Annotated in this window: 43 protein-coding genes and 2 pseudogenes; 5 read left to right on the top strand and 40 right to left on the bottom strand. The window is 63.1% G+C overall.

Annotated elements, in window-relative coordinates:
• Window positions 1-223: 223 nt before the first annotated feature.
• The 12 genes from AC1DIN_RS26470 to AC1DIN_RS26525 form a co-directional block, all read right to left on the bottom strand.
• The gene (locus tag AC1DIN_RS26470; RefSeq protein WP_476811900.1) at window positions 224-475 is read right to left on the bottom strand and encodes a hypothetical protein; all 252 of its coding nucleotides are present in this window, start codon (window positions 473-475) and stop codon (window positions 224-226) included.
• A 32-nt stretch (window positions 476-507) separates the two neighbouring features.
• Window positions 508-2,199: a GMC family oxidoreductase gene (locus AC1DIN_RS26475; protein WP_476811901.1), complete on the bottom strand. Its 1,692-nt coding sequence runs from the start codon at window positions 2,197-2,199 to the stop codon at window positions 508-510.
• Window positions 2,126-3,079 (bottom strand): flavin reductase, encoded by a 954-nt coding sequence (locus AC1DIN_RS26480; protein ID WP_476811902.1) that lies wholly within the window; start codon window positions 3,077-3,079, stop codon window positions 2,126-2,128. Before AC1DIN_RS26480 ends, AC1DIN_RS26475 begins: the two co-directional genes overlap by 74 nt.
• A gap of 111 nt (window positions 3,080-3,190) precedes the next feature.
• A complete protein-coding gene (locus AC1DIN_RS26485) occupies window positions 3,191-5,077 on the bottom strand; it encodes a TRAP transporter large permease (RefSeq protein ID WP_476811903.1) in 1,887 nt (628 codons plus the stop codon).
• 108 nt (window positions 5,078-5,185) lie between these two features.
• Window positions 5,186-6,181 carry a TRAP transporter substrate-binding protein gene (locus tag AC1DIN_RS26490; RefSeq protein ID WP_476811904.1) on the bottom strand — a complete coding sequence of 332 codons (996 nt, stop codon included), beginning with the start codon at window positions 6,179-6,181 and terminating at the stop codon, window positions 5,186-5,188.
• Between the two features lie 134 nt (window positions 6,182-6,315).
• Window positions 6,316-7,629, bottom strand: coding sequence for an NtaA/DmoA family FMN-dependent monooxygenase (locus AC1DIN_RS26495; RefSeq protein ID WP_476811905.1), 1,314 nt, complete (start codon window positions 7,627-7,629; stop codon window positions 6,316-6,318).
• 44 nt (window positions 7,630-7,673) lie between these two features.
• Window positions 7,674-8,387 carry a 4-carboxy-4-hydroxy-2-oxoadipate aldolase/oxaloacetate decarboxylase gene (locus AC1DIN_RS26500; RefSeq protein WP_476766220.1) on the bottom strand — a complete coding sequence of 238 codons (714 nt, stop codon included), beginning with the start codon at window positions 8,385-8,387 and terminating at the stop codon, window positions 7,674-7,676.
• Window positions 8,387-9,280, bottom strand: coding sequence for an amidohydrolase family protein (locus tag AC1DIN_RS26505; protein ID WP_476811933.1), 894 nt, complete (start codon window positions 9,278-9,280; stop codon window positions 8,387-8,389). The genes AC1DIN_RS26500 and AC1DIN_RS26505 overlap by 1 nt, the downstream gene beginning before the upstream one ends.
• Before the next feature lie 199 nt (window positions 9,281-9,479).
• Complete coding sequence (locus AC1DIN_RS26510) at window positions 9,480-10,445, bottom strand: LysR family transcriptional regulator (RefSeq protein ID WP_476811906.1); 966 nt, start codon at window positions 10,443-10,445, stop codon at window positions 9,480-9,482.
• Window positions 10,446-10,867: 422 nt separating this feature from the next.
• Complete coding sequence (locus AC1DIN_RS26515; RefSeq protein WP_476811907.1) at window positions 10,868-11,491, bottom strand: hypothetical protein; 624 nt, start codon at window positions 11,489-11,491, stop codon at window positions 10,868-10,870.
• Window positions 11,492-11,534: 43 nt separating this feature from the next.
• Window positions 11,535-12,404: an alpha/beta hydrolase gene (locus tag AC1DIN_RS26520; RefSeq protein ID WP_476811908.1), complete on the bottom strand. Its 870-nt coding sequence runs from the start codon at window positions 12,402-12,404 to the stop codon at window positions 11,535-11,537.
• Between the two features lie 35 nt (window positions 12,405-12,439).
• The gene (locus tag AC1DIN_RS26525) at window positions 12,440-14,140 is read right to left on the bottom strand and encodes a thiamine pyrophosphate-binding protein (protein ID WP_476811909.1); all 1,701 of its coding nucleotides are present in this window, start codon (window positions 14,138-14,140) and stop codon (window positions 12,440-12,442) included.
• Window positions 14,141-14,314: 174 nt separating this feature from the next.
• Here AC1DIN_RS26525 and AC1DIN_RS26530 point away from each other — a divergent pair, with 174 nt between their 5' ends.
• Window positions 14,315-15,034: a FadR/GntR family transcriptional regulator gene (locus AC1DIN_RS26530; RefSeq protein WP_476811910.1), complete on the top strand. Its 720-nt coding sequence runs from the start codon at window positions 14,315-14,317 to the stop codon at window positions 15,032-15,034.
• 84 nt (window positions 15,035-15,118) lie between these two features.
• Here AC1DIN_RS26530 and AC1DIN_RS26535 read toward each other — a convergent pair whose 3' ends face one another.
• From AC1DIN_RS26535 to AC1DIN_RS26615, 17 genes and pseudogenes are all read right to left on the bottom strand, one after another.
• Window positions 15,119-15,979: an ABC transporter permease gene (locus tag AC1DIN_RS26535; protein ID WP_476811911.1), complete on the bottom strand. Its 861-nt coding sequence runs from the start codon at window positions 15,977-15,979 to the stop codon at window positions 15,119-15,121.
• Between the two features lie 4 nt (window positions 15,980-15,983).
• Window positions 15,984-16,928, bottom strand: coding sequence for an ABC transporter permease (locus tag AC1DIN_RS26540; protein WP_476811912.1), 945 nt, complete (start codon window positions 16,926-16,928; stop codon window positions 15,984-15,986).
• 96 nt (window positions 16,929-17,024) lie between these two features.
• Window positions 17,025-18,617, bottom strand: a complete 1,593-nt coding sequence (locus AC1DIN_RS26545) for an ABC transporter substrate-binding protein (protein WP_476811913.1) — start codon at window positions 18,615-18,617, stop codon at window positions 17,025-17,027.
• Between the two features lie 88 nt (window positions 18,618-18,705).
• Window positions 18,706-19,164 (bottom strand): RidA family protein, encoded by a 459-nt coding sequence (locus AC1DIN_RS26550; RefSeq protein ID WP_476811914.1) that lies wholly within the window; start codon window positions 19,162-19,164, stop codon window positions 18,706-18,708.
• Window positions 19,157-20,140: an NAD-dependent epimerase/dehydratase family protein gene (locus AC1DIN_RS26555; RefSeq protein ID WP_476811915.1), complete on the bottom strand. Its 984-nt coding sequence runs from the start codon at window positions 20,138-20,140 to the stop codon at window positions 19,157-19,159. The genes AC1DIN_RS26550 and AC1DIN_RS26555 overlap by 8 nt, the downstream gene beginning before the upstream one ends.
• The gene (locus AC1DIN_RS26560; RefSeq protein ID WP_476811916.1) at window positions 20,127-21,260 is read right to left on the bottom strand and encodes a mandelate racemase/muconate lactonizing enzyme family protein; all 1,134 of its coding nucleotides are present in this window, start codon (window positions 21,258-21,260) and stop codon (window positions 20,127-20,129) included. Before AC1DIN_RS26560 ends, AC1DIN_RS26555 begins: the two co-directional genes overlap by 14 nt.
• Before the next feature lie 463 nt (window positions 21,261-21,723).
• Window positions 21,724-23,772 carry an AAA family ATPase gene (locus AC1DIN_RS26565; RefSeq protein WP_476811917.1) on the bottom strand — a complete coding sequence of 683 codons (2,049 nt, stop codon included), beginning with the start codon at window positions 23,770-23,772 and terminating at the stop codon, window positions 21,724-21,726.
• Entirely contained in the window at window positions 23,769-24,323 is a 555-nt protein-coding gene (locus AC1DIN_RS26570; RefSeq protein ID WP_476811918.1) for a hypothetical protein, read from the bottom strand. Before AC1DIN_RS26570 ends, AC1DIN_RS26565 begins: the two co-directional genes overlap by 4 nt.
• Window positions 24,320-25,624, bottom strand: a complete 1,305-nt coding sequence (locus AC1DIN_RS26575; RefSeq protein ID WP_476811919.1) for an SIR2 family protein — start codon at window positions 25,622-25,624, stop codon at window positions 24,320-24,322. The genes AC1DIN_RS26570 and AC1DIN_RS26575 overlap by 4 nt, the downstream gene beginning before the upstream one ends.
• A 284-nt stretch (window positions 25,625-25,908) precedes the next feature.
• Window positions 25,909-26,907, bottom strand: coding sequence for an ATP-binding protein (locus AC1DIN_RS26580; RefSeq protein WP_476811920.1), 999 nt, complete (start codon window positions 26,905-26,907; stop codon window positions 25,909-25,911).
• Window positions 26,908-26,909: 2 nt separating this feature from the next.
• On the bottom strand, window positions 26,910-27,956 hold the full coding sequence (locus AC1DIN_RS26585; RefSeq protein WP_476811921.1) for a Mu transposase C-terminal domain-containing protein: 1,047 nt from the start codon (window positions 27,954-27,956) through the stop codon (window positions 26,910-26,912).
• Window positions 27,957-28,186: 230 nt separating this feature from the next.
• A pseudogene (locus AC1DIN_RS26590) lies at window positions 28,187-29,251 on the bottom strand (ATP-binding protein); the annotation flags it as partial.
• Window positions 29,248-29,598, bottom strand: coding sequence for a DUF6634 family protein (locus AC1DIN_RS26595; RefSeq protein WP_476811922.1), 351 nt, complete (start codon window positions 29,596-29,598; stop codon window positions 29,248-29,250). The gene AC1DIN_RS26595 and the pseudogene AC1DIN_RS26590, both read right to left, overlap by 4 nt.
• A gap of 1,183 nt (window positions 29,599-30,781) precedes the next feature.
• Window positions 30,782-31,027, bottom strand: a pseudogene (locus AC1DIN_RS26600) (MBL fold metallo-hydrolase); the annotation flags it as partial.
• 243 nt (window positions 31,028-31,270) lie between these two features.
• Window positions 31,271-32,044, bottom strand: a complete 774-nt coding sequence (locus AC1DIN_RS26605; RefSeq protein ID WP_476811923.1) for an SDR family oxidoreductase — start codon at window positions 32,042-32,044, stop codon at window positions 31,271-31,273.
• A gap of 42 nt (window positions 32,045-32,086) precedes the next feature.
• The gene (locus AC1DIN_RS26610) at window positions 32,087-32,740 is read right to left on the bottom strand and encodes an HD domain-containing protein (protein ID WP_476804124.1); all 654 of its coding nucleotides are present in this window, start codon (window positions 32,738-32,740) and stop codon (window positions 32,087-32,089) included.
• A 155-nt stretch (window positions 32,741-32,895) separates the two neighbouring features.
• Complete coding sequence (locus AC1DIN_RS26615) at window positions 32,896-33,726, bottom strand: alpha/beta fold hydrolase (protein ID WP_476766155.1); 831 nt, start codon at window positions 33,724-33,726, stop codon at window positions 32,896-32,898.
• Between the two features lie 423 nt (window positions 33,727-34,149).
• Here AC1DIN_RS26615 and AC1DIN_RS26620 point away from each other — a divergent pair, with 423 nt between their 5' ends.
• Window positions 34,150-34,899, top strand: coding sequence for an SDR family NAD(P)-dependent oxidoreductase (locus AC1DIN_RS26620; protein WP_476811924.1), 750 nt, complete (start codon window positions 34,150-34,152; stop codon window positions 34,897-34,899).
• 117 nt (window positions 34,900-35,016) lie between these two features.
• Here the strand turns inward: AC1DIN_RS26620 and AC1DIN_RS26625 are convergent, their stop codons facing one another.
• The 10 genes from AC1DIN_RS26625 to AC1DIN_RS26670 all read right to left on the bottom strand — a co-directional run bounded on the left by AC1DIN_RS26625 (window position 35,017) and on the right by AC1DIN_RS26670 (window position 44,847).
• A complete protein-coding gene (locus tag AC1DIN_RS26625; protein ID WP_441473346.1) occupies window positions 35,017-35,700 on the bottom strand; it encodes a response regulator transcription factor in 684 nt (227 codons plus the stop codon).
• Window positions 35,690-36,079 carry a response regulator gene (locus tag AC1DIN_RS26630; RefSeq protein WP_441473345.1) on the bottom strand — a complete coding sequence of 130 codons (390 nt, stop codon included), beginning with the start codon at window positions 36,077-36,079 and terminating at the stop codon, window positions 35,690-35,692. The genes AC1DIN_RS26625 and AC1DIN_RS26630 overlap by 11 nt, the downstream gene beginning before the upstream one ends.
• A gap of 2 nt (window positions 36,080-36,081) precedes the next feature.
• Complete coding sequence (locus tag AC1DIN_RS26635) at window positions 36,082-36,723, bottom strand: response regulator transcription factor (protein WP_441473344.1); 642 nt, start codon at window positions 36,721-36,723, stop codon at window positions 36,082-36,084.
• Window positions 36,713-39,640: a PAS domain-containing protein gene (locus AC1DIN_RS26640; RefSeq protein ID WP_476811925.1), complete on the bottom strand. Its 2,928-nt coding sequence runs from the start codon at window positions 39,638-39,640 to the stop codon at window positions 36,713-36,715. Before AC1DIN_RS26640 ends, AC1DIN_RS26635 begins: the two co-directional genes overlap by 11 nt.
• Window positions 39,641-39,865: 225 nt before the next feature.
• On the bottom strand, window positions 39,866-40,813 hold the full coding sequence (locus AC1DIN_RS26645) for a mechanosensitive ion channel family protein (RefSeq protein ID WP_476811926.1): 948 nt from the start codon (window positions 40,811-40,813) through the stop codon (window positions 39,866-39,868).
• A 71-nt stretch (window positions 40,814-40,884) separates the two neighbouring features.
• Complete coding sequence (locus AC1DIN_RS26650; RefSeq protein WP_476811934.1) at window positions 40,885-41,310, bottom strand: cupin domain-containing protein; 426 nt, start codon at window positions 41,308-41,310, stop codon at window positions 40,885-40,887.
• Between the two features lie 63 nt (window positions 41,311-41,373).
• A complete protein-coding gene (locus AC1DIN_RS26655; protein ID WP_476811927.1) occupies window positions 41,374-42,126 on the bottom strand; it encodes an SDR family oxidoreductase in 753 nt (250 codons plus the stop codon).
• A gap of 142 nt (window positions 42,127-42,268) precedes the next feature.
• On the bottom strand, window positions 42,269-43,186 hold the full coding sequence (locus AC1DIN_RS26660; RefSeq protein ID WP_476811928.1) for an MBL fold metallo-hydrolase: 918 nt from the start codon (window positions 43,184-43,186) through the stop codon (window positions 42,269-42,271).
• A gap of 271 nt (window positions 43,187-43,457) precedes the next feature.
• Complete coding sequence (locus tag AC1DIN_RS26665; protein ID WP_476811929.1) at window positions 43,458-44,240, bottom strand: alpha/beta fold hydrolase; 783 nt, start codon at window positions 44,238-44,240, stop codon at window positions 43,458-43,460.
• 82 nt (window positions 44,241-44,322) lie between these two features.
• Window positions 44,323-44,847 carry a hypothetical protein gene (locus tag AC1DIN_RS26670; RefSeq protein WP_476811930.1) on the bottom strand — a complete coding sequence of 175 codons (525 nt, stop codon included), beginning with the start codon at window positions 44,845-44,847 and terminating at the stop codon, window positions 44,323-44,325.
• Window positions 44,848-45,519: 672 nt separating this feature from the next.
• On the opposite strand from AC1DIN_RS26670, the gene AC1DIN_RS26675 reads away from it, so the two are divergent.
• Window positions 45,520-46,500, top strand: coding sequence for a 3'-5' exonuclease (locus AC1DIN_RS26675; protein ID WP_476811935.1), 981 nt, complete (start codon window positions 45,520-45,522; stop codon window positions 46,498-46,500).
• 349 nt (window positions 46,501-46,849) lie between these two features.
• A complete protein-coding gene (locus AC1DIN_RS26680) occupies window positions 46,850-48,955 on the top strand; it encodes a DNA cytosine methyltransferase (protein WP_476811931.1) in 2,106 nt (701 codons plus the stop codon).
• A gap of 156 nt (window positions 48,956-49,111) precedes the next feature.
• Here the strand turns inward: AC1DIN_RS26680 and AC1DIN_RS26685 are convergent, their stop codons facing one another.
• Window positions 49,112-49,528, bottom strand: a complete 417-nt coding sequence (locus tag AC1DIN_RS26685) for an Lrp/AsnC family transcriptional regulator (RefSeq protein ID WP_441473335.1) — start codon at window positions 49,526-49,528, stop codon at window positions 49,112-49,114.
• Window positions 49,529-49,658: 130 nt separating this feature from the next.
• Between AC1DIN_RS26685 and AC1DIN_RS26690 the strand changes: the two genes are divergently transcribed.
• Window positions 49,659-51,311: a M20/M25/M40 family metallo-hydrolase gene (locus AC1DIN_RS26690; RefSeq protein WP_476811932.1), complete on the top strand. Its 1,653-nt coding sequence runs from the start codon at window positions 49,659-49,661 to the stop codon at window positions 51,309-51,311.
• The last annotated feature ends 13 nt before the right edge of the window (window positions 51,312-51,324 follow it).

Here is a 51,324-nt window from a genome sequence, read left to right on the forward strand (position 1 = left end):
CTCGAGCCGTCGCGCAGACCTGGAAGCTTCGCTTGGCGAGATCGATCGCCAGAACATGGACGTCGGACATGGGCTCCTCCTTCCAACGCGCCTTGATGACGCTCGCAGGCACCTTACGATGCCCGCCGGAGGGGGCATCCACCCCATCAGTTCAAGACGGCCGACCGGTTCGCTCCGCCGTTGGTGACCAGGCTCGGCAAATCGGACGCTCAAATCGGTCATTTCAGGCGTTGCTATCAGTCTCGATCCTTTCCACGGCTGATACTGTCGGATGACGCGAGAAGCGCTGTAGGATCTGCTCGCGATCGACGGACCCATCCATGCCGACGACCATGCAAATGTTGGCCGAACCGTCCGGGCGCACCTCGACCCCCAAGCTCTGCAACGGAAAACCGAAGCGCTGCGCGTCAGTGGCAAGTCGTATGATCCCGTCATAGGCATCGCCGGCCTCGGCCTTGATCGCGATCCAGGACATCGGTTGTGGGCGCATCATCCGTGACTCCAGCGCTAGGCAGCGGAGCTGTTGGTGAGGAGAGACGCTGCCTTCTCGCCGATCATCAGCGCGGTTGCGTGCAGAGCAGCATTGGGCAGGCGCGGAATGATCGCGTTGTCCGCGACCCGCAGTCCATCGACCCCGCGGACTCGCAGTTCCAGATCGAGCACTGCGTTGTTGTCCGGCCCGATCGCGCAGGTGCCGCACTGGTGGTAGGAGGTGGCAGACCGCTGGCGGATTTCCTCGACCATCTGATCGTGAGTTTGCACTCCACTGCCGGGAGCGAGTTCCTCCTTGATATAGCGGGCGATCACTGGCTGGCGCATCACCTGACGCATGCGATCCACACCGGCAGCGAGGATCTGGATGTCTCGCGCGTCGCTGAAATAGCCGGTATGGACGACCGGCTGCGCAAGAGGATCGGCCGAGCGTAGCTCGACCTTACCTCGGCTGTAGGGCGTGCCCTGATAGATCGTCATGCCGAAGCCCTGCTGGCGGGGCAGGAGATCCCGGATGCTTTTGCCGCCGCTGGGGGGCAGCGCCGAGAGCATGACGACCTGCATATCTGCGATTTGCAGGCGAGGGTCGCTTTTGAAGAAGCCGCCGGCGGACGCGAAGCTTTCCGCCAGCGGCCCGCCGCGTTGCAAGAGGTAGCGAAAACCGGCGCGCGTCGCCCCTTGCGCAGACAAATGATTGCGGGCTGTGACCGGTTCCGAGCAGGCGTAGCTCGGCCGGTAGCAGGGATGGTTCTGCAGGTTCTGCCCGACTTTGGGCGAATCCGCCACAACCGCAATGCCATGGCGGCGCAAGGCTTCAGCCGGGCCGACGCCCGACAGCATCAGCAGGGCCGGGCTCATGATGGCGCCCCCCGACAGGACCACCTCCCGCGCGACATGGAACGCGACGAGCTCGCCGGCGCGAACCGCCTCGACAGCCGTCGCCTTGCCCCGAACGATACGGACACGCACGACGCGGGTATCGGTCGCGACCGTGAGATTGGGCCGCCGGCGAGCCGGACCCAGAAAGGCACGGGCCGCGCTCAGCCGAAGACCGCGGTCGATGTTCACGTCGTACCAGCCGATACCTTCGGAATGATCCGCGTTAAGATCGTCCACGATCGGCAGGCCGGCCGCCTGAGCCGCGTCCAGAAAGGCGTCGCAGATCGGCAACTCCGGGTTTGCGCGCCTTAGCCGCATCGGGCCCGTGCCGCCATGCCATTCGCCGGGACCGCGGTAGTTGGATTCGGATTTGAGGAAGTAAGGCTTCAGATCGGCAAAGCTCCAACCCGAGCAACCCATCTTGGCCCAGGCGTCGTACTCACTGGAATGGCCGCGGGTATAGATCATCCCGTTCATGCTGCTCGACCCGCCGATGATCTTGCCCTGGAGCAAGGTAGCGGAGCGGCCAAAGAGATCGTCGATCGGCTCGCTGACGAAGTTCCAATTGTGCTTGGCGATTGCGCCGGCCGCGAAGCCGAGCCCCGGCACCCGCATCAGAGGGCTGTTGTCTTTGCCGCCCGCTTCGATCAGCAGGACCTTGACTGACGGATCCTCGGAGAGACGAGCTGCCACGACGCAACCGCTCGCCCCTGCACCGATGACGATGTAGTCGAATGACTGAGTTGCCACGCCGTTACCTCGGCCGCCGCTCGATAACATGGTTGAGGACACGCTGGACCGTGGCCAGATCCTCGGGGGAGACGCCACGAAACAGGATCTCCTCGTTGCGGCGGGTATGCGCGACGATTGATCGAATATGCTCGTCCCCGGCGGCGGTCAGCTTCACCCGTCTGCGGTCGTCGGCACAGGCGAGTCCCTGGGCGACGACACTGTCGAGGACATTCTGGCTGGCGTTGAAATCCAGCAGAAGTTCCGGCTGAAGCTCCTCCAGCGTCCGGCAGGGATGGGTCTGGGCGGCCTTCAGCAGCCGGGCCTGCATCAGAGAGAGACCGAGCCCGGCGGTCTTCCGGCCCTTCTCGAGCTGCGAGGCGATCGTGCCATAGGCCCGTACCAGCAGGGACGTGAGCAGGCGCTCGTCGTCCAGAAGTGGGGCCACTCCACCAGTGCCCGCAGGCAGCTGCACATCGGGATGATCCGCAGCGATGGCGTAGCGGCCCTTCGAGAACAGCAGCGGTTGACGATCGAAGCGCGAGAAGCGCTCGACCTGACCTAGCAGGATCAGATGATCGCCGCCATCGAAGGTCTGTGTTCGACGGCACTCGAAGCTGGCGGCGCTGCCGTCGAGCAGGGGCGATCCCTCAATGCCGTGCCGGGAGGCAACGCCATCGAACTTGTTGGGGCCGGATTTGGCGAAGCGCTGCGACAGCGCCATCTGGTCGTGCGCCAGCACGTTCACCGCAAAATGGCTGCAGGCCTCGAAGGCTGCGAAGCTCTGGCTCTCGCGCCGGATCGACCACAGCACCAGCGACGGCCTGAGCGACACCGATGCGAATGAATTCGAGGTCATGCCGTAGCGCGTGCCGTCGACGCAGGTCGTGATGACCGTCACGCCGGTGGCAAACTCGCCGAGGGTACGGCGGTAGCCGTCGATGCCGAGCTCCGGATTTCCGGTTTCGATCGCGTTCATGAATGTCAGCCTTCTCGCTGATCCGGGGTGAGGCGAGGCCCGCCGTTTGGCTGGCTCGGGCTCGGCACGAGGCGTGATCGGCGGCTCTCGGTGCCGCCGATCACGCGAGGGTCAGCCGCCGGTCAGTCGTGGCAGCACGAGGGAGATCCAGGGCACCATCGCGATCAGGATCAGGCCTGCGACCAGCACGATCAGGAACGGCCGCATGGCCCTCGCCGCATCGGCCACCGTGGACTGCGCGACGCCGCAGGTGATCAGAAAGGCAATGCCGATCGGAGGCAGGAACACACCGATGCCCATCGCGATCAGGAGCACGATCACGTAGTGCACGGGGTCGACACCCAGATGGACGGCGGCCGGCATCAGCAGGGGCGACATGATCAGCAGGGCTGGAAGGCCTTCGAGCAGGCAGGAAACGATGATCATCAGGCTGATCGACGCCAGCATGAAGACCAGGACGCTGCCGCCGTGAAGGCTGGTCAGCCACTCTGCGAGACGCTGGGGCAGGTCGGCGACGGTCAGCGTCCACGCGAAGGCTGCTGCTGCCGAGAGCACGAACAGCACCATTCCCGAGAGGACGGCCGCCTCGATCGCGCCGTTGATGAAGTCGGCCAGCGATAATTCGCGATAGACCAGGACCGACAGGAAAAGGCCGAAGACGACGGCGATACCGGAGACCTCCGTCGGTGTGGCGATGCCGAAGCGGATCCCGACCATCAGCATGATCGGCATGAGCAGCGGCAGGAACGCGCCGGCCCCGGCCGACAGGATTTCCTTCGAGGAGGCCCGGGGCTTCGAGCGCTCGCCATTTCGGCGAGCCTGGACATAGATTAGCACGACGAGGCAGATCGCCAGAGCCGCCGCGGGCAGGAGACCTGCGATGAGCAGCGCGCCGATCGAGACCGAGGTGATCGCCGCGATGACCAGCATCGCGAGGCTTGGTGGCACGGTCTCCGCCATGGCGGCGGAGGCCGCGAGCACCGCTGCGATCTGGCCGGGCGAGTAGCCCTTGCGCAGGAGCGTGTCGCGCATCACCGAACCGACGGCGGCGACATCGGCGACCTTCGAGCCCGAGATGCCGGAAACGAGATAGGTCGCGACCACCACGACCTGGAGCAGGCCGCCCGGCATATGTCCTACCAGGGAGGAGGCGAAGCGCACGAAACGCAGGCTGATCCCGCCGCGCTCCATGATGACTCCGGCCCACAGGAAGAAGGGCAGGGCTAGCAGGATGAAATGCTGCGCGCTCGACGCCATGTTCTGCGCCACCGCGACGAAGGGGATCGAGTCGGCGACGTGCAGGTAGAAGGCGGCCGCCAGCATCAGCGCGAATCCGACGGGCAAACCGAGCAGGACCACGGCGAAGAAGAAGCCCAACATCAGATACATCGGGCCGTCGCCCTCCGGCGGCCAACGGCTCAATGCCAGTTGAACCAGCACCAGGGCGAGGCCGGCGCCGAGGATCAGCGGTATCAGGACCCGCACTTCGTGCCGCGCGAGACGATCGAGCGAGAACAGGACCACCAGCATCATGCCGACGAACAGCGGCAGCGATACCAGCCCTGCCGGCAGGTCGAGCGCCTGGGTGCGCTGGCCCCATTGCTCCATGACGAGTTCCCAGGAGGAGCGTGCGATCAGGGCGGAGACGATAAGGACGAGAATCTCAAGCACGATGGCCAGGCCATCGCGGCCCTTGGGGGACAGAAATGCCGTGGCGAGGTTGACTGCCGTGTGACCGCCGCGGCGATACGCGACGGCGCCGCCGACGAAGGTCAGGATGGAGATCGCGATGACCGTGACCTCGTCGGTCCACATCACCCCGTAGCCGAACAGCGCCCTGGCCACGACATGGGTCATGACGGCGCCCAGTTCGACCATGAGCGTCACGACGAGCAGCCAGACGAGGGCGCGGTCGAGCTTCAGGATTGCCGGACCCACCATGCGCGCCCAAGGCGTGCCGGTGGGAACTTCAGGAGCCGCCAGATGCATTTCCGCCATGTCCGAACCTATCGACCGCCGTAATGACCGGCGTATCGCTCGCCCGGTCTGTCACGCGATGCGTGGGGGGAAGAATAGGCGGCGCGGGTGCTGCGCCGCCTTCGCGTGTCAGGCCTTGGCGTCACGCAGGACACGGTCGACGAGTTCGGCACCGACATTCTGCTTGAACCGGTCATAGACGGGTGCCAGCAGGGCCCGGAACGCGGCGACATCGACCGGAATCACCTCGATGCCGCGGTCCTTGATGAATTTCTCCGACTCGAGCGACTTCTCGTTGACATAAGTCCGCCATCCCGGCTGCAGCTCCGCGGCGGTGTCCCGGATCAGCTTCGCCTGCTCGGGCGCTAGCGCATTGAGGCGGCGCTTGCTCATCGCCAGCCATACGGGGTTATAGGCATGGTTCGTGAGGCTGACGTACTTCACCACCTCGTACCATTTGGAGGCCACGAGGCTGAGGAATGGCACCTCGAACCCGTCCACCGTCCCTTGCGAGACGGCGAGATAGAGCTCGGTCGAGTCGACGATGGTCGGGATCGCGCCGAGCGTGGCGAACGTGTCCGCGAACACCGGTCCGGCGGGCAAGCGGATCTTCAGGCCCTGGAAATCCTTCGGCTCCCGGATGGCGCGCTTCGAGGTCTGCGTCACCCGCCAGCCCCAGCTCGACCAGGCCAGGACCTCGATGCCCTTCTCGGACATCTTGCCGGTCAGCATCTTGCCGACATCGCCGTCGATGACCCGCTCGGCCGCCTTCTCGTCCGAGAACATGAACGGCAAGCCGAGGACACCGAGCTCGGGGACGATGCCCTCCGACATCGAGGCGCCGTTCACGGCCATGTCGATCGTGCCCGTCTGGAGGCCGGTCAGGGCATTGGCGATGGTACCGAGCTGCCCGTCGGGAAAGATCCTGATCTTGACCGAGCCCGACGAGCGCTCCTCCAGCAGGGCTGCGAACTTGGTCAGGATCGCGTGGTTGGGATGGGTCGCCGAATCCGGCGTGCTGATGCGAAGCGTGACATTTGCCGCCCGGCCGATCGACGGGGCGAAGATTCCGGCTGCGGCAGCGCCGCCGAAGGCGATGGCTTGGCGTCGGTTGATCATGGTCATGTGTTCCTCCCAGGTTGTTCTGCGCCCATTCGGGCGTCGGTTCGTTGTGTCGGCTGCCCGCTTCCGGGCCGGTTCGTCGAATTCCTCTCGTGTCGCCAGTATCGGTCGCTGAGGCCGTCGTGACGGCCCCGTTCTTATCCGTGCAGGTTGTCCCGCAGCGTCCGGCCTTCGTATTCGCGACGCACGAGCCCGCGTTTCTGCAGGATGGGCACGACGTGATCCACGAACTCCTCGATCATGCCCGGCTTTGTCGGAGCGCTCAGATTGAAGCCGAGCGCACCGCTCTCGCGCCAGTAGCGTTCGAGTTCGTCCGCGATGCGCTCGGGCGAGCCGACCACCTGCGGCAGACCGACCGTCAGGCCCATCTGGATTGCAGCCTCCCGGACCGTGAGCTTCCTACCCTTGTTGTCGGTGCCCATCTTGGTGAGCGCTTCCATCATGCCGCGCGATGCCTGCGTCGGCAGTTCGTCCAGAGGCTGGTCCGGGTCGAGCGTACTGCAATCGATCCCGAGCGGTCCCGAGAGGCGGCTGAGCCCGGCATCGAGGGGCACCCGCTCGCGGAGACGCTCAAGGCGCGCCTGCGCCTCCTCGTCAGTGCTGCCGATGACGTATTGCAGGCCGAAAAGCGTGCCGACCGGTTCCTTGCCCGCCGTGCGGGCACCCTCATCGAAGCGCTTCCGGAAGGCGCTCATCGCTTCGAGATGCGGCTGGATCGCGAAGATCGCGTCGGCATGCTTGAGTGCGAACTCCATGCCGCGGCCCGACGATCCGGCCTGGAAGATCACCGGGCGCCCGCCCTGTGGCGAAGGAAGGGTCGATGACACGGCCTGGCAACGAAAGTACTTTCCATCATGGTCGATGCGCGCGATCTTCGCAGGATCAGCGAGGATTCCGGTCGCCTTGTCCATGGGCAGTGCTCCGGGGCCGAAGCTGTCCCAGAGCGCGTAGCAGACGTCCATGAATTCGTCGGCGAAATCGTAGCGTTCGTCATGGTCCATGAGCGCCTGGCCGATGGCGCGGTGCTCCGCCCGCATGTGGCCGGTCACGACGTTCCAGCCGACGCGACCCTTGCTCAGATAGTCCAGTGTCGCGATCCGCCGATGCGCCAGATAGGGCGGCGTACCGTTGACCGACAGTGTGACGCCGATGCCGAGATGGTCGGTCGCTGCCGCCATGGCCGCGACCAGCGGCATCGGATCATGCGTCGGCCAGACCACACCATAGGTGAGGGGGGTCTCGGGGCCATTCTTGTACTGGTCGGATGCTGCCGGCGTATCGGCGAAGAAGGCGGCATCGAAGCGGCCGCGCTCCAGCGTCTTGGCGATGTGCTGCCAATAGCCGAAATCGCCCATGCCTTCGAGCTGGCCGTCATCTTCGCTGGCCCAGCTCAACGCCGTATGCGTGATCGGGGAGTGGAAGAACATATGGATCAGGTGCATCTGGGACATGGCGTTCGCGATCAATCCTGTTGCAGGGGAGCCGGCCGGGGCATTCAGCCCTGCGGTGGGCTCCATTCGGTGTCGACGGTTCGCACGCCTGCGGCGTCGAGAATTTTCTGGATGCCGACGATCTCGAACAGCGACGATCCGGCCTTGATCTCGCTGCGGATGCGGGCCTCCGTTTCGTTGCGCTCGCGCGCCCGGCGAATGGTCTCGGCGGCCAGGCGGACGGGAACGACCAGAACGCCGTCGTCATCGGCGACGATGATGTCGCCGGGCATCACCTGGACGCCGTCGCAGACAAGCGGGACATTGACGGCGCCGGGGCCGCGCTTCTCGGGATGAGAGGGCGAGACGATCGTCGACCAGACCTTGCAGCCCATCTGCCGCAGCGCTTCCGTATCCCGAACCGGACCGTCAATGATCAGGCCGGCGACGCCTTTCTCCGCGGCATAGGTCGCTGCGACATCGCCCCAGAGCGCGCCCTGCGGCAGGCCGCCATTCGACAGCACCAGCACATCCCCCGCCTGCGCCACGTTCAATGCCGCGTGGATCATCAGGTTGTCGCCGGGGTAGTTGTTGGAGGTGACCGCCTGGCCGGCCAGCTTTTGACCTGTTGCGATCGGGCGCATCCGCGGAGTCATCAGGTGGCTCCGGCCCTCGATCGCCCCCATGGCTTCATGCAGGTCGGAAACCGGGAACTGTCCGATCTCGGCGATCAGGGCCGGATCGCAGCGCGGAATGCGGGTGTAGATGACGGGCTGCATCACGGGGTCCCTCGTGCGGGCCGGTTCGACGATCGGTCGAAGCCATAGAAATTGGCGGGGTTGTCGACGAGGACCCGGCGGCGAAGGGCTCCGTCCGGCAGCCAGGCTGTGAGCGGATCGAGGAGGTCGGCGAAGTCGGGAAGGGGACCCGAGAACGCCGGATGCGGCCAGTCGCTCCCCCAGAACAGCCGGTCCGGCGCAGCCTCGACTAACGCTTCGGCCAGAGCCGTGATGTCGTCGTAAGGCGCGCCCTCACGCGAAAGCCGATAATAGCCCGACAGCTTCGCAAAATGCCTGCCGCTTCGAAGCAGGTCGAGCATCGCCTGCATCGCAGGTTGTGCCGGTCCGCCAGCCGGATCGATCATGCCGAGATGGTCGAAGACGATCTGGCAGGGCAGCCGCGCGAACAGACCGTTCAGTTCCACAAGCTGCTCGGGCTTGACCAGCAGTTGCAGGTGCCAGCCGATCTCCGCCGATCTCTCCGCCAGCCGAATCAGGTCGGTCTCGAACGCGGCGCCCTGCTGCGGGGCGATGATCCGTCGGACACCGCACGCCCCATTGGCCTGCAATTCGGCAAGGTGCCGATCGGAAGCATCCGTCTCGATCGCGACGATGACCTTCGCGGGGATCCCGAGCTCGGCAGCGGCCGTCAGATGGCGGCTGTTGTCCGTGCCATAGACGCCCGGCTGAACGATGATCGCACGTTCGATGCCGATCCCGGCGAAGATCCGCCCGGCAGTTGCCGGCAGGGCATCCTGCGGCGTGTAGCTCCGGTTCGGAATATAGGGAAAGTCGGCCTCGGGGCCGAAGACATGGAAATGCGCATCGGTCATGCCGCCGGGCAGATCGAAGCTCGGCCGCCGCAAGGATTGCGGGGCGTCATGGCTGGCCATCGTCACCTTGTCGTCCCTCCCCGCGTCACCGAAGCCGCGGTTCCAGTTCCTCGCCCTCTCCAGACCCGGAGCGGGTCATCGGGAGACGATGGCATCGGCCCGCCGAGGACGTGCCGAATGCAAGGAGACTTGCACGAGAAGGGTATCGATTGAATGAGCTATATTGTGATCGTATCTGGCATAAAAACCGATAGATCGATCAGAGGTTGGCGATCGCTTCGAGTGGATAAGGCACGGCGCTTACGTCGTCCTCGGGCTGGATGAAGATGTCCTGATAAGCCGGCAGGCGGTTGCGCAGATAGGCGATCAGCCACTTCATCAAGACGTCGGGCGTATGGCCGTCGAGATGGACGATGTGGAGGGGCAGGCTGAAGGGCATTCCGTTGAACATCTCGAAGCGCAGAATCTTCAGTTCGCCGCGGGCGACCTGATTCCGGACCAGATGCAACGGTGCAAAGGACCAGCCGAAGCCGTTCGATGCATACTCGAGCCGGCTGTGTTGATCGGCGAACATCCAGTACTGGGAACTCAAGACGAGGCCGGAGATGGCCTGCGCGCGATCCGTCAGCACGAGTTGAACGTGCCTGCGCAGCTCGGCTCGTGTGATCATCCCGTCGATCTGGGCTAGTGGATGCGAACTCGCGACGATCGGGACGATCCGCACCGTGGCCAGGAATTCAGTCCGAAGGCCGGTCGCCTCCGAAAGCAGCGGCGAGTAGATCGCCAGGCGCGCMATTTTGCTTCGCAGCCTTTGTTCCGTTGCGCCCAGTCCTTCCGTGAACAACGTCACGGGGATGCCCGGAAATGCCTCTTTGAAGGCTGTCAGGCATTCAATCAGAAGATCACTCGGAAAGACCTGGTCGACGGCCAAGGTCAATTGAGGGGGAAGATCGCTTGCCAGGCTCTGCGCCCTTCGCCTGAACGCTTCGACGTCCTGAAGGATATGCGTCGCCTCACGCAGTAGGGCACACCCCGCTTCCGTGAGGCGCGGCGTCTTTCCGCCTCGCTCGAAGAGTTCAAGCCGCAACGTCGCTTCCATGGACTTGACCGATTGACTGACCGCCGACTGGACTCGGCCGAGGCGGCGCGAAGCAGCAGAGAAGCTCCCCGTTTCTGCCACGCATAGGAAAATCCGCATCTGGTCGAGCGTAAGTGAATCCAGCAATCGTCTAGCTCCGGTTGTCTGCTGCCGAATGTTAGCTCCGGATCGAATACATCATAGGTTTAATGACGGGGCGAGGAGCCGTTGAACCGGGAAATTGATAATCTTGAGGTGGTTTCGCGCCAAGCACCCGCCTGGCGGGAGGATTCGCGCTGGTCAATCGGGGCGTAATGTGTTCGCGAGCTGCGCGTCTGCGTCTGAACCGCTCGCTCTCGGACGGAATGCGCCAACTGCAGACATTGGGACATTGCCCGGAAGCGGACGCTCACAGTTGCGCCCCGGAGTTACCGCCCGCGCCTAGAGCCGACGCAAGCCATCACCGGGCATTCGTGCCAGCCAATGTGTGAGATCGGGATTTGCATTTCCCGTCCTGTTCTTCCAGGCGAGGAAGAGCGGCTCCCCGCAAATCTCAGCTCGACAACCCGTCAGCTCACGGGATGCTCGCCGAGCAGCCGGATCGTCGCTGCGCGGGGCTTCGCGGCCTCCTCGGTGCTCATCGCGATGAAGGAGCTTTGGCCGCCGGTCAGAGTCGTCGGCAGCAGCATCACGCGAATGAAGGCATTGGTGCCGCCGCTGATATTCTTGCCGATGACGGCTTCATTGCCGCTCTCGAACCAGGCCTGCTCCGGCCCGACACGATCGAGATGGTCGCCGACATCGGCTAGCAGCAGGCCGTGCAGCAGCCGGCGGATGCCAGGGCCGCGATGGCGATGGGCTGGTGTCTGGGCCCCGTCGGCGGATTCCACGCGATCGGCGCGGAGCATGAGGTCTTCCTCGGGCGGCGTCACGGGGCGGGACAACACCGGCGAGAGCCCGGGCTCGAGGCGGACAGCCCCGTTGCCTGGCGCAACGTCGAACAGCCAGGCGCAGCCCGTCGTCGAGACCGCGTCTCCGGGCCGGACGAAATCGCCTTCGCCGGAAGCGAGGCGCTTGCCTGCGACCAGCGTCTCGCCGGAATGCGCAAAGGCGAAAGCGAGATGATCCGCTTGCAGTCGGACATCGGCGGCGGGAAGCAGGTCATAGACGGTCATGCGGCAGAGGCGAGTCATGAGGCTCTCGAAGCTGATAATGTTTGCCGAGAAAAAGACACGGTCAGCGGCTCCTGGCGATGACCGCTTCCAGGATTGGGCTGCCCGGTTCGCGGAACTCGTTCAGGATGTCGAAATGCCCCCAGCGAGGCAGGGTGTGAACCTCTGGGTTCATGCCGCTGCGGTGGAGATGATGCCCGTAGCGGTAGGTCTGGTCGATCCAGTGCCAGGGCTCGATACCGCCGACGAAGAGGCTGCCCGGGCATCGGGCGTGAACGGGCCGCTTCTCGACATCGCGCCGCAGCGCGATCTCCTCGCTCAGCCTCACCTCCTGGTTGACGCTGGTGCCGATCACCGGACGCGGGTCGAAGATGCCGCTGATCATCACCGCGCCGGTGATGAAGCCGGGCTCGATGCCCTCCCCCGCCCAGTCATGGGCCATGCACTCGGCGACGAGATGGGCGCCGGCGGAATGGCCGGAAAGGCTGATGCGGCTCGGGTCGCCCCCGAAGGCCGCGATCTCGCGTCTGGCCCAGGCCAGAGCGGCAATGGCTGACTCGGCGACCCCATCGAGCGTCGAGGCCGGGCAGAGCTCGTAATTCGCGATAACCGCGGTGATGCCGGCCGCGACGAGCGGCGCCGCGACAAAGGCGAAGTTCTGCTTGTCCTGCGCCCGCCAATAGCCGCCATGATAGAAGATATGGACCGGGTTCGCCTTGCCGCCGCCCTCTGCGGGGTAGATGTCGAGCTTCCGCAGGGTATGCTCGCCATAGGCGATGTCGGCATGGCGCCTGAGCCGCTCCAGCGCCTCTGCATTGGCCGCAGCCCGCTCGACCTGCGCGTCCTTGAAATTGGGGAACGCTGCCTGCGGATTGTACTGGAACTCGTGCTCTTCGGGACTGAGCGTGGACCAGATCGGTCGATCGGCTGGCATGGTCATCCTCTTTCGAAAGCTGGCGCCTCAGGCGCTCAGGCGCCTTGTCCCTGACGCTGGAGCGAACTGTCGCGCAGCTTCGAGAGCGTGCTGCGGATGGAGAGCGCTTCGGGGTCTGTCACGAGCTCGATCAGGGCGCTCATGCCGGCGCTACGCGCCCGCTCCAGAGCCGCCGCGAAGTCGCCCGTCGCTTCGACGCGCTCGGCATGGCAGCCATAGGCCATTGCGAGCGTGACGAAATCCGGGTTCACCAGAGCCGTGCCGCTCTCGCGCGCCGGGTAATGCCGCTCCTGATGCATGCGGATCGTCCCGTACATGCCGTTATTGACCACGATGAAGATGATCTTCAACCCGTACTGGGCGGCCGTCGCCAGCTCCTGGCCGTTCATCATGAAGCAGCCATCGCCGGAGATCGAGACCACGTCGCGGTCCCGGAAGGCGAGCTTCGCGGCGACGGCGGCCGGCACGCCATAGCCCATCGCCCCCGAGGTCGGGGCGAGCTGCGTCCGGTATTCCGAGAATGGCCAGTGGCGATGCAGCCAACCGGTGTAGTTGCCCGCGCCGGAGCACATGATGGTCTCCGCGGGCAGGACCTCGCGCAGGCTCACGACGACCTCGCCGAGATTGACGCCGCCAGGCTGGGGCGTCGGAACGAGGCTGGCCTCATAGTCGGCGCGGCACGCCAACGCCCAGTCCCGCCAGGTCGGATCGGCGATCGCCGGCCTTTCCGCTAGGGCAGCGAGCACCTCGCTCGCGGCGGCGTTGATCGGCAGATCGGCCTGATAGACGCGGCCGAGCTCGTTCGGGTCGGGATGGGCATGGACGACGGTTTTGCCCGCCGGGCGCGGCGGAGCGAGCAGCGTATATCCGCCGGTGGTCATCTCGCCGAGCCGGGGGCCGAGGACGAGCAGAAGGTCTGACTCGGCGAGACGTTTCGCGAGGCTGGGCTCGGCGCCGATGCCGAAATGGCCGACAAAGCAGGGCTCGTTGTTCGGTAGATAGTCCTGGCAGCGCAACGAGACAGCAACCGGCAGCTGGTTGGCGCGCGCGAAGGCGACAAGGTCTCGCCCGGCCTTCTTGGTCCAGCCGCCCCCGCCGGCGATCACCAGCGGGCGCTTCGCCTTGGCCAGCAGAGCCAGGGTCTCGTCGATCTGGTCCGGCCGCGCGGCGGCGGGGATCGGGGCCGCGGGGCGCCCGAGATCGACCTTGCCGGCGACGATTTCGCTCAGCATGTCCTCAGGCAGGGCCAGCACGACCGGGCCGGGGCGGCCGGACATCGCCGTTTGGAATGCGCGATGCAGATATTCCGGGACGCGCGCGGGATCGTCGATCTGCGCGGCCCATTTTGCGAGTGGCGCGAACATCGCCCGGAAGTCGACTTCCTGGAAGCCCTCGCGATCGGCGAAGCTGCGGCCGACCTGCCCGATGAAGAGGATCATCGGCGTCGAGTCCTGGAAAGCGGTATGGACGCCGATGGAGGCGTTGGTCGCGCCGGGGCCACGGGTCACGAAGCAGATGCCCGGCCGCCCGGTGAGCTTGCCATGGGCTTCCGCCATGTTGGCGGCCCCGCCCTCCTGCCGGCAGACGATCAGCTCGATCTCGCTCTTCTTGTCATGCAGCGCGTCCAGCACCGCGATGTAGCTTTCCCCAGGCACGCAGAACACGCGGTCTACGCCCTGCAGTGCGAGGCAATCAACGAGAAGTTGTGCCCCTGTCTGCCCGGATCGATCGCTCATGGCCGCTTGTTCCTGTCTCTGTACCATTCGGTTCCTGGTTCAACCAATATCACCCAAATTCAACCAATAACCAATTCTTTTTTGCTCCGCTCTCTGTCCTGCGCCCGATTTTGAACATTGGATTGGAATGCTGTATCCATATTCGGCATTGGCGGGAACCAAATCAGACCAACCATGATCGACAATCTGGCCAGACAGGCTGACGACGGCAGCGCGCGACTCAAATCGGATTCGGATGGGCAGGCCATCTATCTGAGCCTGCGCAGTTCGATCGTCGAAGGGCAGATGCGCACCGGCGCCCGGTTGCCGACCGAGCGGGCGCTCGCCTCGCGCTTCGGCGCGGCGCGCAACACCGTGCGCAAGACGATGAACCAGCTTGCCGATGAGGGGCTGATCATCCGCCATGTCGGGCGGGGTACCTTCGTCGCGCGCAGCCACAGCCACGCCGCTCCCGAAAAGCCGGCCGAGCCGGAGTTCAGTCTGGCGGACCTCCTCGAGGCACGGCTGATGTTCGAGCCGACCCTGGCCGAGCTGGTGGCGGAGCGGGCGAGCGAGCAGGATCTGGCGGCGCTCTCCGCCCATCTCGAGGCGCTGCGCAATGCCGCGAGCTGGAGCGAATTCAAGGAGGCGAAGTATGCTCTGCATCTCGCCATCGTGCGCGCCTCCCGCAACAGCTTCCTCGTCTCGGTGTTCGAGCGGATCATTGCCGCTCGCCGCAGCGCCGGCTGGGGCCGTCCGGGCGGCCATCCGCTGCCGATCAGCGCGGTCCGCGAGGCGGCGGCACGCGACAATGCCGAGATCGTCGAGGCTTTGCGCCAGCGCGATGCGGCCAAGGCGCGTGACCTGATCAACCGCTATCTCCTGCGCACGCTGATGTCGGTCAGCGAGAACTGAACCCGTCGCCCGCGGGCCAAAGCATGGGCTCGAAAAGTGGAGCGCGGTTTCCGGATCAAGCCGATGCGAAATCAATGAGCTGGATCAGCGCCGGTCCATGCGCCGCTGCAGGCCGCGCCCGACGAGCATCAGCGCGAGCGCCGTGATCAGGATCGCGAGTCCGGGGAAGGCCGACATCCACGGCGCCAGCAGGATATAGTCCTTGCCCTGCTGCAGGATGGCGCCCCAGTCGGGCGTCGGCGGCTGCACGCCCAGGCCGAGGAATCCAAGCGCCGACTGGATCTGCAGCACCAGTGGAAACAGCACCATGCACTGGACCAGGATGAGCGGCAGCACGTTGCGCGCCACATGCCGGGCGAGGATGAGGTGTTGCGGCAGGCCGAGGCTGCGGGCGGCCTCGACATAGGTCATGCCGGCCTCGGCCATGGCGCCCGAGCGGGCGATGCGGAAGAACAACGGCACGTAGACGACGGTCAGCGCGAAGACGAGGTTGCCGGTCTTCGGCCCCAGGATGCCGGTGACCATCACGCCGAAGATGATCGGCGGAAAGCTCAGGATCACGTCGACCAGCCGGCCGAGCACCATGTCGATATGGCCACCGAGGAAGCCGGAAACCAGCCCGAGCGCGCCGCCGATCAGCGCGGCGAGGACCAGGGCCGAGGCGCAGATCGAGAGGGTGATGCGCGCGCCGTGGACCACGCGCGCGAACACGTCGCGGCCGACATCGTCCGTGCCGAAGAAATGGGCGGCCGAGGGAGCCTCCATCGCCTTGTCGACATTCACGGCCAGCGGCGAGTGGCTCGTGAACAGCCCGGGGAACAGCACGACGAGCAGCACGAAGCCGAGCAGGATGAAGCCGAATGTGAGGTCCGGCGCCTGCCGCGCACGGCGGATGAAGCGGGCGGCGCGGCTCTCGGCGGTCTGGGTGTTTGGCGCAATGCTCATCTTGTCAACTCAGCCGAACGCGCGGATCGATGATCCGGTAGGAGAGGTCGACGATCAGGTTGACCAGCATGGCGAGCACGACCACGACCAGAAGCCCGGCCTGGAGCACGGGGTAGTCGCGCGTCTCGATCGACGACAGCAGCAGGCGGCCGAGGCCCGGCAGCGCGAACAGGCTCTCGATGATCACGGCTCCGCCAAGGATCTGGATCAGGATAAGCCCCATGAAGGTAACCAGCGGGATCGCGATGTTGCGCAGCAGATGCCTGACGAAGATCGTGCCCGTCGGCACGCCCTTGGCTCTGGCGGTGCGGACGAAATCCTGCCCCAGCGCCGAGATGATGCTCTGCCGGACGAACTGGCTGTAGGCGGCCGCCTGAAGCAGCGCGAGGCTGACCACCGGCAGGGCAATCATGGAGAGGTTCTCGCCCAGCGACTCCATGGGGGAGACATACATGAGCGGCGGCGACCAGTCGAAGCCCGCGGACATGCCGACCAGCAGCATCAATCCGATCCAGAATACCGGCGCGGCGAGCCCGAGCAGGTTGAACGCCTGCACCGCGCGGTCCAGCATGCGCCCCTCGTAGATCGCCGCGAGGATGCCGAGCGGCACGCCGATCAACGTCGCGAGCAGCAGCGTGGCGGAGGCAAGCTGGACGGTGACGGCGAGCGCGGAGCCGATCATGCCCATGACGGGCTGCCCGCGTGTCCAGCTCGTGCCGAAATCGCCGCTGAGGACGCGTCCGAGCCAGCCCAGATATTGCTGCCAGACCGGCTGATCGAGCCCGAAGAACTCGCGCAGGGCCTTGGTCGCGATGGGGTCGCTGGTCTGGCCCAGCATCTGGCCGACGACATCGCCCGGCACGGACCTGACCAGCAGGAACACGACGATCGAGGCCAGCATCGCCGTGACGACCGAGGCAGCCAGCCGTTTTGCGAGATAAGCGCCCATTGGACTCCGCGGCATTCAGGAAAAGAGAAGGCCGATGCGGGCTTGAGCCCGCACCGGCGAGACAGGCGGCGCATCGGGCGCCGCGGGTGAACGGTCTCAGGAGACCCAGGTGCGGGCGAGCCCGTAATACCAGCCGGTCGGGTGCTGGTCGTAGTTCTGCACCCGCTCGCCGCGGACGACGAGATGATCGGCCGAGAACAGCATGATCGTCGGCACGCTCTCCGCCATGACCTGCTGGAAGCGGTCGTAGATCACGCGGCGCTTGGCCGGATCGTTCTCGGCGCGGCCCTCGTCGAGGAGCTTGCTGGCCTCGTCGTTCTTCCAGTTGCGGAAGTCGGCTCCTTCCGGCGCCTTGTGGAAGTGGCGGTAGAATAGCAGGTTCGGGTCCGGCACGGTCGCCCAGTCATTGAAGGTGAAGCCCATCTGCTTCGACTGGAAGTTCTTGATCCAGACGCCGAGCTCGACGCGCTGGATCGAAAGCTTGATGCCGACCTTGGCGAGCTGCTCGCGCAGGATCACGCTGGCGGCGTCCATCCAGTCATAGCCGATGATCGAGGTCAGCGTCAGCTCGAAGCCGTTCGGATGGCCCGCATCCGCGAGCAGCTTCTTGGCGGCGGCGATGTCGACCTTTTGGTTGGGGAGCTTTTCGTGGGGCGCGCCCCAGCTGTCCTGCATGCCGGCGACCATCGTGCCGATCACCTTGCCGAGCCCGCCGATCGAGGCGCGCATGATCTCGTCCTTGTCGACCGCCAGCGCGATGGCGCGGCGGACGCGCTCGTCGTCGAGCGGCTTGAGCTCGGCGCCGAGATCGATGGCCTTCTGGTTGAAGGAGGGCTTGCGCTCGATCACGAGCCCGGCCACGCCCTCGACCTGCTTGACGTCCTGCGGGCGGCTCAGCGTGGCGATGTCGATGCGCTTGTTGCGCAGTCCGACCAGCAGGCTGGCGGCGTTGGGAACGAAGACGAAGTTGATCCGGTCGAGATAGGGCACGCCGGGCTCCCAATAGTCCGGGTGCCGGACCAGGGTGGCGTTGCTGTTGGGCTTGAATTCGGCGAGCTTGAACGGCCCGGTGCCGACGCTGGTCTGGTTCAGCTTGGTCTTGGCATCGGCGCCTTCGAAATAGCCGGCCGGAACGACGCCGCCATATTTGTTGCCGAGCGTCATCGGCAGAGCGGCATTGGGTGCCGAGATGGCGATCTTGACCGTGGCATCGTCGACGACGTCGATCGCCGTGATCATCGCGAAGTCGCCGGCGCCGGGCGAGCCGTTCTTCGGATCGCGGATGTAGTTGTAGCTGTAGGCGACGTCCTTGGCCGTCATCGGCTCGCCGGTGTGGAACTTCACGCCCTTGCGCAGGCGCATTGTGTAGACGAGCCGGTCGGGAGAAAGATCGAAGCCCTCGGCGAGAAGCGGCATCGCCGTGCCGTTCGGGCTTTCATAGAACAACCCCTGATAGATCAGCACCGTCAGGCGGATGCGGGCGTCGGCGGCCTGATGGAAGGGGTCGAGGCCGGGCGGCTCGACCAGCAGGCCCATGTTCAGCGTGCCGCTGGTCTTGGCGCCGGTCGGCTTCGGCCCATAGAGTTCGGCAGCAGAGACCGGGCCGATCATCGCCGCCATCGCGGCCCAGCCGCCGAGCAGCATCAGGCTGCGCCGGTCGATGCCGGAAAGGAAATCGGAGTTCGACATTTTTGTTTTCCCCTTGTCGGGCTCCGTTTCGGATCGCGAGATCCTGGAACGCCGGGCGCCCGTTGGCCGGCCTCCCATCGTCGAAGGCTCAGCTGCGATAGGCCACCACGAGCTCGATCTCGACCGCGGCATCGCGAGGCAGCTCGGCGACGCCAACGGCCGAGCGCGCGTGCTTGCCAGCTTCGCCCAGGATCTCGCCGAGCAAGTCTGAGGCTGCGTCCAGCACCTTCGGCTGATCGTTGAAACCCGGCGCCGAGGCGACGAAGCCGGTGACCTTGAGGACGCGCTCGATCCGGTCGAGAGAGCCGAGAGCCTGCTTCAGGCAGGCGAGCCCCTGCAGGATGCAGATGCGGGCTTCCCCCCGCGCCGCTTCCAGCGAGACGGCTCCCCCGGCCTTGCCTTTGACACGGACCTCGCCATCGACCTTCGGCAGCTGGCCGGCGACATAGGCGACGCCGCCATGGAGCGTGACCGGCACGTAATTGAAGGACGGCGAAGCCGCTTCCGGCAGTTCGATGCCGAGTTCGGCGAGGCGCTTGTCAATCATGGGCCTGCTCCGCAGCGTTGAGGAGATCGTCGGCGACCGTGCCGAGATCGTAGCGAGGCGCGAAGCCCGTATCCGCCATGAAGCGGTCGCCATTCATCAGCGGCAGCAGCAGAGCCGGCTCGATGCGATCGAGCGCGATATCGGCTCCCGGCCTGCGGGCGCGGGCGGTCTCGATGATCTCGCTCATCCGGGCCTCGAAGCCCTTGATGTTGTAGGCGGAGCGGACCGGACCACGGTGCTGCAGCGCGGCGAGCATCGCAGCGGCCGCATCGATGACGTGCATCAGGTCGACGGCATGGTCGTGGAATGTGACCTGTGCCGAACGCCCTTCGCGCGCGGCCGCGAAGATTTCCGAGATTGCGCTGGCCGCGCCCTGATACCACAGGCCCGGCCCGAGGATCAGCGGCAGGCGCATGCTGACGATCTCGACGCCGTGACGGCGGATCATGAAGTCGGACAGCACCTCGGCCAATTGCTTGGTCACGCCGTAGACGGTGGTCGGACCCGAGGGGTCTTCCTCGTCGACATGGCTGGTGGCGTAGGCGGCGGCGGGGCCGTAGACCACGGCAGAGCCGGTCCAGACGATACGCTTCACGCCTCCACGCCAGGCCGCGTCGAGAAACCGGCGATGGCCGGTGAGGTTGATTTCGAACGCCGTGTCGGTCTCGGCCTCGCCCGCGCGCATCAGGCCTTGCTTGCCGACGCCATGCGCCACGCAGGACACCGCCTGTTCCGGCCTGAAGCGAGCAAAGGCGGCGTCGAGCGCGTCCGCATCGGTGATGGAGCCCTCGCAGGAGTCATAGCGCCCGGCCAGATCGGCCAGCCTGTCCTCCGCCATCGCCGGGCCGAACACGACCGGGCGGTAGCCGGCATGGACGAGAGCCCTGACGATATGGGAACCGACGAAACCGGCTCCGCCAGCGACGAGAATGGTCTTGGCGGCACCAACCGGGGTCGTCATGTCAGCGGACGGCATGGCGCTCGACCTCGTCCCAGTCGACTTCGATCCCGAGGCCGGGCGCGTCCGACACCGCCAGGAAGCCGTCGACCGGCTTCGGCGGGTTGCGCAGGATCGCATCGCGCAGCGGGTTTTTGCCGAGGTCGTACTCGACCAGCGTCGGCCGCGGGACGTTGTTGGCGTGCGGGTAGACCGGCAGCGAAGCGACGAAGTGGATTGCCGCAGCAAGCCCCACCGCCGTGCCCCAGACATGGGGTGAGAGGCGCAGATGCTCCATCATCGCGAGCTGAGCGATCTGCCGCCCCTGCCAGAAGCCGCCGCAGAGCGAGAGATCGGGCTGGACGATGTCGACGGCGCGGCGGTCGATCAGGCGCTTGAAGTCGAAGGCGGTGTAGAGCGCCTCGCCAGTGGCGATCGGCACCGGGCTCCAGCGCTGCAGCGCTTCGTAGCCGGCGAGATCCTGCGGAGCGAGCGGCTCCTCGACCCAGCCGATGCCATATGGAACGAGACGGCTGATGCTCTCGCACGCGAGGTCGAGCGTGTAGTTGGAATTGATATCGACCAGGATCTCGACGTCCGGCCCGAGGATTCGACGTGCGGCGGCGACGCGCTGCTCGTCACTGGTCGGCGAGACGCCGATCTTGATCTTGATCGTGCGGTGACCGGCGTTGGCCATGGCCTCGATCTGCGGCTCGAAATCGCGCTCGCTGTTCGCGGTGAGATAGCCGCCCGAGGCGTAGATCGGCACGCGCGAGGCATTGGCGCCGCCGATCAGCCGCGATACCGGCTGGCCAAGCGCCTTGCCGGCGGCATCCTTGGCCGCGATGTCGATGCCGGAGATCGACCACATCAGCGCGCCCTGCACGCCGAAATGATAGTGCTTGGCGATGACCTGCGCGAAGACATGCTCGACGTCGAGCACATTGGTTCCGACGAGATAGCCCTTCAGCAGCGGCAGCATCGCCTGGTTGACGGCGGGCAAGCCCCAGCACTCGCCGATGCCCTCGATGCCGTTGGCGAGCTTCAGGCGGACCAGGGTCGTCGCCCGCGTCGCGCCCATGGCCTTCGCCATCCCATAGGCCTGCTCGGCAGGCAGCTGCGCCTGGAGCGGAATGAACGATATGTCGGCGATATCCATGACCATCTCGATCCGGCGCGGTAAGCCAATGCTGATCAATTCGTGCCAATCTTGGACCAATTATCTTTAGAGCGCAACTGCCGACCTGCCGGCGCTGACGACTGACGGAAGCCAAAGCGAACGCTTGGAGTGCGCGCCGTAGCTCGATCCAAGTAAAATGCCTTGAGTACGGCGTGCGATCAGCCAAAGTGTACCGATAGCTTGGCACGCTGCTAGACCATTTTGGGGGAGGCTTCGAACAGCGAAGCATCTGAGATGAAGCGCTACGCCTGCTCGCCTGCGCGCCGCTCGAAGGACCTCAATCCTAACCCCCGCCGGACAGGTTCTGGAGAAATGAGTGGCGCGGCGCGCGGCCACCGTGCGCCAGGTGCAGACATTGGCGGATCGCCCGATTCCAGACGTTGGCGCAGCAGCCGTCAGCCTTCCTTCAATTTACTTCTTCGAACAGCTCATTCTCAGGTGGCTAGCCGCCCGCTACCGAAAATGGCGGATCTGTCGTCGGACTCGGGATTCTCGAGTCCGAAAGCACTGCCCTTTTCAAAGGCGCGAGATCCCGCTTTCCGATTAACGCCGATGTACCTTCAGGGCCTAGCCCAAGTGTTAGTCGGTATGCGGAGCCAGCCGCTCTTACAGGCATACGTCGACACAAAAGATCGGCTAATGCCGGGTCCTCCACCGCCACTATTACCTGGCGGTCGGACGCGACAAACTGAGCTAACACCTCAGCGAGGTTAACTGTCCGAAAGTCGTCGACGTGTTGCACCGGATCATCGAGTAAAATGGTCCGCCACCGGCTCCAGGCGAGCGAAAGGTGTATCGACAGCAAAAATGCCAAGCCAGTTGCCCGGCGCTGGCCGCTGGAAAACAAGAACTGCGGGTTTAGGCCTTCTCCGACCTGAAGCGAAAGAAAGCGCTTCACGTCTCCGCGGATCGAGTACTCAATGTCCTGCCAGAAGGGATGCGGACGGAGCCTGCCATAGAGCTCCGCCATGAGGGGTAGAACGCGCTGCAGTCGCAGATCCAGCGTCTCGCCAGCCGCTCGACGGGCGGCATCATGAAGTGCAGCGGCCGCGACTTCCGATTGCCTTGATCGACCTGCTCTTTCTTGAGCCCGCTGAAGCCGCTGGCGCGCCTCTTCGAGCGCGCTCGCTGAGCGCTCCAGTTGAGCGTTTTGCGTCAGCGTAGCGAGGATGCGAATTGCGTGCCGGGCCGCATCAAGGTCATTTCGCCGCGTGTCAACTAGGTATGAAAACTGTTCCCGCGAACCTTCGGCGGGGAAGTTCAGCGCCTTTAGCAGAGCCAGGCGCCAGTCGCTGCGCTTCTGCAAGGTCTCAACATCGGCCTGAAGACGGGCGAGTTCCTCCTCCTTCGCAGCGATTGCAGCATCGGCGTTCTGAATGGCTTCCTTTCGGCGCGCGGCTTCCGCTGCGACGGCGTTTAGCCTTTCCATTATATCTCTCGACCGGCTCTTCCCTTCCGCCAAACTCACCGCATCGTGCGGGGCAGCACATAGGGGACAACCACCATCAAGTGGACCAAGTTCATCGCCAACCTGATGCAGGCGATGAAGGTCCTGGACGAGTTCAGCGAGCACCCCCGAAGCGGCTTCATCTGTTGGCAGTGCCTGCCGCTCCTCGCGAGCCTGCGAGATGTCTCCGGCCTGCTTCTCGATCTCAAATGCCACCTCATCCCGGCGCTGAGCAGACATGGCCATTTCATCCCAGCGCTCAAGCAGAGTCTGGGCTTCGGTAAGCTCGCGTTCCACTCGCACGACAAACTCTCGCCCAGCCGCGGCCAGCTGGTCGGGTGCTTCAGGCATGCCACCTACGAGTTCAGCAAGGCGCGACGATGCTGCGGCAACAGCGGCATCAGGTGTGAGTGCGGCCCGAGCCTCGTCGAGCCTGCGCTGTGCGTCCGCGACCGCAGTTGTCGCCGAACTCACTTCCGCCTTTGACTCATCCGATCGGCGCTTTGCTGCTCGGACTAGCGAATGTCCCTTGTCAGTCCATATCTCAGCGTCACCGGCTCCGATCGCCTGCCGCAGCAGGGCGTAGCGGTCCGTCTCCGATAGGTCGAGGCTGAGAGCGGCAATAAACTCATCGCGGATGATGGAGGATGCGCAAAGCTGTTTGAGGGGCGATGGCGGAGCAGCCTCCGCATGGATCATCGCTGCTTGGACAGCTTCGAGTGTTTCAGGCGCGGGTTCGTCTATGGGGGTTCGACGTATGGTAATCGGCCCGTCTTCGGTGACGAATGTCACCTCGACGAACCGCGCAGATGGGGCGGGCCCGTCACCCTGCCACCAAAGATAGTCTTCGACCGTCTGTCCTGCCGCCTTGCTATCGCCGTACTTCGTCAGCCGCCCGATCAACGCAAATTCGACCGCGTCAAAGAGAGTGCTCTTACCTACGCCGTTGCGACCGTCGATCACGTTGAAGCCAGGGGCGAGCTTCATTCTGGTTTCATCGCGAAAGCCGCGGAAGCCTGCGATAGCGATCTCTGCAAGCTTCATACGTCGTCCTCCACAATCTGCAGTACGACGGACTCATCGGCGCGCGATAGGAAGGCGCGCAGGACCTCGGAGTTGACCTCGCCTGCCCGCCCGCGAATTTCCGACGGCATGTCTATGGGTTCAAGGACGGGCGCTGAGCGAAATGGCAGCAGGGGGAGTAGAGCGGCTCTTGCGGTCGCAAGGCCATTGACGCCAGCTCGCGCAATCTTCCGCGTGCCTTCGAGATTTTCCTCGATCCGGCCAAGCGCCAATGCCTCCCCAAACCCTGCGCCATCTCCAGCGAGAAGCACGAGGTATGCATTCCAGGCCTTTTGTCCCGCCGCTCCGAGCATTTGCGCCTGCGACCGCATCAATGCGTCCGATGCCGCTCGCCAATTCAAGATCAGAGACGCGACGGAATCGTGGACGAGCACGAAGCCGATGACAGTGTCGTTCTCGAACGCTAGCGCCCCTTGGATCGACACGGCCCCGTCGAAGCTCGCGGGCAATTGTCGCACCGAAAAGCCAGCGTCGGTGAGAACCTCGCGCGTGGTCTCAATGATGTCGTTCAAGCGATCGCATCCCTCAGACTGTCGCGAGTGACCCACCTTGACCCACCGCCACGCGCGATAGTTCCGGAAGGCGACCGAGCGATACTAGGGTGGAGGTTAAGATCGCTAGCGCCCACCGCCACGACGACGTCCGCGGCCGCCGCCGGCGCCGCCTCCCTAGCAAAATCGGCTTCGATCCGATGCAAGAACGTGTTGGGAGCACGGAGCACGCGTACGGTTCGGCCGTTCACGCGCCAGTACGATCCATCCGGTACGGCGCCTGCGGCCCGGAGCTCCAAAATCGTCAACCCAACCGCAGGCTCATTCGGCGGATCGCGATCTCTGGCTGGTTCCTGCGGTCGGCAGCCCAGCAGGTCGCGCCGCATGCGCCAAAGCGAGTCCAGATCTGTGGCTGGCGCTGCCAGGTAGTCGGCTCGCGGGGGAGAGCCGCTGATAAATTCGAACTCCTCGCTGCCTTGCGCGAGCGATACGCGCACGAAGGCTTCTGAGTAGGCGCGACGCAGTGCCTCGAGGAAGTCGGCGCCGGAGGCCTGAAGGTGAAACGCGTTGCCGGATCGGCCAGCAAGAGCGGATAATTCAGGCGCCTTCGCGTTGAATTGTGCTGTGGTCGACGGGTCCACAATCAGCACCGATGAAGGCGCAACCACGCCCAACGTCTGCTCTAAGACCGCGTTCAAATAGTCCCAATCTGTCGAGTAACCAACGACTATGAGGTCCTTGTTGAGCAGGTGCGCCTGAAGCCAAGTGGCGCTCTGCTGGACTTTCTCACGGACCGGCGACGCACCAAGCTGGCCTGGCGCCCACACCGTGTTGAACCTGTCAGCCACCCAACAGCCGTGGATTTTCAGGAGAGGCGAAATCCCGACCGGAGCGGTGGCCAGTGCATGGCCATCCGTGCCGATGAACACCTGACCGTGGAGGTTAAGCCCCGCAGCCTCTATGAGTGGATCAACATTTGTCGTGACCGCGAGACGGAAGCCGCCCGCAAGCAGAAGGTCAGCGACCGCAAAATGTCCGGGGTTCGGTGCGCCAGCGAAGGCGCTGTGGTCGATATACTCCGTCAGGTAGACACTGCCGAGGCGGCCATCCCGAAAAAAGAACTCAGCCTGCTCCTCAATCTGCGCAGGCAGCTCAGGAAAAATCCCAGCAAAGCGCGCGTCGTACTTCCTCTTCGCTCTGTCGGCCAGTGTCCAAGCGCTTGGTAGAGCGCTGGGCGGCGCCATCGACAAACCTGCGCCGGCGAGGAGCGCCAAACGACCTGCGAGCAAGTTTTGCAACGCCGACGCGACGGCGGCTGTCATATCGATAGAATCCATAGGAGGCATACTAGCGATGAGCCGCACCGAAGCCAGCCACGATAGGCTGGGATCTACAAGGCGGCGGCCACTGACAGTAAGAACTGTGGGGCCAAGTCGCTCATGCGGCCTGCGTAGCAAGGGGCGACCGGCCGGCGCCCATAGGCCGATTGAGCGCGAGGAGTTCTAATGTCGGTCAAAGCCGGTCAACTCGACGTGCCAACAGGTGTCCCATCATACAGCGCGTTCAGCGGCGACGCCGCGCGCCGTTTGATCCAGCAATTGCTCAGTCAACATGAGGGCGGGATACAAGCAACTCTCGGCCAATATGACGGATCAGTTGCCGTCGCGGTCTGGGAGGAAACGTTACGGTGTGTCGATGAATTTCTGAACGTGCTTTGGTTCGGTGTGGCACCAGGACTCGACAGAGAATGGCTTAGTGCCTGCCCCCTCGAAGCATGGAGCAGGCGAGCGATGAACTCGTCGGTCGCGAGATTGCCGATATCGAGACCGCCCTTTTCCATGCCGTAGACGGTGATCAGTCGACGCACGAGCCCCGCATCGCGTTCAAGCGTAAGGTCCTCGAAGACAACGTTACGGTTGCGGCGCCAAACCTGCTCGTCACTGGACAGCATCGCCGCAATATTGGGGCGGCCCGAAAGGATCAACCAGACCGGCCACTGCCGATGCTGCATCAGTCCCTTGAGAGTGTCTTGCACCTTTGTGATTTCGAGCTGGTTCCGGGACTGGAGGACATGCTGGAGTTCGTCGATGTGCAGGAAGCGAACACCCCGAAGCTCAAGCTGATGGTGCACGAGGTCCCAGACGACGTTTTCCTTCAGCTCTCGCGCGGTCTCGTAGCCGAGCGCCGCCAGCACGCTCATGCCCAGGAGACGAAGAGTGCAAGGTGAGGGGGCGGTCACCGAGATCAGCATGCCGTCGCCGTTCGGGTCGCCGTAGCCGGCGAATTCGGCCCGCTTCAAGAAGAGGCGATCCAACGACCTCGACTTTCCGGTGCCGGACTCTCCGATAACCGTCAGCGCCCGACCTTCCCGAAGGCGCCCGACGCGCCGATTTGCATCGCCCTCGAGGGCATCCTGGGAGAGAAGAAATGCGTCGATCAGATTGTCGAGTTCGGCCTCGAGCAACCGATCGCGCGGCGTGGTGAAATAGGCGGAGAGGACATTCATCATGACGTCCCCGCCCTTGGCGCGCCGCTCCGACTGGAGGCGGCGCATGCGGGCGACAGCGTCCTCGTGAACCGCGGAATTGGTAGCCGTTACTTCCATGCTCAGTCCTCCACGCCGTATTCGTCTTCGTCGGAGGAAACCTCTGTCATGGTATTCTCAGGCTCGCCCGGGATCTCGATGTCGACCGTTTCGGTCTCGTCTGCGCCCTCGGCGACGTCGTCGAGAATTGCCGGGCCATTCTCCAATCCGCGCGCGAAGTCGAAACCTTCGAAGCGGCGTTCGAGCATGCTGAACTGTTCCGAGGTCAGGATCGGCGATGCGATTCCTGCGCGCTTGGTGGCGGCATCTGCCATCTCCTGGATGTCGCTCAGCGCCTTATGGACAATAGGCTCGGACGCCTTCGCCATGTCGGCGTTGGTACGACGCAGGACGCGTTCCGCCTCAAGCCAACGCGTCATGGAGACGCCGTCAAAGCCGGAGCGCTGGCACGGGACGGTAAGCCAGCCTTCCTTGCTGCGAACAGAAATGTAACCGAGGTCCGCCGGGTTTAACCGGACCAGGACAGGCTTCAGACCGAACTGACGGCGAACGCGCTGAAGTTCCAAGCTCTGATAGCGGAGGCCGAGCACGCGCACGCCCTCGTTGCCGATACGCCGTTCGATCGTCGTTCCAAAGATATGGCGGTTAACGTCGGCATCCGGCGGCGGCAGGAGGGAATAAATCTCGGAGAGGCGCAGCCACTCATTCCGCGGCGTGCGACCGCCGAGACCGCTGTGGGGGGTGTTGTGATAGACGTCGACGATCCACCGGACGATCATCCGGCCGATCTCCGCGATGTCGAGTACCGCTCGGGCCTCAGAGTTGTAATCACCCTTCGCCACCACGTTCTCGAACGTCTGACCGTCGATGCGCGAGAACAGGCCCTTGTTAAGGGTGCGGAAAAAGCGCTCGTTGCGACCGCGCATCTGAGGCATGCCTGCGGGCGGGAAGAACAGTTCTGCTCCGAGGTCCGTGACCGCCGCGTTGTATTCGTGGCTGAGGAACTCCGAGCCGGAATCCTGGCTCGCCGTCTCAAGGTTTGCGTGCATGTCCCAGGGCGACAGGCATCCGGCCGCGGCTGCATAGGCGGATTTGTCGTTGACTGCCATCTCGAGGGTCGCGACGGCTGAGGCCGACGAAAGGGACTCCACCAGCAGAGCCGCGACGCAGCAACGCGTGCCCCTTCAAGCCGTTCCGCAATGCGAAGGAGTGCGCTCTGTGGAAGCGCCTCACCGAGATGGTGACGGAGGATGCCCACCCGCGCCGCGGCGTTGGGAACCGAAATTCGAATGTGCTTATCCAGGCGACCGGGTCGTAGGAGCGCCAGGTCGATCTTGTGTGGCAGATTGGTCGCTCCAATCACGACCACGCCTTCGCGCGAGTCGCCGCTGTCCAGACACTCCAAAAGTGCGTTCACGACCTCACGGCAATACTGTTCGTTTTGCCCCGAGAGCTGTTGCCGATCTCCGAACGCGTCGAACTCGTCCAAAAAGAGGATACAGGGCGCATTGCGCTTCGCCTCGGCGAACGCAGCCCTCATAGCCCTGAGCAAGTCGCTGAGGTTGCCCTTGGCCTGCCACTGGGCTCGCGAGTGGTTGAAGATCGGGACGCCGCAGAATCGAGCCAAGGCTTGCGCATAGAACGTCTTGCCCACACCCGGGGGACCGCTCAGCATGATGCCTCGGTCAATGTCGGCCCAAGTGATTGTTCCCGCTCGGTAATCAGCGATGTCGACCGCAAGGGCATGTCCCCATGTGGCCGCTTCCCCATACCCATGGAGGTCGGACAGGGACGGCCCCGGTTGGGAATTCGCTGGAGCAGGGTCCGAGGCGGAAGCGGCGGCGTTGAACCGCTGCAAGCGTTTCAGGGCCCATGCTTGGTTGCGACCCTTCTTGATCGCCGCGCCAATCAGGTGCAGTGGCGCCCCGATGGCCGGAGCAAGATCTGTTTCGGGCGGCACGCATCCCATAACGGCGGCGAAGACGCCTCGCAGGGTCGGGACATCGACAGGATCGACCTCGACGACGGCATCAGCGAAAGCTCTGAACTCGTGCGGGAAATCTTTCGGGTCGGATGCTATCCCTACAATCCTGTCCGCTCTTGGCAGGACTTCCTTGAAAACTTCCCCCTGTTCTCGGAAGCCGCGCCCAGGAGAGCCCCCAGTGAAGTGAAGCACTTCAAAGTCGCCGTCGAAGGCGACGCCGCGTAACTTGAGCATCGAAGTCGCAGCGGCGACATAGGCGTCGACATCGGTCTGGGGAACGAGCAGTCCAATAATCCCAGTATGACCGAGCAGCATGTGGAGCAGGGTTGTCCGACGCAATGCTCTGGTGATCAACATCCGTGCGAGAATTTGGCCGGCATCTCTCGAGCGGCGATCGATTTTTCGGCTGTTGGACCTCATTGGAAATCCCACCGGTCGGAGAGGTGATGTCGGCTTCCAAGCGCGTAGAGCCGGCTTAGCGTGCGGGCGTACCCGAGCGAGGGGGCAATGAACCAGAGATCCGATGTGCAGACCGGACGGCCATTCGGGATTGTTGGGTGGTCAGTGACGACTCCCGCGAGAGCGATCGTGCGGCGTTCGGCTATGCACCAGCTATCGATCGTCGGGGCCTTCGATAGGTCGCCCTTCCCAGGATGGTGTCCGGCCTGAATTTGCTCGAGGTCGTTCAAAAGGCGCCGCAGTCGGTCGACCTCGGGATCGAGTCCGGGAACCGGACGAGGGTCTGAAAACGGGTAGTGCATGGGCATATTCCATCGTGCGCGGTCCCGGGGCGGGGCCGACGGCGAAAATCGAAAGGCGAAGGAGGGGGGCGCGGCGAAGGACCGACGGCGGGCCGCCGCGGAAGGACGTCAGCTTGCCGGGAGGTGCACGCGCGTCCGAGCCGTGATGGGGCGGCTGATGTCTATCGCGATCGCCTTGGCTGCGGCCAGGGCAAGGACCGCCTGAACGGGATCACGTGCGGCGTTCACGTACGCGGCACAATCTCCGAGCTCCGAGCTCCCGCCGGATTCTGACAGGTGGTTTGATATGAGAACGCGGGCCAGGGGCGAGACCGGACATCCGGCGCTTTCGGCGATAAGCATTGCGCCATCGACATAAGGGCGCCGCCGGAGGTATCGTTCTGGGATGATGAGTAAGTTTTTTATATCTCGGCGGTTGTAAGAGCTGCGGCGAAACTTCGTCGCGCCCGTGGTCCCGTCGGGGATTGCAACGATGACGAGAATCCGATGGGCTGTCCTGACAGTTCGACTTGTCGAGCCCGGCGGAGCGCCAGCGCAGGAGAGGATTGAATCCTCTGAAGCGCTTCGATGGAAATCGACGACCCTGGGATCCGCGATCAGTCGGGCATCGAGGATATCATCCAGGCAATGTTGCCGTCGGATAGTATCAAGAGGCGTTGGGGGATCGGTTATTCTCGACAGCATAACGTTCATAGCAAAGCTCCGCCGTCGTCCGAAATGCCTTTCGGACGCTGGTTTCAAGAATCCGCGAATCCCATCGCGGAGAGTTGGAATGGTTGCAGCGGAGGAGGGGCATGATGTCGGGTGATCAAGCGCCCTCGAGGCCACGAGAGCTCAATGCCGGTTTCGAACAAAATGTGCGAATCATAACGCGCGATATGGTTACCGGCCGACTGGTAATAGCTGCGCGAGGCCTTCTCGGATGGGGGCAGGCGGAGCTTGCCGACCGCGCGGGTATCCGGCGGCAGACGCTTGCGGAATTCGAAGGTGACGTCCGCCGCCCGCAAGCCCGGGTGCGCGATGCAATCCTCGGCGTACTCGATGATGAAGGCGTCCGCTTCGTTGAAATAGCTGGTGCCGTGGGAGTCGTTTTGGAGCTGAGCTCAAAGCAGTCGTAACGCTACCGCATGTCATGCGCGAGCCAGACTGGCTTTCTCATCCGCGCGGGCGGCTTAGCGCGGGCTCCGGCGCCCCCGAACATCAGCCGGTCGTTGCCAGACACGATGCGGACCACGGCGTGGCCCGGGGTGGGACCACCCGTGCGAGTGACAACGATCCCTGGTGCAACCTGCTGCTCCTGCTCGAACGTCCGTAGCTCCGTTTGGTAGACCTCCAGGAAGCGTTTCGACGCATTTCTGGCGATCTCCGCAAGAGCCGGCGGCATGCCGGTGCGAGAGAAGTCAAGCGCTTCCCAGAACTTGGCTTCCGCGGCAGAGGCAATGCATTCGCACGGAATGATGCCAGACTGACATTTCCACGGCCGCCATCTCAGGAAAGTTGAGCAAGGCAGACTGAAAACGCGACGAACAGCGTATTGCAGAACGTGTTCGCCAGATCGGCGAGAGGGCGCAGTGCTCGATCGGCAGTCCCACCAGGTGGTCCGGGTCGCCACCGTTGAGCCCCCTCGAACGGAGTAAAAGCCGAACTTCGCTGCGTAGATGCCTAAAGGCACACTGCGTTAGTTGGCTGGGTCCAGCGACTGTGCCACGTATAGTCGCAGCCAATCCTCGAAGCGGGTCGGCGCGGCAATGTGCTGATGATCACGAGGCACGAGGGTGTCGTCACGCAATATCGCTCCAAAATAGAGCGCTTTAGCATCGGCCACGATCGGCCGCGGGTCCTCGTTCGCAGCAAGTATATCACGAGCGATCTCGTCGAGCCGAAAGCGGTCCGGTCCCGCGATTTCCAGTTCGCGGTTCTTCGCGTGCCCGAGGACGACGTCGCGTAGCACTAGCGCGACATCGTCGCCTGCGATGGGCTGGATCAGGGCTGGCGAAATGTGAAGCGAATCTCCTTCCGCGTCGGCCTCGACGATTCCGTTGATGTATTCAAAGAAGGGCGTCGATCTCACGATCGTATAGGGCACGGTTGCGCTTCTCACGATCACCTCCTGCATCATCTTGGCTCGGAAATACCCGCAATCGGGTAGCCGATCGGTCCCGACGGCAGAGAGAACGACGTGATGCTGGATGCCGGCGGCCTCCTCGGCAGCGAGCAGGTTCCGTCCGGAGGCCTCGAAGAAGGCGAGCGCGGCGTCCTGATCGAAGGTCGGAGAATTGGAAACGTCCACGACCATCTGCGCGCCGGACAGCGCCTCGGCCAGACCTTCTCCGGTGACCGTATCGACGCCGCGCGATGGCGAGGCGATTTCGATTTCGAGACTACGGCCGGCCAGCGCATCGACGAGCTTGGACCCGATCAAGCCGGTCCCGCCTACCACAACGATCTTCATGCGCCGTCTCCTTGATATCCTCGTTCCCTGCCCGGAAGCATCTCACTCGTCGAACGGCGCGCGCTCGACAGAATCGACCGACGACGGCGCGCGGTAGCCCGCGACGAGCCGCTCACCGAAATCACGTGCGAAATTGTCGTAGGTGGTTTCCGGACGGGTTCTGGCGATGTGGCAGAAGCACTGCGTCATCAGCCGCTTCATCCCGAGCCTCGGATAGGCCAGAAGGATCTGCTGGACCTCGTCCGGCGGAAGCGCGTCGTATTGCAGTCCAACGACATCGAGGCAGATGCCTGCCGTGCAGAGCGCAACCTCAGCCTCCTTGTAGAGGCCGATCGACGGTGTTGAGTTGAGGGCCACGCTGTCCCAAATCAACTGAGCACGACGCTCGTCGACACCGCTTTCTCGAGCAAAGCTTCGTGCGAGATCGGCGCCCTCGACCTCGAACCGTCGCGGCCCGTTGAAGCGCTCGTTCAACGTGACATCGTGCAGGAGCGTCCCCACAGCGACGACTTCCTCATCATGATGGATATTCCGAAGCTGCCCGAGGCGAGCCGCGAAAAGCCAGGAGCGCACAACGTGATTGTACAGGTAAGGCTCGCAGGCTCGGCGGGCATAAGCGAGAGCGCTGGCTACCAGCTCGGTATCCGGCACAGCAACGCCGGCCAAAGTTTTACGGTCTTTTTGGATCTCTGACATGGCTTTCGAGAGCCTCGATCGACGGATTACAGAAGCTGTCAGCGAACGGTCGGTTCGCAGCCCGCGGCTTCCCTGTGCGATGCCCCACTGCCGAAGCGGATCTGCGGAGGGCAAGCATGACGAGGCGGCTTCACCAGCCGCCTCGTCTGTGAGCTTCACCCTCGGACGAAGGCAAGGATGTCCCTATTGATCGTGTCGGCATGGATGGTCGCCATGCCGTGCGGGAACTTGTTGTAGATCGTTAGGGTCGCCCGCTTCAGGAGCTTGGCCGAAAGCGGGGCGCTGTCGCCGATTGGAACGATCTGATCATCATCGCCATGCATGACGAGAGCCGGAGCGTCGATGACCTTGAGATCCTCGGTGAAATCGGTCTCGGAGAAGGCCTTGATGCCCTCGTAGTGAGCCTTGGCAGCTCCCATCATGCCCTGGCGCCACCAGTTCTGGACGACGCTGGCATCCGTCTCGACCCCGGCGCGATTGAATCCGTAGAACGGCCCCGCTGCGAGATCGGTGTAGAACTTGCTGCGATTGGCAGCGAGGCTCTTCCGAAGGCCATCGAAGGCTTCGATCGGCAGGCCGCCGGGGTTCCGCTCGGTCTTGACCATGATCGGCGGGACTGCGCCGATTAGAACGAGCTTAGCAGTACGGCTCCTGCCATGGCGCGCGACATAGCGCGTGGCTTCGCCGCCTCCGGTGGAGTGTCCAATATGCACCGCATTGCGCAAGTCGAGATGGTCGACGACGGCCGCCGCATCAGCCGCGTAATGGTCCATGTCATGTCCCTCGCTGACTTGGCTCGAACGGCCGTGTCCGCGCCGGTCGTGCGCGACGACCCGGAAGCCTTGTGCCAGAAAGAACAGCATCTGGGCGTCCCAGTCGTCCGAGCTGAGTGGCCAGCCATGGTGAAAGACCAGCGGCTGGGCCGATTTCGGGCCCCAATCCTTGTAGAAAATCTCAACGCCATCCCGCGTCGTGACATAATTCATGCGTCGGCTCCTTTTGCTGTTGTGAGGGGGAACGGAGGCGGGCTGCGCCAAGGACTGGAGCGGAAGCGTGCCAGCCGCCGCTATGCCTGCGCCGCCGCAAAGGAGGTCCCGCCGACTGAGGTCGGTGGAACTGGATAGTACTTTGTTGGGCATTGGCGCCTCCAGGGCGCAGATATTGGTTGCGGACCGAAATGCTCAGGGTGCCCGCTTTCGCAGGAAACCCCGAACCTTCGACCTCAATCGGCGACGATATCGATATGATCGTCGGGTTTCTGAGGCATATTTATTTTTCAACTTCCTAAAGTGACGATCAATACGCTCGAAGACAGCTCATTCTATTCAGATGTATAGTTCATATCGACTTCGGCATATTTTGATTTCGATGAGGAGCCGCCCGACTGTGGATCATCAATGGAGATCCACATGGGTAAATTGTCGAACAAGGTCGCCGTGATCACCGGTGGCAATAGCGGGATCGGCTTCGCGACAGCGCGGCTGTTCATAGCCGCAGGTGCGAAGGTACTGATCGTCGGTCGTCGAGAAGACGCCGTGACCAAAGCCGCCGCCGCCCTCGGGTCTCAGGCGACCGGCTTCGTAGGTGACGTTGCCGTCCTCGCCACGCACGAACGTGTCGCCGCGATGGTCTCCGATCGTTTTGGGCAGGCCGACATCTATGTGGCGAATGCGGGCAGCATCCGCATTCAGCCGAGCTTTGACGTGACGACCGCGGACTACGACACGCAGTTCCTCACCAATGCGCGCGGCACGTTCTTCGGCGTGCAGAAGATCGCTCCGCTGTTGCGCGATGGCGGCGCGATCTTGCTCACCAGCTCGATCGCGAGCCGCAAGGTGTTAGATGGTCATGCTGTCTACGCTGGCAGCAAGGCTGCAATCGAAGCGTTCGCGCGCAACTGGGCGCTGGAACTTAAGGACAGGCGCATTCGAGTAAATGTGCTCAGCCCCGGCCCGACCGATACGCCGATTGTGGGAAAGCTCGGCGTCGCACCGGAAATGCAGGCTCAGATCGGAGGTCAGGCCGCTCGGATGATCCCGTTCGGCAGGATGGGAATGCCGGAAGAGCTCGCACAGGCGGCTCTCTTTCTCTGCTCCGCTGACGGGGAATTCATCACCGGCGTCAACCTGGCCGTCGATGGCGGCATCACGCTGACATGATCTCAGAAGAGGTGGCCATGCCGTTTCCCTCGCCCAGCCATTCCGGCGCATTGGTGAGGCATCACGCCGTGACCAGGACACTGGAGCATCGAAGCCGGTGCTCCAGCCTCGCCAGGGCTAGGCGGCGTTTGCCATACGCATGCCGACCGGTAGAGCCTCCCAAGCCCTGATAAGCTCGCCGAGTGAGGCAACTTCCATCTTCCGCATCAGGTTGCCCCGGTGCAGCTTGACTGTGACCTCGCTGATGCCGAGGTCGAAGGCGATCTGCTTGTTGAGGCGCCCCCGTGCGACCTCGCACATGACTTCGCGCTCCCGTGGCGTCAGAGTTTGCAAGCGTTCGACACATCCCTTGATCTTCGCAGCTTCCATCCTTCGCGCCCCATCCAGCCCGATCGCCGCATTGACGGCGTCCAGAAGCGTCTGGTCGCGAACCGGCTTCGTCAGGAAATCCACCGCGCCTGCTTTCATGGCCTGGACGGTCATGGGGATGTCGCCATGCGCGGTGAGGAAGATGATTGGCTTTGGATTTCCGGTCATCGTCAAATGACGCTGGAGGTCGAGCCCGCTGAAGCCGGGCATACGCACGTCGAGAATGAGACATCCCGGCCCGTCGAGCATGCTGGTCTCGAGCAGCGCCTGTGTCGAGCTGAACGAAACCGCGGCAAAGCCGGCTGACTCCATCAGCTCGAACAGTGCGTCTCGGACCGACGCGTCGTCATCGACGATGATGACGAGAGGCTGCTGTTCTTCGGCTACACCTCGCCTGGAGGAGAGTCGCGAGATTGAGCGGTCAATGATCATGTTCACCTTCCACGTGCTGTTGAGGTAATGCCCTTGCGATCGCCGCGAGCAAGGCTTGGCCATCGAACGGCTTGCAGAAGAAGCTCTCCACGGCCCGCGCCCTGATCTGCTCTGCGATCTCGTGGCGCCCGGTGATGAGAAAGACCGGCAGATCCGGGCGCTCTTGGTTGACGAAGTCGCGTAGCTCGAAGCCGTTCAACCCCGGCATGCCGACATCGGTGATGAGAAGATCCAGTCCGGAGAGGCCGACCTGGGTCAGCGCTGCCGCCGACGAGAAGCTACGAACCGCATACCCCGCGGACTCGAGCAATTCCTCAAGCGATTCGAGCAATCTCGGGTCGTCATCGACGGCGGCTATGACATATTTGTGCTTGATCACGCTTAGATTCCTCCCATCCGGCGCGAATGCTGGATCGGGATTTCCAACCGCTCCGCAATTCGAACCAGGTCGGCGAGCGATGACGCCGCCATTTTCTGCATCACGTTTCTTCTGTGAATCTGAAGGGTCACTTCGCTGATGCCGAGCTCGGCCGCAGCTTGCTTGTTGAGGAGTCCGCTCACGACCAGCGGAAGCACGTCTCGCTCTCGCGGAGAGAGATGGTGATAGCGTTCCTTCAGCCGCGTGAGATCCGCGCGTTTCGCCTTTGTTTCCCGATCCTGCGCTATTGCCGAGCGGATGGCCGAGAGCAGCGCCGTGTCGCTGAACGGCTTAGTCAGAAAATCGACGGCACCATGCTTGATGGCACGCACCGATGACGGGATGTCACCATGCCCCGTGATGAAGACGATCGGCGGATGGTCTCCCTGCGCGATCTGGCGTTGCAGCTCCAGCCCGTTGATATCGGGGAGCTCGACATCGAGAATCAGGCAGGCCGGGAGATCGGGCTTGTTTGACCCGATATAGTCGCCGGCGGAGCTGAATGAGACTGATCGGACACCGTTCGCCGCCAGCAACTCACCCAGGGCCTCCCGGAGCGCATCGTCGTCGTCGACGATGAACACGATGGCGTCGTCAACGGTCATGATCGGCTTTCAGTTCGACAGGTAGGGTGAAGATAAACGCCGCCCCGCCGTCCTGGTTGTTCTCCGCCCATAGTCGGCCGCCATGGGTCTCGATGATGGTTCGCGATATCGCCAACCCCATGCCCATCCCATTGGGTTTCGTTGAGAAGAAGGCTTCGAAGACCTTATCGGGCGCACCAAGACCCATGCCGGTGTCTCGGACTTCGGTCCTGACGAAATCGCCGGCGCGGAATGTTCGGACGCGCAGAACCCCACGCCGAGCAGGCTCCATCGCTTCAAGGCCGTTGCGGATCAGGTTGACCAGGACCTGCTGGATCTGGATGCGATCCAGCTCAAGCGACGGAAGACCAGCCTCGACCTCGACCTCGATACGCATGCGACGCCGGGCCGCTTCTTCCATCATCAGATCCCGCGCCTCATGAAGAATGGCGTCGAGCGGGCAGAGGTTTCGCGCTTGGTCCGTCTGCCTGAACAAGGCACGAACCCGGCCGACGACATCGGCGGCTGAATTCGCATCCCGGATGATGCGTTCGATGGTTTTCTGCGCCCGATCCAGATTGGGCGGGTCCGAGGTCAGCCAGCGCTGGCACGCGTGCGAATTGGCTACCACGGCCGCGAGCGGTTGGTTGACCTCATGGGCGATCGAGGCGGAAAGCTCCGCTAGGCTAGCGGCCTGCGCTGCGCGTGCCAGGCGCTCCTGCGTCAAGGTCAGCGCTTCCTGCGCGCGCACCTGATCTTCGATCTCGAAGCAGATGCCGTTCCATTGAACGATCTCCCCTTCGACATTTCGCATCGCTGCGGTTCGCGTCTCGACCCAGCGATACTCGCCGTCCGCCCGCCGGAGGCGATGCTTCATCGCATAGGGTGCGCCGGTCGCCAGTGAGCGCCCATATTTCGCTTTGACGTCAAGAAGGTCGTCAGGGTGTATGATCGCTTCGAGCGTGCCGGTCAGGCGTGTCTGACCGTCCTCGTCCTTGTCCCCTAGCCCGAAGCCGAGAAATTCCCCAAGCTTCTCGCTGCGATAGATGGGCTCCCCGTTCGGCGCGGCGCAGTAGATGAGGGCGGGCAGCGTCTCGACCAACTGGCGCAGCGATCGTTCGCTTTCCCTGAGCGCCTCCTCGACGCGCAATTGGTCGTCGATATCATGGGACAGACCATACCACTGAATGATGCCGCCATCGTCGTCCAGGAGCGGCTCGGCACGCCCGTCCATCCAGCGATAAACACCGTCGTGGCGTCGCAAGCGATAGCGCATCGCGTAGGGCCGACCGCTGCTGAGACAGTCCTTGATTTCTGCCCAGACGCGACTGGCGTCGTCCGGATGGATCGCAGCCTTCAAGGCGGCTGCGTATCGCTCCGTCTGCGATTGCTCCAGGTCGCCCTCGTCAATGCCCAGGAAGTCGATGAAGCGGCGGTTGAAGAAATTCGGAGCCCCGGTTGGGGTCAGTCGCCAGAGGAAGCTCGGAACCAGATCGATCAGCCGCGTCAATTCCTGCTTTCGGAGATTGAGTTCGGTCTGGGTGGTGATCAGATCGTGGATATCGACGGATACGCCGTACCATCGAATAATCTTACCGGCTTCGTCGCGCAGAGGTTCGGCGCTCGTCTGCGTCCATCGATAGGTGCCACCAGCCCGATGCTGGAGGTACTTGATGTTATACGGCGCGCCCGTCACGACCGAGTTCGTGAAGGTTTGCTCTGCCAGCTCCCAGAAATTCGGATGAATCATCTTTTTCAAGGAAAGAGACCCGTCCGACGCCTTGACGGTATCCAGCGTGGCGCCGGTAACCTCCATGATCCGCCTGTTGAGATAGATGGGCCGCCCCTCCGATGACATGCTCCAGATCATGGCAGGCACCGTGTCGATGAGCTGTTCGAGATGCTTTTCTCGCTCTCGAAGCGCAGCCTCTGTTTTCTTGTAGACATCAATATCGATGGAGGTGCCGAACCAGCCGGTGATGTGGCTCTCGCCATCCCGTGTCGGCCGCGCTGAAATGCGGTGCCAGACATAGTGTCCCGTCGCGCGCAGCATGCGGTATTCGATGTTCCAGGGCTCGCCCGTCTTAAGGCTATGCCGCAGGGTCGCGGCGGCCCCGTCGACGTCGTCCGGATGAACACCGCGCATCCAGCCGACCTCACCGCCATCGATGAATTCCCGCTCACCGAGACGGCGATTGAGATCCTCCAGAGCCATGTCGATGGCAATCTGGGCAGCAGGGGTCACATAGGTGAACTTCCCAGTCGCATCGAAAGCCCAGGCCTTGCCGTGTAAGCTCTCGATCACTTTGGCGGCCTGCACCGCCTGCACGGTATCGCCAAGCGATTCCGCGACAGTCCAGCGATCATCCGGTCTCGAAACCATGGCGTCGACATCGACGCTGATGCCATAGCCCGGCTCGGCACGGAGCTCGGTCCAGTGATAGCTGCCGTCCGGCTGGCGCAACCGATAGCTCGTCACCTGCGGCACGCCCGTCCAGAACGCATAGGCCGCCGCCTGCGCGATCGCAGCCCTGTCTTCCGGGTGGATCGCACCCTCGGCCACGTCATCTGGGATGGCACCAAGACCGGGATGCCCCGGCGCTTGGCGTGGCGCGGCCGCGTCCCGGGCGCCTCGTCGGGGTGGATCGCGCGCGATCAGCGCACCGATGCACGCGGCCACCGCGACGGATGCGCCAAGAGAAAGCGCGGCTTCCCGTAAGGCGCCAGAATAAAAAATGGCGGTGACCGTCGCACTGGCAAAGGCGACTAAAAGCCCGATCCAGAGTGACTGAAGCAGATACCCGCGCGCATAGAGGAAGAGCGCACCGAGCGGCGCCAGCATTCCTATGGTGGTCCCGGCCAACCAGTATGCCAGGATGCCAACAGCCAGAGTCAGTGACACCAGGATCGGTGGCGTTCGATGGAGCGCTGCAATCATGGTCGGGTGCCTTTCCGAAGACGGATTATCTGGAAACCGTCCCAGCATCATCTAGCACCAGTCTTCGAACATCCGGCTGGCAAACTCAGTGGAAACTAGCGCCAGGACGTCTCGGCCGCACTTATGGAAATCCATGACTTGCAGGGAGATCGTCCAGTGTTCCGTTGCTGCGCGACGGCGTGCGGACAAGCGCCGCAATCCACCTTGGCACCAGAATGGAGACTCCTAGGCAGGCTCGGCCAGCGAAAGACCGCTCGCGCCGCATTGGTCATGGATGAGGTCGATGATCTCATTCTTGGCGGATGTCCCCGTTGCGAGGCTCGCGACACGGAACTGCAATTCCACCTCGATGGCCGCCGCATCGATGGCCTTCAGGGCAACGGCTGGCGGGGGATCCTTGACGATGCGGGTACTAGTTTCCAGCACTGTCCGCATCGCGTCTTCGACGATGCGCGGCCTTTGCCCCGCGGCGAAGCGCACGCCTAATGTTATGAGGTGCGACTCGTCGGGGCGGCTCAAGCTGGTCAGACTTTGCTTTGCCAGCATGCTGTTCGGCAGCACGACGATGTTGTTTAGTCCGGTCAGCAGGTTGGTCGAGCGCCAGTTGGTTTCCATGACGCGGCCCGCAGTGCCGTCACTCAACTGGACCCAGTCGCCGATCGCATAGGCCTTGCCGAGTGTCAGAGCGATGCCTGAAAAGACATCGCTGAGCGTGTTCTGCAATGCGAGGCCCAGGATCAAGGCGACGACGCCCGAGGTCGTGACCAGGGTGGCGATCGGCAGGCCGAAAACGAACCCCATGACCGACAGCGCTACACCGAGATAGATCCCGGCGACGGCCATATCCAGGATCAGATGCGCTTCCTGCGGCTTACGATTCACCCTGACGTAGATGTGGATGAAGCCAATGACCGTCCAGGCGAGATGGGTCCACCACAGAATTCTCGCGGATTTGGAAAGCACGGCGGTCAGCCCTTCCGCATAGCCGTCATCGGCTTGGTGCGGAGCGATACCTCCCGCATAGAGCACAATGCTCATGCCGATGAAGAACAGGATTTGGACGATCAGGCGCCCCGTCGGACGGTCGCAGCCCTGAACGTGCCACACGACGATTCCTGCGGTTCCGAGGACGTTGATCAGCACCAACGGCAGGAAGTGGTCATCGCCGAGCATGGGAAAGGTTCCGGTGGCGGTAGCTCATGGTGAGGGAGACAGCGCGCCGGATCGCCATCCGGCCTCATTGTCTACTTCTTGAGCGGGAAGGTCAGTTCTTGCTGGGCGGTATCGACGACGAACACGGCAAGCAGTTTTGCCGGGTGGGTCTTGCTCGCGTTCTCGCTGACTCCGTGACGGTCACCTGGAAATTCCGAGAAGCTTTCGCCGGCCTTAAAGACCGCGGCGGGGCCATCATTAACCTGGCTGCGGATCGCCCCTTCGAGCACGGTTGCATAAATGAAAGCGGAAGCAGGATGTGTATGACCATGCGAGAATCCGCCCGGAGCGTATTCGACGAGAACGCCCCTCATGCTCTTGCCTGGTACGTTAGGCAGCTCGTGCTCGTAGACCAGCGTAACCTTGGCACCTTCGCCACCTCCGGGCGTGTCATGTGCGAATGCCGAAATCGACAGAAGAGATGTCAGCGCAAAGACGCTCGCCAATGACTTGATCATGTCTATCGTCCTTTCACGACGAAGGTGGACGAGCCGCTTCGAAATCGGCTCATCCACGCGCCATTATTTCCGGGGAGCTGTCGCGAACCAGCGATCGAAGTCGATCCGGCCGATGCGGGGATTGTTGTCGGAGACGAGAGAGCCAGCCTCCAGCTTGGTCCCGAAATACCGGGCATCCGGATCGGCGATGACGGTGCGGGTATCCCCGATCGCCTTAAGGTAGCGAGCGACGAAATCGCAAAGGCGTGCGCGCTCTGGGCCCGAGATTTCGATGATGCCGTTGGCCGGCGCGGCCAGCGCCGCCTCAGCAACGAAATCGGCGACATCGTCGGACGCGATCGGCTGAAGATTGCCCGTCGACAGTCGGGCGGTGTCGCCGGACGTGCCGGCCTGGGCAATGCCGCCGAGGAATTCCATGAACTGCGTGGATCGTAAGACCGTATAGGGGATGCCGGATTTCCGGATGATCTCTTCCTGAGCGACCTTGGCGCGAAGATAGCCGCTGTCAGGCAGACGGTCCGTGCCGACGATGGAGAGCGCGACGTGATGCTTGACGCCGGCCACCTTCTCCGCCGCTGTCAGGTTCTTGCCGGACGTCTGGAAGAATTCGAGCACGGCCTTGTCCTCGAATGAGGGCGAGTTTGCGAGGTCGATCACCACCTCGGCATTCGCGAGTACCTCGGCCAGGCCTTCGCCGGTGATCGTATTGACGCCGGTATTCGGGGCGGCGGGAACGACCTCATGCCCCTGCTTGCGTAGGCGCTCCGCGGTCTTCGATCCGATCAATCCGGTGCCGCCGATAATGACGATTTTCATGAGAGACCTCCTGCGCAGCCGCCCATGCGGTGCGTCGTTCGATCGTTGTGATGGGGGCGACCTCGTCGAGGTCGGTTGTCGGCCGAGCCGGCATGGCTTTGAAACCTGCGCAGCCAAGCTCGGCCGAGAGCCAGACTGGTATTCAAAAGTCCCAGAAAACCGGGACCCAGCGGAAGGCGCTGCCCTCGACCGCAACCCGACCGACCGACGGGAATGGGAGGTGGGTGGCCACGAGCTGTTCGCCGGTGCCCGCCAGCTCCGTCAGCAGACGGTGGCGAACGCGAGCCGCTTCCTCGGGGTCATGCTCGAAGCCGTTATACCAATCAGGGTGTTCGAACCCGACAGCGAATACGGCGTCACCGGCGAACGTCAGGCGGTCGCCGCCGGAGGACAGACGTACCACGCTGTGTCCGGGCGTGTGGCCGCCCGTGCGGCGGACGATGACACCCGGCGCGACCTCGTGTTCGTCGTCGAACAGCCGCAGGTGACTGCGATATTCTTGCGCGAACCGCTTGGCGGCCGCACGAAGGGCGTCCGGGAAACCCGCCGGCATGTTGACGTGCGTGAAGTCAGGCGCCTCCCAAAACTTCACCTCGGCGGTCGCCACATGGATCCGCAGGTCCGGGCGCAGTCGCTCCTTCACCCCCTCGACGAGTAGACCGCCGACATGGTCCATATGCATGTGGGTCAGCACCACGTCGGTGACGGAGCCGAGATCGATGCCGGCGGCCTCCAACCGCTTAACCAGTTGTCCGGCCCGCGGCAGGTTCAGTTCCGGATCAAGACCGAGCCCAGCGTCGATCAGTATGACCTGCTCGCCGCTGCGCACCAGGACCACGTTCAGCGCCCAGTCGAAAGCGTCGGTGGGCAGGAACATGTCGTTCAGCCAACTAGCCCGCTCGGTCTCGGCGACGTTATGCCCTAGCATCTTGGTGGGGAGCGGCAGGACCCCGTCGCTGACCACCAGAACATCGATCTCGCCGACCCGCACCGCGTAGCGCGACGGGACCAGCTCTTCGGGCCCCGGTCGTCCGGGGCGTGAAACGACGTCTAAGCTCATGGTTCTCTCCTGATTGATGCCGTTCAAATCTCGGCTTGGAAGACGCTATATTTAAGTTATTATGTATTATATCGGGCCTGAGAATAGATAATCCTATTCTGAGTAATAGGTTTGTTTTGTTATATGATCGGATTAATTCCCGATTATTGTGCCATATTGCGGCTGCTCATCGATTTTATACGATGAATATATATGCAGCCTTCAATTTTATAGGCGATTCGCGCTTAATTCAGTCGATTGCGCGCAGTTTGATGGCCGTTATGTCGCCCGACTATCGTGACGACGCAGCCATCTCGATCATGGATACGACTTCTGCGGGGTGCGAAATCATCAAGGCATGCGACGCGCCGTTGATGGCGACGGTCTTCACCATTCGCGCGCGCTGCGCCATGAAATCCATCGCAGCCGGCGGAATGTTCCGGTCACCGGTTCCGTAGATCATGTATGAGGGCAGCGACTTCCACGAAGGCACCCCCGACGGCTCGGCCAGGGCCGCTTCGGCAACAGGGCGTTGCGTGGCAGCCATCAACGCAGCCTGTGCCTTCGGAACGTCGGCCGCGAACTGCATCCGGAATTTCTCCGGCGTGATATAGAGATCTCGCCCGCTATTCGGCGTCGCGACCGCCTGGATCGCACTTCCCAACGTGCTTCCCGGAAACTTGCCTGAAAGCGACACGCTGGATTCACCCGTCTCGGGCGCGAACGCGGCCACATAGACGAGAGCTTTCACATTCATCTGCCCATTCGCAGCTTCCGTGATCACGGGCCCGCCATAAGAATGGCCGACAAGAACGACCGGGCCGGGGATGGATCGAATGAGCGTCGCGACTTCGGCCGCGTCCCCCTTCACGCTCCGTAGGGGATTGGCGGCCGCGATCGTTTCGTAGCCAGCCTTGTTGAGCCGGGCGATCACAGCATTCCAGCTCGCCGATTCGGCGAAGGCACCGTGCACCAGAATGACGGTCGGTTTGGTACGAGGCGCTGCTTGCGCTGGTCGCATAGCCATGGTGAGCAGCGCGGTCGCTGCCGCCAAAGCGAAAACACTCGGTTTCATATGCGTTCTCCGGGTTGGTCGGTGGGGTCAAAGCAGCCAGCGCAAGCTCGGGCCCGGGGTGCTTGGCCAAAGAATTCGCCAGTCAATCCAGACGTCGGCGTCGAAGACAGGAAGAGGCGCAGTTGGGCGGCTCTGACGCGGCGGCCAGGGAGAGGCTTCGACTTGCTGGCAAGGAATTCCGGAGCGCCCAGAGCGTAAGCGCCAGTCCGAGAAGCGCTGGCAGCGTCACCGCCGGAAAGTCCCGCGGAATGACAGCAGGCGAACAGATTCCGACGGCAACCTCCCAAAAATGGAAGAGCGCGTGCGCGCAAAGCCAGGACGTCGCGGCTGCCCATAGTCCAACGCGGCGCCGCGGTGTGAAAAGCCCGAGGCCGAACGCCACGCCGAGGAACATCTGGATCATCCCGATGTCGCGAATGAAGTGCTGGTTGAAGAAGCCGGTATCAGTCACGCCCGGGACAAGTTCGTACCAAGCCAGTGGCGCGATCAGCATGAAAAGGCCGTTCGCGGTCAAGAAGGTGCCGTTGAACGCCACCGTGATGACGACCGTCGCGGCAGCGGCGCGTCCTCGAGGAAGCATCGCCTCGCGCGTCAAGAGCGCTTTCATCAATCACCTCTCGCCGAAGTGCGCTCACCACCGTGGACCGCCGACAAACTCGGAGCGGCGTGGCAGCGCAGAAGCGAGAGGAATTGTTCGCGTTGAACGCTTGGATCTCTACTGGCCCCTTCAATGTCTGCTCTCGATAGATCGCCAGACGGACCTGTACCTTGGCATAGACAAGAAGGAGCAACAGCGTACGCAGAGCTTGATCCGCATACTGGGTGGATCCTGGGCCGAGCATCACGCCAGATCCATCGACCGACATCCTGTAGTCGTCACCGCAACGGCCGGCGGCCTGCTACGGGACGCGATGCCCGACCTCAGTATCCGTCTGGCTAGCGCGGGCCTCTCGGCGGTGACCAGCAGATCGGCGCGATGATCGCACAGGGCGAATTGGACGTGCTGTTGTTCTTTCCGGACCGCTTGCCGCGCAGCCGCACGATGTGGACGTCAAAGCGCTGCTACGACTCGTGCTCGTCTATGACATTCCCGCAGCGTTCAGTCCGGACACTGCGACAGCTTTGGCCAGCTCCGGCCTTTTCAACCAGTGAAAGTGACAGGATGCGACGGACACGCGATGCCAAGTTCGTCGCGAGCGAGCGGGGGCACCGGCTGCGTATCTCGGGACACACTCCTGGCACTCGGTGACGAAAAAGCGGATAAGGTCGCCGGATGAAGATGGCATCCACCCAGATCGACCTTTTCGACGATGCGCCGGGTTACCGGCAGACGCCCCGACCATCTCCCAGGAAACGCCGGTCCGAAGTCCTGTTGCCATCCAGCGATGATGAGGAGCTTGCCCAAAGACTAGAGGAGACTGGACGCTTCAAGGTTCTGCGGAAGCTGGTACCCCGTCCGATCGTTGCCCGGGAGCAAAGCGCGTTCCCGAACGTCGCGGTGCTGGTGGATACAGAAACCACCGGGCTGCTTCATTCCCGGGACGAGATCATCGAAATCGGCGCAGTGAGCTTCACCTACAACGATGAGGGCATGATTGGGGACGTCATCGGAGTCTACAGTGGCTTGCGTCAGCCATCGGCGCCGATCCCAGCAGAGATTACCAGGCTGACCGGCATCACGGACGAGATGGTGTCTGGCCGCTACATCGATATCGCCGCGCTCGATGCTCTCGTTGAACCGGCCGACCTCGTCATTGCGCACAACGCCGGATTCGATCGCCCATTCTGCGAAGGGCTTTCGCCAGCCCTTGCTTCGAAGGCCTGGGCATGTTCGGTCACCGAGATCCGGTGGGCCGACCTGGGATTCGAAGGCAACAAGCTCGGATACCTCGTCGGTCAGTCGGGCTTATTTCATGAAGGACATCGCGCGACCGATGACTGCCACGCTCTCCTGGAGGTGCTGGCGCGGCCAGCGGGGCCAAATGGGACGCGTCCATTCACAGAGCTATTGCGATCGAGCACGCAGAGCCGGATCCGCATCTTCGCGGAGAACGCACCCTTCGACATGAAGGATCACCTCAAGGGACGTGGCTACAGATGGTCCGACGGGAGCGACGGAAGGCCGCGAGCCTGGTGGATCGAAGTCGACGAGGAGCTCTATGACGAAGAGCTTCGCTATCTGAGGACTGACATCTATTGTTGGGAGGATGCTGAGCCGCTGACCGTGCGATTGACGGCTCTTGATCGATTTCGCGCGTGAACTGGCTCGCTCGGCGGGAGCTATGCCCTCGCCACGATGTGCATCGTGGTCGGGTAGGGCATCGCCATACTCCCTGAAGTTGTGCGATCGCGCGGGCCGTTGCGGAACGCTAACGGCAGGAGCGCGCTTAGGGGCCGGGGAGGAAGTCAGGCCCTGGAGCAGCCAGTCGAATGGCAGTTTGGATGTCCTCGCTACGATAAAAATTTGCTCGGGGGACCGGCAAACTGGTCGGCATCGCTCCAAGGACTGCCTGATTCTTGGAGATCGCGCGGATTTTAACAATCGCGCTCAGATGAAATGCACGGCCCAAGTGGCATTGAGCCCGGAAAGTCCCGGAGTTCCAGAGTTGATGAGCGAAGAAGCCTACCTCCCCAGCGGTGATTTTGCCGCTGAATCCGGATCCTCAGCACTTGAGGAGAACGGGTCGGAGCGTGGGACAAATCAAATTGGAGACTCAAGCGAAAGCAGGCCAGGGCGCCCAATTTGTGAGAAGGGGGAGGGCCCCGGGCAGAACCAGGTCGTTGGTGGCGATCGCGAGCTTCTGGAGAGCCTCAAGAAAGTCCGTGATCGCGCGCTCGCCGGTCGTCGCCGCGCCATTGCTGATGCGTTCGCCCTTGCTGATCAATGCAAAGTCTTCGCCCAGCACTTGTCGAAAGCCCATCTAGTCGCGTTCATCAGGGCCGAGTGCCGCGTGTCTCGGACGGAGGCAAGTGCTTACCTGCTGCTGGCCGACTTCACCGATCCGGAACGAGCCGATCTCCAGCAGAGTGCGATCGACGTCAGTGTCCTCTGCCGCCTGGCAAAGCAACCGCCAACGGTTCGGGACGAGGCGCTTACGATGTTGCGTTCGGGGAGGTCGTTGTCGCTTGCGGATCTGCGATTGCTTCGGCGCGACGTGCTCGCAGCCGAAGCAGCGGTCTCTGGCAAGCCGGATCGTAGCGCCGTCACAGACTTGAAGAGTGCCGTCAGGTTGAAGGCACGGGAGTTCGTGGACCGCTTCCTCGAAGGCCTGGGCGGATTGGCTAACGATTTTACCGATCTTTACAACGAGACAGGCCCTGAGGATCGTTCGCCCGAAACGGTTTCCAGGGTCGATGCGCTTGCCGAAAATGCTCGTCGGCTTGCAGCCCAGCTCCAGAGGCTCGTACCGGTCGATTTCCTGACTTCAGGCGACGAATGGCCCCAGCATTCGTGGAGCCGCGTACTTCGTACGCTGAATCTACTCGCAGATCGCAGGCTGTGTTCTATCGAAGGATGGTCTTGGCCGGACGTGGATCCGCTTTGGATTGACGAGAGCCGGCACGAGCCCTTGATGTGGGCACTCGGACAAGAGTTGCCGGAGTTGAGCCGTCATCGACGTCGGCTCGGCCAGGGCGTCGTCGCACTCGATCGCCATCCGCAGAGTTCCAGGTCCCGGCCTGCGAAGCCCTATCAGTACTCGGTGCTCGAGCTGTGTGCTGGCGCTGGAGGTCAGGCGATCGGTCTGCACGCCGCTGGATTCTGGCACGCCGGAATCTTTGAGAAAGCTCCCGAAGCTGTCGCAACCCTACGTGCCAATCGTCCCAAATGGCCGGTGTTCGAGGCGGATATCAATACGATCGATGTCAGTCGCTACCGGGGCGTGGATCTTGTTGCCGGCGGCCTGCCTTGCCAACCTTATTCGCAGGCAGGAGAGCGGCGCGGCGCAGGGGACGAACGGGATCTTTTCGATCGAGCTCTTCAGATCATCGAGCAAGTCCAGCCGAAGGCGATCCTGATTGAGAATGTGGTTGGCATCTCCCAGGTCACCCACGGAGTGCGCCGACTTCAAGTATACTCTGAGCTCGAGCGTATGGGTTACGACGCGGAGTGGAGGATCATCGAGGGTCCCGACTTCGGACTGGCTCAGAATCGTCGCCGCGCGATCCTTGTCGCGCTCCGTCGCGGCCTGATGCACCGCTTCCGTTGGCCACTCGCTCCGGAAATGGCGCCGACGTCGGTCGGCAGCCGGTTGAAGGATTTGATGGGAGCCCGCGGCTGGGTTCGATTGGATCAATGGGTCGCCGGAGCCGACGGCCTCGCGCCCACGCTGATCGGGGGAAGCGCGAAGAAGATGGGCATCGATTTGGCCCAACCAAATTCGCGGCAGGCCTGGTTCAATATCGGCGTAGACCCCCGAAAGCCTGCCAAGGAAGCGCCCGACCCGGACTTCGATGGAATCCCCTGTCTGACCCTTCCGATGCTGGCGCGGCTCCAGGACTTCCCAGACGATTGGGGCTTCTCCGGATCGCGTCAGGCGCAATTCAGGCAGATGGCCAACGCCTTTCCCCCGAGACTTTCCCGCGTCCTGGGACTCGCAATCCAGCGTGCACTCTCAGGCGAAGAAATCGATGTGAGAACGGCAATCGAAGCGCCGCTTTTCAAACGGCTCGATCTGGCCGAATTCAATCGGCATTTGCGCGAGGCGGCTGAATAGCGTCCGAATTTAGCCCATTGCGTCGCTCGCCGAGGGCGGCAGGCTTTCGCGCTGTGCTGATCCAAGATTGGCCCAGGTTCTAGCCGCGTTCATTGTTGTCTCAGTTTGCTACGATCAAGCCAGCCATATGTGATGACAATCCGGGCTGCCAACCGATCACGCTGGGCCGAGCAAGAGGTGTGTTTCGGATTTCGATATACCTTCCATGATCCGGATGCCGGTGAGGAGCCGATTGAACTCGGCCATGCTGGGGACGTCGATTTCCGCGATCAGATCCCAAAGTCCGTTGGTGGTGTGAAGCGCGGCGAAGCCCGGGTTCTTTCTCAAGCTCGCCACGACGCCCTTCACGTTCCGCCCCTCGAGTTCAATCATCATGATTCCGCGGATTCGGTCGGTCGCGTCATGGTCTTTCAATCGAACGGTGAAGCCGGCGATCACTCCGTTCGCGATCAGTCGATCCATACGGGTTTGGACGGTGCCCCGCGCAACGCCCAGGAGCTTCGCCAACGTTGGGACCGTTGCTCGCGCGTTGACACGTAGCTCTGCGATTAGGCGATGGTCGAGATCATCCATAATGCTCTGCCGATTCCGTCAGTCTGTCTGACAGTATGGACAATCCATCATCGATTGTGAGCTTGGGCAACGTTTCTGCTCTTCATGTGCTCGGATATGTTGCCGCCCGGCTGCAATCGCGGAGCGTCTGATGAATTCCCGACCGACTTGGAATCCCGGCCCTCGAGTTCGAGAGCTGTCCTGCCGTCTTGTCGGCTGGGGTAGCGAAACCGGCTCCCTGGGCGAGGCCGAATTCGGGGAGCGAATGGCTGAATTGCTCCGCGACATTCCATATTTCCGCGATCATCCGGGCCAAGTGCGGTTGGTCAACAGCCATGGCGATCCGATGACGCGAAGCGTGGTGGCCATTGTGCGGGGAAAAGGGTCCCGTGCACTGGCCCTGGCGGGGCATTACGACGTCGTGTCAGTCGAAAACTACCGGGAGCTGTCTCCGCTGGCGTTCAAGCCCGACGAACTGCTGGCGGCGTTGATCGCCGATCTGGAGAGCCGGCCGCTAAACGCGGGGGAGCGTCGCGCTCTGGAGGACTTCAGGGGCGGCGAGTTCCTGCCCGGTCGCGGGCTGCTCGACATGAAGAGCGGTATAGCTGCTGGGATCGCCGTTCTCGAAGCTTTCGCCGCCGATCCGGAACGGCTCGGCAATCTCATCCTGATCGCGACCCCCGACGAGGAGCGCGGCTCGCGGGGAATGCGCAGCCTACGCGATGCGCTTCCGACCATCGCAGCCGAATTCGGACTCGACATCGAGGCAGGCATCAACCTGGACGCGACGAGCGATCAGGGAAATGGAACAGAGGGCCGCGCTATCTATCGCGGCACGATCGGCAAGGCCTTGCCCTTCGCGTTCGTCGTCGGCCATTCCTCCCATGCGAGCTATCCGTTCGAGGGTGTCAGTGCCCAACTGATCGCGTCAGAGATCACGAAGGCCGTGGAGGCTAACCCTGCGCTGTCCGACAGGGCAGGGGGTGAAGTCTCGCCGCCGCCGATCTGCCTGGAGGCGAAGGACCTACGAGGAGGCTATGAGGTCACAACGCCTGAGCGGGTCTGGATCGCCTTCAACTGGCTCTCGCACAACTGGACGGCCCCTGAGCTTCTGCGCCTTTTCGAACAAGCCGTCCGAACGGCCGCGGTTGCGGCTATCGAGCAGTTCAATCAGCGTGCGCACAGCTATGCCACGATGCTGGGAATACCCCAGGTGGCCCCGGTGGCAGCCGCTTCGCTTATCTCGTTCGGAGAACTGATGAAGCGGGTCGAGCAGGTCGGCGGAACCGATGCAGTGGCCCGGATGAGCGACGTCGAGCACGAGTGGCGAGCGTCCGACGATCCCCTCGCTCAGACGCGCTCGATCGTCAGCGCCATGGTTACGGAAGCGAGCGTGACCGGTCCTGCCATCGTCTATGGTTTCAGCAGTCTGGTTTACCCCGCGACCCACCTCTCCAGGACGGCAAGCCCCTCCGGCTTTGCCGACGCGATTGAAAGCGCGCGGCTCGCCCATGAGAGCGCCGGTGGAGGAGCGCTCAAGTATCGTGAGTACTTCACCGGCATTTCGGATATGAGCTTCTTCGGACATCGCCCATCCGACGCGGATAGCGACACCATCGCCGCCAATACCCCGGCCAGCGAGCTTGTCGATGCGGTCCCAGAAGATGTCCTGTCCTTCCCGGTTGTGAACATTGGCCCGTGGGGACGGGAATTTCATCAAAGGCTCGAGCGAGTGCACACTCCTTACGCTTTCGATGAATTGCCCCGGTTGCTGCGGGAGATCGTGAAGCGTTTCCTCGGATAGGTCTGCTGAAACC

This window comes from Allobosea sp. 05T438 (genome assembly GCF_056396025.1).

Bases quoted from the DNA above. Each gene is read 5' to 3' on its own strand.
- AC1DIN_RS26480 (WP_476811902.1), bottom strand. From the start codon at position 3,079: ATGAACGCGATCGAAACCGGAAATCCGGAGCTCGGCATCGACGGCTAC.
- AC1DIN_RS26645 (WP_476811926.1), bottom strand. From the start codon at position 40,813: ATGCTCGGCGATGACCACTTCCTGCCGTTGGTGCTGATCAACGTCCTC.
- AC1DIN_RS26605 (WP_476811923.1), bottom strand. From the start codon at position 32,044: ATGAAGATCGTTGTGGTAGGCGGGACCGGCTTGATCGGGTCCAAGCTC.
- AC1DIN_RS26485 (WP_476811903.1), bottom strand. From the start codon at position 5,077: ATGGCGGAAATGCATCTGGCGGCTCCTGAAGTTCCCACCGGCACGCCT.
- AC1DIN_RS26500 (WP_476766220.1), bottom strand. From the start codon at position 8,387: ATGCAGCCCGTCATCTACACCCGCATTCCGCGCTGCGATCCGGCCCTG.
- AC1DIN_RS26620 (WP_476811924.1), top strand. From the start codon at position 34,150: ATGGGTAAATTGTCGAACAAGGTCGCCGTGATCACCGGTGGCAATAGC.
- AC1DIN_RS26520 (WP_476811908.1), bottom strand. From the start codon at position 12,404: ATGCCAGCCGATCGACCGATCTGGTCCACGCTCAGTCCCGAAGAGCAC.
- AC1DIN_RS26610 (WP_476804124.1), bottom strand. From the start codon at position 32,740: ATGTCAGAGATCCAAAAAGACCGTAAAACTTTGGCCGGCGTTGCTGTG.
- AC1DIN_RS26555 (WP_476811915.1), bottom strand. From the start codon at position 20,140: ATGCCGTCCGCTGACATGACGACCCCGGTTGGTGCCGCCAAGACCATT.
- AC1DIN_RS26650 (WP_476811934.1), bottom strand. From the start codon at position 41,310: ATGATCAAGTCATTGGCGAGCGTCTTTGCGCTGACATCTCTTCTGTCG.
- AC1DIN_RS26640 (WP_476811925.1), bottom strand. From the start codon at position 39,640: ATGATTGCAGCGCTCCATCGAACGCCACCGATCCTGGTGTCACTGACT.
- AC1DIN_RS26680 (WP_476811931.1), top strand. From the start codon at position 46,850: ATGAGCGAAGAAGCCTACCTCCCCAGCGGTGATTTTGCCGCTGAATCC.
- AC1DIN_RS26545 (WP_476811913.1), bottom strand. From the start codon at position 18,617: ATGTCGAACTCCGATTTCCTTTCCGGCATCGACCGGCGCAGCCTGATG.
- AC1DIN_RS26580 (WP_476811920.1), bottom strand. From the start codon at position 26,907: ATGGAAGTAACGGCTACCAATTCCGCGGTTCACGAGGACGCTGTCGCC.
- AC1DIN_RS26655 (WP_476811927.1), bottom strand. From the start codon at position 42,126: ATGAAAATCGTCATTATCGGCGGCACCGGATTGATCGGATCGAAGACC.
- AC1DIN_RS26670 (WP_476811930.1), bottom strand. From the start codon at position 44,847: ATGAAAGCGCTCTTGACGCGCGAGGCGATGCTTCCTCGAGGACGCGCC.
- AC1DIN_RS26625 (WP_441473346.1), bottom strand. From the start codon at position 35,700: ATGATCATTGACCGCTCAATCTCGCGACTCTCCTCCAGGCGAGGTGTA.
- AC1DIN_RS26560 (WP_476811916.1), bottom strand. From the start codon at position 21,260: ATGGATATCGCCGACATATCGTTCATTCCGCTCCAGGCGCAGCTGCCT.
- AC1DIN_RS26550 (WP_476811914.1), bottom strand. From the start codon at position 19,164: ATGATTGACAAGCGCCTCGCCGAACTCGGCATCGAACTGCCGGAAGCG.
- AC1DIN_RS26635 (WP_441473344.1), bottom strand. From the start codon at position 36,723: ATGACCGTTGACGACGCCATCGTGTTCATCGTCGACGACGACGATGCG.
- AC1DIN_RS26505 (WP_476811933.1), bottom strand. From the start codon at position 9,280: ATGGCCAGCCATGACGCCCCGCAATCCTTGCGGCGGCCGAGCTTCGAT.
- AC1DIN_RS26470 (WP_476811900.1), bottom strand. From the start codon at position 475: ATGTCCTGGATCGCGATCAAGGCCGAGGCCGGCGATGCCTATGACGGG.
- AC1DIN_RS26565 (WP_476811917.1), bottom strand. From the start codon at position 23,772: ATGAAGCTTGCAGAGATCGCTATCGCAGGCTTCCGCGGCTTTCGCGAT.
- AC1DIN_RS26525 (WP_476811909.1), bottom strand. From the start codon at position 14,140: ATGAGCGATCGATCCGGGCAGACAGGGGCACAACTTCTCGTTGATTGC.
- AC1DIN_RS26575 (WP_476811919.1), bottom strand. From the start codon at position 25,624: ATGACAGCCGCCGTCGCGTCGGCGTTGCAAAACTTGCTCGCAGGTCGT.
- AC1DIN_RS26490 (WP_476811904.1), bottom strand. From the start codon at position 6,181: ATGACCATGATCAACCGACGCCAAGCCATCGCCTTCGGCGGCGCTGCC.
- AC1DIN_RS26585 (WP_476811921.1), bottom strand. From the start codon at position 27,956: ATGGCAGTCAACGACAAATCCGCCTATGCAGCCGCGGCCGGATGCCTG.
- AC1DIN_RS26675 (WP_476811935.1), top strand. From the start codon at position 45,520: ATGGCATCCACCCAGATCGACCTTTTCGACGATGCGCCGGGTTACCGG.
- AC1DIN_RS26690 (WP_476811932.1), top strand. From the start codon at position 49,659: ATGAATTCCCGACCGACTTGGAATCCCGGCCCTCGAGTTCGAGAGCTG.
- AC1DIN_RS26595 (WP_476811922.1), bottom strand. From the start codon at position 29,598: ATGCCCATGCACTACCCGTTTTCAGACCCTCGTCCGGTTCCCGGACTC.
- AC1DIN_RS26685 (WP_441473335.1), bottom strand. From the start codon at position 49,528: ATGGATGATCTCGACCATCGCCTAATCGCAGAGCTACGTGTCAACGCG.
- AC1DIN_RS26660 (WP_476811928.1), bottom strand. From the start codon at position 43,186: ATGAGCTTAGACGTCGTTTCACGCCCCGGACGACCGGGGCCCGAAGAG.
- AC1DIN_RS26515 (WP_476811907.1), bottom strand. From the start codon at position 11,491: ATGACTCGCCTCTGCCGCATGACCGTCTATGACCTGCTTCCCGCCGCC.
- AC1DIN_RS26665 (WP_476811929.1), bottom strand. From the start codon at position 44,240: ATGAAACCGAGTGTTTTCGCTTTGGCGGCAGCGACCGCGCTGCTCACC.
- AC1DIN_RS26540 (WP_476811912.1), bottom strand. From the start codon at position 16,928: ATGGGCGCTTATCTCGCAAAACGGCTGGCTGCCTCGGTCGTCACGGCG.
- AC1DIN_RS26535 (WP_476811911.1), bottom strand. From the start codon at position 15,979: ATGAGCATTGCGCCAAACACCCAGACCGCCGAGAGCCGCGCCGCCCGC.
- AC1DIN_RS26615 (WP_476766155.1), bottom strand. From the start codon at position 33,726: ATGAATTATGTCACGACGCGGGATGGCGTTGAGATTTTCTACAAGGAT.
- AC1DIN_RS26530 (WP_476811910.1), top strand. From the start codon at position 14,315: ATGATCGACAATCTGGCCAGACAGGCTGACGACGGCAGCGCGCGACTC.
- AC1DIN_RS26495 (WP_476811905.1), bottom strand. From the start codon at position 7,629: ATGTCCCAGATGCACCTGATCCATATGTTCTTCCACTCCCCGATCACG.